The sequence below is a fragment of the Tessaracoccus sp. MC1679 genome (genome assembly GCF_014164775.1).
GTDB lineage: Bacteria > Actinomycetota > Actinomycetes > Propionibacteriales > Propionibacteriaceae > Arachnia.
Window position 1 is genome coordinate 1 of the sequence record NZ_JACJGB010000002.1, and the last position, 57,671, is coordinate 57,671.

Annotated in this window: 49 protein-coding genes, 4 tRNA genes, 1 pseudogene and 2 riboswitches; of the genes and pseudogenes, 29 read left to right on the top strand and 25 right to left on the bottom strand. The window is 67.3% G+C overall.

From position 1 onward, the window contains the following. The 5 genes from H5398_RS03120 to H5398_RS03140 all read left to right on the top strand — a co-directional run. Positions 1-1,128, top strand: a 1,128-nt coding sequence (locus H5398_RS03120) for an HNH endonuclease signature motif containing protein (protein WP_182798989.1), incomplete at its 5' end; no start/stop codon positions are given. Between the two features lie 339 nt (positions 1,129-1,467). Next, positions 1,468-1,661: riboswitch (cobalamin riboswitch) on the top strand. Between the two features lie 56 nt (positions 1,662-1,717). Beyond that, on the top strand, positions 1,718-2,566 hold the full coding sequence (locus H5398_RS03125) for a nitrite reductase (protein ID WP_182782295.1): 849 nt from the start codon (positions 1,718-1,720) through the stop codon (positions 2,564-2,566). Then, entirely contained in the window at positions 2,563-3,228 is a 666-nt protein-coding gene (locus H5398_RS03130; RefSeq protein WP_182798990.1) for a precorrin-8X methylmutase, read from the top strand. Before H5398_RS03125 ends, H5398_RS03130 begins: the two co-directional genes overlap by 4 nt. After that, the gene (locus H5398_RS03135) at positions 3,225-4,742 is read left to right on the top strand and encodes a precorrin-2 C(20)-methyltransferase (protein ID WP_182782293.1); all 1,518 of its coding nucleotides are present in this window, start codon (positions 3,225-3,227) and stop codon (positions 4,740-4,742) included. Before H5398_RS03130 ends, H5398_RS03135 begins: the two co-directional genes overlap by 4 nt. Then, the gene (locus tag H5398_RS03140) at positions 4,718-5,521 is read left to right on the top strand and encodes a cobalt-precorrin-4/precorrin-4 C(11)-methyltransferase (protein WP_182782292.1); all 804 of its coding nucleotides are present in this window, start codon (positions 4,718-4,720) and stop codon (positions 5,519-5,521) included. The genes H5398_RS03135 and H5398_RS03140 overlap by 25 nt, the downstream gene beginning before the upstream one ends. On the opposite strand, the gene cbiE is transcribed toward H5398_RS03140, so the two are convergent. After that, on the bottom strand, positions 5,493-6,713 hold the full coding sequence (gene cbiE / locus H5398_RS03145) for a precorrin-6y C5,15-methyltransferase (decarboxylating) subunit CbiE (protein WP_370586037.1): 1,221 nt from the start codon (positions 6,711-6,713) through the stop codon (positions 5,493-5,495). The two genes, H5398_RS03140 and cbiE, sit on opposite strands and share 29 nt — an antisense overlap. Before the next feature lie 49 nt (positions 6,714-6,762). Next, positions 6,763-6,910, top strand: a riboswitch (cobalamin riboswitch). Between the two features lie 85 nt (positions 6,911-6,995). Here cbiE and H5398_RS03150 point away from each other — a divergent pair. Further along, positions 6,996-8,990 carry a VWA domain-containing protein gene (locus H5398_RS03150; RefSeq protein ID WP_220489139.1) on the top strand — a complete coding sequence of 665 codons (1,995 nt, stop codon included), beginning with the start codon at positions 6,996-6,998 and terminating at the stop codon, positions 8,988-8,990. Then, on the top strand, positions 8,990-9,604 hold the full coding sequence (gene cobO / locus H5398_RS03155; protein ID WP_182798992.1) for a cob(I)yrinic acid a,c-diamide adenosyltransferase: 615 nt from the start codon (positions 8,990-8,992) through the stop codon (positions 9,602-9,604). Before H5398_RS03150 ends, cobO begins: the two co-directional genes overlap by 1 nt. A gap of 18 nt (positions 9,605-9,622) precedes the next feature. Here cobO and H5398_RS03160 read toward each other — a convergent pair whose 3' ends face one another. From H5398_RS03160 to H5398_RS03170, 3 genes are read right to left on the bottom strand one after another with little or no spacing between them, the layout of a single operon-like run. Next, positions 9,623-10,351, bottom strand: coding sequence for a cobalt-precorrin-6A reductase (locus tag H5398_RS03160; protein WP_182798993.1), 729 nt, complete (start codon positions 10,349-10,351; stop codon positions 9,623-9,625). After that, on the bottom strand, positions 10,348-11,112 hold the full coding sequence (cobF, locus tag H5398_RS03165; protein ID WP_220489110.1) for a precorrin-6A synthase (deacetylating): 765 nt from the start codon (positions 11,110-11,112) through the stop codon (positions 10,348-10,350). The genes H5398_RS03160 and cobF overlap by 4 nt, the downstream gene beginning before the upstream one ends. Further along, complete coding sequence (locus H5398_RS03170; RefSeq protein WP_182798994.1) at positions 11,109-14,720, bottom strand: cobaltochelatase subunit CobN; 3,612 nt, start codon at positions 14,718-14,720, stop codon at positions 11,109-11,111. Before H5398_RS03170 ends, cobF begins: the two co-directional genes overlap by 4 nt. Before the next feature lie 229 nt (positions 14,721-14,949). On the opposite strand from H5398_RS03170, the gene H5398_RS03175 reads away from it, so the two are divergent. Together H5398_RS03175 and H5398_RS03180 are read left to right on the top strand one after the other, a co-directional pair. Beyond that, positions 14,950-16,428 carry a patatin-like phospholipase family protein gene (locus tag H5398_RS03175; RefSeq protein WP_182798995.1) on the top strand — a complete coding sequence of 493 codons (1,479 nt, stop codon included), beginning with the start codon at positions 14,950-14,952 and terminating at the stop codon, positions 16,426-16,428. Positions 16,429-16,445: 17 nt separating this feature from the next. Next, positions 16,446-18,305, top strand: coding sequence for an amylosucrase (locus H5398_RS03180; protein ID WP_370586038.1), 1,860 nt, complete (start codon positions 16,446-16,448; stop codon positions 18,303-18,305). Between the two features lie 704 nt (positions 18,306-19,009). On the opposite strand, the gene H5398_RS03185 is transcribed toward H5398_RS03180, so the two are convergent. From H5398_RS03185 to H5398_RS03215, 7 genes are all read right to left on the bottom strand, one after another. Beyond that, complete coding sequence (locus H5398_RS03185) at positions 19,010-19,756, bottom strand: succinate dehydrogenase/fumarate reductase iron-sulfur subunit (protein ID WP_182798996.1); 747 nt, start codon at positions 19,754-19,756, stop codon at positions 19,010-19,012. After that, positions 19,753-21,687, bottom strand: a complete 1,935-nt coding sequence (locus H5398_RS03190) for a fumarate reductase/succinate dehydrogenase flavoprotein subunit (RefSeq protein ID WP_182798997.1) — start codon at positions 21,685-21,687, stop codon at positions 19,753-19,755. Before H5398_RS03190 ends, H5398_RS03185 begins: the two co-directional genes overlap by 4 nt. Further along, a complete protein-coding gene (locus H5398_RS03195; RefSeq protein ID WP_182798998.1) occupies positions 21,684-22,391 on the bottom strand; it encodes a succinate dehydrogenase cytochrome b subunit in 708 nt (235 codons plus the stop codon). The genes H5398_RS03190 and H5398_RS03195 overlap by 4 nt, the downstream gene beginning before the upstream one ends. Positions 22,392-22,446: 55 nt before the next feature. After that, positions 22,447-22,848: an RNA-binding S4 domain-containing protein gene (locus H5398_RS03200; protein WP_370586055.1), complete on the bottom strand. Its 402-nt coding sequence runs from the start codon at positions 22,846-22,848 to the stop codon at positions 22,447-22,449. A gap of 72 nt (positions 22,849-22,920) precedes the next feature. After that, positions 22,921-23,541 (bottom strand): GDP-mannose 4,6-dehydratase, encoded by a 621-nt coding sequence (locus H5398_RS16770; RefSeq protein WP_182799260.1) that lies wholly within the window; start codon positions 23,539-23,541, stop codon positions 22,921-22,923. A 79-nt stretch (positions 23,542-23,620) separates the two neighbouring features. Beyond that, on the bottom strand, positions 23,621-24,100 hold the full coding sequence (locus H5398_RS03210) for a hypothetical protein (protein ID WP_182799000.1): 480 nt from the start codon (positions 24,098-24,100) through the stop codon (positions 23,621-23,623). A gap of 448 nt (positions 24,101-24,548) precedes the next feature. Then, positions 24,549-24,941, bottom strand: coding sequence for a VOC family protein (locus H5398_RS03215; protein ID WP_255443523.1), 393 nt, complete (start codon positions 24,939-24,941; stop codon positions 24,549-24,551). A 321-nt stretch (positions 24,942-25,262) separates the two neighbouring features. On the opposite strand from H5398_RS03215, the gene H5398_RS03220 reads away from it, so the two are divergent. Continuing rightward, positions 25,263-26,474 (top strand): RtcB family protein, encoded by a 1,212-nt coding sequence (locus H5398_RS03220; protein WP_182799001.1) that lies wholly within the window; start codon positions 25,263-25,265, stop codon positions 26,472-26,474. 359 nt (positions 26,475-26,833) lie between these two features. Here the strand turns inward: H5398_RS03220 and H5398_RS17680 are convergent. The 3 genes and pseudogenes from H5398_RS17680 to H5398_RS03235 form a co-directional block, all read right to left on the bottom strand. Next, a pseudogene (locus tag H5398_RS17680) lies at positions 26,834-26,998 on the bottom strand (hypothetical protein); the annotation flags it as partial. Positions 26,999-27,076: 78 nt separating this feature from the next. After that, complete coding sequence (locus tag H5398_RS03230) at positions 27,077-27,475, bottom strand: peptidoglycan-binding protein (RefSeq protein ID WP_182799002.1); 399 nt, start codon at positions 27,473-27,475, stop codon at positions 27,077-27,079. A gap of 110 nt (positions 27,476-27,585) precedes the next feature. Beyond that, positions 27,586-28,188 carry a GyrI-like domain-containing protein gene (locus H5398_RS03235; protein WP_182799003.1) on the bottom strand — a complete coding sequence of 201 codons (603 nt, stop codon included), beginning with the start codon at positions 28,186-28,188 and terminating at the stop codon, positions 27,586-27,588. A gap of 794 nt (positions 28,189-28,982) precedes the next feature. On the opposite strand from H5398_RS03235, the gene H5398_RS16780 reads away from it, so the two are divergent. Then, positions 28,983-30,062 (top strand): AAA family ATPase, encoded by a 1,080-nt coding sequence (locus H5398_RS16780; RefSeq protein WP_255443542.1) that lies wholly within the window; start codon positions 28,983-28,985, stop codon positions 30,060-30,062. A 294-nt stretch (positions 30,063-30,356) separates the two neighbouring features. Here the strand turns inward: H5398_RS16780 and H5398_RS03245 are convergent, their stop codons facing one another. Further along, positions 30,357-31,139, bottom strand: a complete 783-nt coding sequence (locus H5398_RS03245) for a hypothetical protein (RefSeq protein ID WP_182799004.1) — start codon at positions 31,137-31,139, stop codon at positions 30,357-30,359. A gap of 470 nt (positions 31,140-31,609) precedes the next feature. Between H5398_RS03245 and H5398_RS03250 the strand changes: the two genes are divergently transcribed. From H5398_RS03250 to H5398_RS03270, 5 genes are read left to right on the top strand one after another with little or no spacing between them, the layout of a single operon-like run. Beyond that, a complete protein-coding gene (locus tag H5398_RS03250) occupies positions 31,610-33,172 on the top strand; it encodes a class I SAM-dependent DNA methyltransferase (RefSeq protein ID WP_182799005.1) in 1,563 nt (520 codons plus the stop codon). After that, positions 33,169-34,659: a class I SAM-dependent DNA methyltransferase gene (locus H5398_RS03255; RefSeq protein WP_182799006.1), complete on the top strand. Its 1,491-nt coding sequence runs from the start codon at positions 33,169-33,171 to the stop codon at positions 34,657-34,659. Before H5398_RS03250 ends, H5398_RS03255 begins: the two co-directional genes overlap by 4 nt. Next, positions 34,656-35,825, top strand: a complete 1,170-nt coding sequence (locus H5398_RS03260; protein WP_220489114.1) for a restriction endonuclease subunit S — start codon at positions 34,656-34,658, stop codon at positions 35,823-35,825. The genes H5398_RS03255 and H5398_RS03260 overlap by 4 nt, the downstream gene beginning before the upstream one ends. 26 nt (positions 35,826-35,851) lie before the next feature. Next, positions 35,852-38,764 (top strand): type I restriction endonuclease subunit R, encoded by a 2,913-nt coding sequence (locus H5398_RS03265; protein ID WP_370586039.1) that lies wholly within the window; start codon positions 35,852-35,854, stop codon positions 38,762-38,764. Between the two features lie 59 nt (positions 38,765-38,823). After that, positions 38,824-40,920 carry a DUF262 domain-containing protein gene (locus tag H5398_RS03270; RefSeq protein WP_182799008.1) on the top strand — a complete coding sequence of 699 codons (2,097 nt, stop codon included), beginning with the start codon at positions 38,824-38,826 and terminating at the stop codon, positions 40,918-40,920. 32 nt (positions 40,921-40,952) lie between these two features. Here the strand turns inward: H5398_RS03270 and H5398_RS03275 are convergent, their stop codons facing one another. Beyond that, on the bottom strand, positions 40,953-41,381 hold the full coding sequence (locus H5398_RS03275; protein ID WP_182799009.1) for a hypothetical protein: 429 nt from the start codon (positions 41,379-41,381) through the stop codon (positions 40,953-40,955). Next, positions 41,378-41,701 (bottom strand): hypothetical protein, encoded by a 324-nt coding sequence (locus H5398_RS03280; RefSeq protein WP_182799010.1) that lies wholly within the window; start codon positions 41,699-41,701, stop codon positions 41,378-41,380. Before H5398_RS03280 ends, H5398_RS03275 begins: the two co-directional genes overlap by 4 nt. Positions 41,702-41,783: 82 nt before the next feature. On the opposite strand from H5398_RS03280, the gene H5398_RS03285 reads away from it, so the two are divergent. Continuing rightward, positions 41,784-41,996, top strand: a complete 213-nt coding sequence (locus H5398_RS03285) for a hypothetical protein (RefSeq protein ID WP_182799011.1) — start codon at positions 41,784-41,786, stop codon at positions 41,994-41,996. A gap of 197 nt (positions 41,997-42,193) precedes the next feature. Here the strand turns inward: H5398_RS03285 and H5398_RS03290 are convergent, their stop codons facing one another. Together H5398_RS03290 and H5398_RS03295 are read right to left on the bottom strand one after the other, a co-directional pair. After that, positions 42,194-43,267, bottom strand: a complete 1,074-nt coding sequence (locus H5398_RS03290) for an ImmA/IrrE family metallo-endopeptidase (protein ID WP_182799012.1) — start codon at positions 43,265-43,267, stop codon at positions 42,194-42,196. Positions 43,268-43,281: 14 nt separating this feature from the next. Next, positions 43,282-43,593, bottom strand: a complete 312-nt coding sequence (locus H5398_RS03295; protein WP_182799013.1) for a hypothetical protein — start codon at positions 43,591-43,593, stop codon at positions 43,282-43,284. A gap of 334 nt (positions 43,594-43,927) precedes the next feature. On the opposite strand from H5398_RS03295, the gene H5398_RS03300 reads away from it, so the two are divergent. From H5398_RS03300 to H5398_RS03310, 3 genes are all read left to right on the top strand, one after another. Further along, the gene (locus tag H5398_RS03300; protein WP_182799014.1) at positions 43,928-44,587 is read left to right on the top strand and encodes a recombinase family protein; all 660 of its coding nucleotides are present in this window, start codon (positions 43,928-43,930) and stop codon (positions 44,585-44,587) included. Positions 44,588-44,743: 156 nt separating this feature from the next. Next, positions 44,744-46,186, top strand: a complete 1,443-nt coding sequence (locus H5398_RS03305) for an ADP-ribosylglycohydrolase family protein (RefSeq protein ID WP_255443524.1) — start codon at positions 44,744-44,746, stop codon at positions 46,184-46,186. Continuing rightward, positions 46,183-46,806 (top strand): hypothetical protein, encoded by a 624-nt coding sequence (locus tag H5398_RS03310; RefSeq protein WP_182799016.1) that lies wholly within the window; start codon positions 46,183-46,185, stop codon positions 46,804-46,806. Before H5398_RS03305 ends, H5398_RS03310 begins: the two co-directional genes overlap by 4 nt. A 43-nt stretch (positions 46,807-46,849) precedes the next feature. Here H5398_RS03310 and H5398_RS17685 read toward each other — a convergent pair whose 3' ends face one another. Further along, entirely contained in the window at positions 46,850-46,933 is an 84-nt protein-coding gene (locus H5398_RS17685) for an HNH endonuclease (protein WP_370586056.1), read from the bottom strand. A gap of 402 nt (positions 46,934-47,335) precedes the next feature. Here H5398_RS17685 and H5398_RS03320 point away from each other — a divergent pair, with 402 nt between their 5' ends. Further along, positions 47,336-48,007, top strand: a complete 672-nt coding sequence (locus tag H5398_RS03320) for a hypothetical protein (RefSeq protein ID WP_182799294.1) — start codon at positions 47,336-47,338, stop codon at positions 48,005-48,007. A 1,297-nt stretch (positions 48,008-49,304) separates the two neighbouring features. On the opposite strand, the gene H5398_RS03325 is transcribed toward H5398_RS03320, so the two are convergent. The 4 genes from H5398_RS03325 to H5398_RS03340 form a co-directional block, all read right to left on the bottom strand. Continuing rightward, positions 49,305-50,477: an AAA family ATPase gene (locus tag H5398_RS03325; RefSeq protein WP_182799017.1), complete on the bottom strand. Its 1,173-nt coding sequence runs from the start codon at positions 50,475-50,477 to the stop codon at positions 49,305-49,307. Between the two features lie 139 nt (positions 50,478-50,616). After that, positions 50,617-51,492 carry a hypothetical protein gene (locus H5398_RS03330; RefSeq protein WP_182799018.1) on the bottom strand — a complete coding sequence of 292 codons (876 nt, stop codon included), beginning with the start codon at positions 51,490-51,492 and terminating at the stop codon, positions 50,617-50,619. Positions 51,493-51,529: 37 nt separating this feature from the next. Beyond that, the gene (locus H5398_RS03335) at positions 51,530-51,742 is read right to left on the bottom strand and encodes a transcriptional regulator (RefSeq protein ID WP_182799295.1); all 213 of its coding nucleotides are present in this window, start codon (positions 51,740-51,742) and stop codon (positions 51,530-51,532) included. Then, on the bottom strand, positions 51,739-51,981 hold the full coding sequence (locus tag H5398_RS03340) for a helix-turn-helix transcriptional regulator (RefSeq protein WP_182799019.1): 243 nt from the start codon (positions 51,979-51,981) through the stop codon (positions 51,739-51,741). Before H5398_RS03340 ends, H5398_RS03335 begins: the two co-directional genes overlap by 4 nt. Positions 51,982-52,119: 138 nt before the next feature. On the opposite strand from H5398_RS03340, the gene H5398_RS03345 reads away from it, so the two are divergent. From H5398_RS03345 to H5398_RS03355, 3 genes are read left to right on the top strand one after another with little or no spacing between them, the layout of a single operon-like run. Continuing rightward, positions 52,120-52,794: a hypothetical protein gene (locus tag H5398_RS03345; RefSeq protein WP_182799020.1), complete on the top strand. Its 675-nt coding sequence runs from the start codon at positions 52,120-52,122 to the stop codon at positions 52,792-52,794. Then, positions 52,778-53,194, top strand: coding sequence for a hypothetical protein (locus tag H5398_RS03350; protein ID WP_182799021.1), 417 nt, complete (start codon positions 52,778-52,780; stop codon positions 53,192-53,194). The genes H5398_RS03345 and H5398_RS03350 overlap by 17 nt, the downstream gene beginning before the upstream one ends. After that, on the top strand, positions 53,191-54,519 hold the full coding sequence (locus H5398_RS03355) for a tyrosine-type recombinase/integrase (protein WP_182799022.1): 1,329 nt from the start codon (positions 53,191-53,193) through the stop codon (positions 54,517-54,519). Before H5398_RS03350 ends, H5398_RS03355 begins: the two co-directional genes overlap by 4 nt. Positions 54,520-54,636: 117 nt before the next feature. Here H5398_RS03355 and H5398_RS03360 read toward each other — a convergent pair. Next, positions 54,637-54,709: transfer RNA gene (locus H5398_RS03360), tRNA-Lys, on the bottom strand. A 41-nt stretch (positions 54,710-54,750) separates the two neighbouring features. Here H5398_RS03360 and H5398_RS03365 point away from each other — a divergent pair. The 5 genes from H5398_RS03365 to H5398_RS03385 all read left to right on the top strand — a co-directional run bounded on the left by H5398_RS03365 (position 54,751) and on the right by H5398_RS03385 (position 57,640). Further along, a complete protein-coding gene (locus H5398_RS03365; protein WP_182799023.1) occupies positions 54,751-55,398 on the top strand; it encodes a hypothetical protein in 648 nt (215 codons plus the stop codon). 346 nt (positions 55,399-55,744) lie between these two features. Continuing rightward, on the top strand, positions 55,745-57,130 hold the full coding sequence (locus H5398_RS03370; protein WP_182799024.1) for an SH3 domain-containing protein: 1,386 nt from the start codon (positions 55,745-55,747) through the stop codon (positions 57,128-57,130). 137 nt (positions 57,131-57,267) lie between these two features. Then, positions 57,268-57,340 (top strand) — tRNA-Glu (locus H5398_RS03375). 124 nt (positions 57,341-57,464) lie between these two features. Then, positions 57,465-57,538 (top strand) — tRNA-Asp (locus tag H5398_RS03380). Positions 57,539-57,566: 28 nt separating this feature from the next. Further along, positions 57,567-57,640, top strand: a tRNA-Phe gene (locus H5398_RS03385). Positions 57,641-57,671 lie beyond the last annotated feature (31 nt).

Here is a 57,671-nt window from a genome sequence, read left to right on the forward strand (position 1 = left end):
GAAGCGATCACCGACGGGCTGCGCCGACTGCCCGCCCGGCTGAGCCCCGCGGAGCTCGAGCAATGCCAGACGGAGATCCTGTCGTGGGTCGACGAGCTGGGCCCCTCCGAGCTGCGGACCCTCGCTTCGCGGATGGCAGAGATCATCGACCCAGACCGCGCCGACGCCGACGAGGCCAAGCGCCTCGCGCGGGAGGAGCGCGCCGCGCACCGGAACAGGTTCCTGCGCCTCGCCCCGGACCACCACGGCTCGATGCGGATCACGGGCCAGCTCCCGCTCGCCGACGCCGCCCTGTTGACGGCCCAGCTCGATGCGTTGATGCCTCCGGCCTCGAAGTACACGGCCACCAGCGAAACACCCACCAGAGACGCCCGCCGCGCCGACGCTTTGGTGCTGCTGACCCAGCACGCCGCCAGCGGCGGGACACTGCCCTCACACGGGGTGGACCGCCCCCACGTCCACATCACCCTGGACTACGACACCCTCGTCACCGGCCTCGGCAACGTGACACTGCTCGGCGCGGGCGGCGACCGGCTCTCGGCCAGCGACGCACGTCGCCTGGCCTGCAACGCCGACCTGATCCCCATGGTGCTAGGCACCACCTCACGCCCCCTGGACGTCGGCCGCACCCACCGCCTCTTCACCCCCGCCCTCCGCGCCGCCATCGTGCAGAGGGACCAGGGATGCGTATTCCCCGGCTGCACCACCCCACCGGCACCGTGCCAGGCGCACCACATCATCCCCTGGTGGTCCGGCGGGGACACCTGCCTAGCCAACGGAGTTCTGCTCTGCCCACACCACCACCGCCTCGTCGAACCCGACCCCCTCCAATCAGAGGAATCCCAGTGGCGGGTCCACCTCGACCCCGCCACCGGCCTGCCATGGTTCACCCCACCCCGACACATCGACCCCGCCCGCCGACCCCGCCAGCACCAACGCCACCGACTCCAACAACTCAACCTCCAAGCAGGGGCACCACCCTGCCCACACGAGGCAGCCGACCCCCCGGGCCGGGAACCGGAACCGCCAGACCCGGACACCCACAGCGCCCGCCACAAGCACGCCGAACACAGCCTCGACAACCTCATCGAACGCAGTGCCGCCATCTGGGGCTCCCCAAGTCCATGAACCGGGCACGGAAAGGTCTCGACGCTGACGCGCGTCGATCCCGCTCCACGCCGCCCGGCTCAACCAACGGTCCCCGCTGAGTGAGAAGGCCAGGCGCGGAGTGCAACCGCTCCGAAGCCTCGAAAACGTGAGCCTGGCCCTCTCAGCTACGCCCCCTCACCTGCTGGCCGAGGCGCCGAGAAGCGGCCTCGACGCTCAAAGAACGCGGCACAGCGACTGACGACTACGCACAGGAGCATCACTCTTCGCTCAACCGTCCGCCCGGGGAAAGTTCCGGGTTGAGATTCTCCGCACTGAGTTCGTCGGGACCACGACCAGGGGTCGTGTCGGCGCAAAGGAGGTAGGGTGACGGCTGCCAGTCGTACTCCGCATCCCGGAGTCAGGGAACCCGGTGCGATTCCGGGACTGACGCGCAGCGGTGAGGGTGACGGTCGGAGCACGCCAGAGATGGCAGCCACTGGGTGATACCCGGGAAGGCGCCCCGATCCGAATGATCCCGAGTCCGAAGACCTGCTGGCCCTTGCGGCGACCGCCGCCAGGTCTCAGAGCGGCCCCGCGCAAGGGCCTCGGACCGAAGGGCCTCCTTGCCATGACACTTCTCCGCGACCGACGAGACCAGTGCCCAGGCGCGCTGCGTCCGTGGTCTGCCGACGACGGCCTCCTGGTGCGCCTGCGCATCATCGGTGGCCGCGTGGCCACCCGGTCCCTGATCGCCCTCGCTGAGGTGGCCGAGCGGTTCGGCGATGGTCGCGTGCGCGTCACCGGGCGCGCCAACCTGCAGGTGCGTGCCTTCCCCGGCACCGACGACTGCCTCGACGCGGAAGCACTGGCCGCCCTCGAGAGCACCGGTCTTCTGCCCAGCCGCTCGCATGAACTCGTCCGCAACGTGATGGTCTCACCGCAGAGCGGACTGGCCGGGGGCCGGGCAGACCTGCGCCCGGTCTCGGCAGCCTTCGACTCCCTGCTGCAGGGCACGCCGCGCCTGGCCGACCTGCCGGGCCGGTTCCTCGTCGTACTCGACGACGGGCGGGGAGACCTCATGGAGCGTCGCTCCGACCTCGCTTTCATCGCGTTGGACGCGGACACGGGGCAACTGCGCGCCGGCGGTGACTGGGGCGAGGTAGTCCCCATTGCCGCGGCGCCGGAGAGCCTCGCGGCCCTGGCCCTACGGTTCCTCGCCACTCGTGGTTCCGGACCCACGGCGCCCTGGCACGTGAGCGAACTGGCCGCCCCCCTCGTCGCCCCGGCCCCGCCGGATCCGCGGCTACCGACCCCGGCTGCGCCGCTCCCCTACGGAGAGGTACCAGGGGGCAGGCACGTTCCCGTGCCGGACAACGGGCTCGACCGCACCGAGATCGCCGCACTGGCCGACGGCGCGCCCGAAGTCATCGTCACACCCTGGCGGGGTGTGCTCGTCCCCCGAGGAGAATCAGCATGACGCACCCGACCCGGCCCACCAGGCACTACGACTACATCGGCGAGGGCCAGGACATCTACGTCAACTCCTTCGCCGCCATCCGCCTCGCGGCCGACCTCGCCTCCGTTCCCCCGGACGCCGAGAAGGTGGCCGTGCGGATGATCCACGGCAGCGGTCAGGTTGACCTCGTGGGCGACCTGGTGATCCATCCGCAGCTCGTCTCGGCCGCCCGAGGGGCCCTCGAGGCGGGGGCGCCCATCCTCTGCGACGCCACCATGGTGGCCACCGGCGTCACCCGCCGTCGGCTACCCCGCGACAACGAGGTGCTGTGCTTCCTCAACGACGGCCGCGTCGCAGATCTCGCCAAGGCCTGGGGAACCACCCGCACCGCGGCGGCGGTCTCGCTGTGGGAGCCGCTGCTCGAGGGCGCCGTCGTCGCGATCGGCAACGCCCCCACCGCGCTGTTCCACCTCCTGGAAATGATCATCGACGGCGCCCCCCGGCCCGCCGCGATCGTCGGCTGCCCCGTGGGTTTCATCGGCGCAGCGGAGTCCAAGCAGGAGTTGATCGATCTTCACGACAGACAAGGCATCGACATCCCGTATCTCACGGTCCTGGGCCGACGGGGCGGATCGGCCATGACCTCCTCGGCGCTCAACGCCTTGGCACTGGAGCAGGAATGAGCGGGCGGTTCTACGGTGTCGGAGTCGGCCCCGGCGACCCTGAGCTCATCACACTCAAGGCCGCGCGGCTCATCCAGGGCGCCGACGTGGTGGCCTACCACGCCGCCGCGGGCCGCCAGTCGAACGCCCGCCGCACCGCAGGCGGACTCTTCCGGCCGGGTGTGGTGGAGGAGCAGCTGACCTACCCGCTGACGACAGGGAAGACGGACCACCCCGGCGGTTACGAGGGCGCCATGGCCGCCTTCTACGCGGACTCCGCGGCGCGGATCTCCGGGCATCTCCGGGCAGGGCGCGATGTCGTGCTGCTCGCTGAGGGTGACCCGCTGCTCTACGGGTCCTGCATGTACATGTCTGACCGGCTGGCCGTGGACTTCGACACCGAAATTGTTCCCGGCGTGCCGGCGTTCGCCGCCGCCACCGCCGCGATCCGCAGCCCCCTGGTGCGCCAGACCGACGTGCTGACCGTGCTCCCGGGAACCCTCCCCGAGCAGGAACTCGCCCGGCGCCTCGCCGACACGGACGGAGCGATCATCATGAAGCTGGGTCGCACCTTCCCGGCGGTCCGCCGCGCGCTGGAGGTCTCGGGCCGGCTCAACGACGCCGTCTACGTGGAGCGCGCCTCGCTGAGTCAGGAGCGCTGGATGCCCGTGAGCGCGGTGCAGGCCGACGAGGTGCCCTACTTCTCGCTCATCGTCGTCACCGGCGACTCACTCAACGGCACCCGGTCCCGCGACGGCGAGGGCGAGGGCGTCGAGCCGACGACGCCGGGGCTGAGCACCTCGCAGACCGGTGAGGTCCTCGTCGTCGGGCTCGGACCTGGGCCGGAGGACTGGATGACGGGCGAGGCGGTCACGGCGTTGAGTGACGTGGACCACGTCGTCGGGTACGGACCCTACGTGGACCGGGTCCCGCACCGGGTGGGTCTGACGCGGCATGCGTCGGGCAACACCGTCGAGGTCGAACGGGCCCGGCTCGCCCTCGACCTCGCTCGCGCGGGCGAGCGGGTCGCGGTGGTGTCGGGGGGCGATGCCGGCATCTTCGGCATGGCCGCCGCCGTGTTCGAGGCGGCCGAGGATCCGGTCTACGCCGACGTGCGGATCCGCGTTCTCCCCGGCGTCAGCGCGGTGCAGGCGGTGGCCGCCCGCGCCGGGGCCCCGATCGGCGCCGACTTCGCAGTGGTCAGCCTGTCCGACCGGCTCAAGCCCTGGGCAGTGGTGGAGCGTCGGCTGCGCGCGATCGCTGAAGCCGATCTGGTCCTGGCCATCTACAACCCTGCCTCGCGGACCCGAAGCACCCAGATCGCCGAGGCACGTCGCATACTTCTGGAACACCGGGCCCGCGACACCGTCGTGGTGGTGGGCCGCGACATCGGGCGACGAGAGGAATCCCTCACGGTCACCACGCTCGGCGAGCTGGATCCGGCGTCGATTGACATGAAGTGCCTCCTCATTGTGGGCGCCTCGGCAACCCGCGTAGGGCCCGCCGGCGTATGGACCCCGAGGTTCGTGCGGTGAGCGTCCACTTCGTCGGGGCCGGTCCCGGGGCCGCTGATCTGCTGACCGTACGGGCCACGCGCCTGCTCGCCGGCGCGGATGTCGTGCTCTATCCGGGCACCTATCTGGACCCCGACGTGCTGTCACACGCAGGCCCGTCAGCGGATCTCGTGGACACGCAGCACCTCGACCTGGATGAGATCACCGGCCACCTCGTGGCCGCGCACCGCGCAGGCCGGGTCGCGGTCAGGCTCACCTCCGGTGACCCGTCGCTGTATTCCGCGCTCGCGGAGCAGACCCGACGCCTCGACGCGGTCGGGGTCCCGTGGGACGTCACCCCCGGTGTTCCCGCCTACGCTGCCGCGGCCGCCGCGATCGGGCGGGAGCTGACGGTACCGCTGCTGGCGCAGTCTGTGGTCCTCACCCGCACCCAGGCCCGCTCGACGCTGATGCCCGCCACCGAGTCACTCGCCGCGTTCGCCGCCACCCGCGCCACCCTCGTGCTCCACCTGGCCATGACGACGGTGCGGAGCCTCATGGCGGAGATCGAGCCCGAGTACGGCGCGGGCTGCCCCGCCGTCGTCGTCTACCGGGCCAGCCAGCAGGAGCAGCAGATTCTCACCGCGACGGTCGCGACCATAGCGGACGCCGTCGAGAGCGCGGGGCTCCGGCAGGCGGCGGTGATCCTGGTTGGGCCGGCTCTGGACCCGACCTCGGGCGGCGAGTCCTACCTGTACGACAGGGATCGGGCGCGCAGCAGGCAGCCTGTGGTCAGGCGATCGTCAGCGCCCACCGCGTGACCGCATAGCCGGGCACCCACCCCGAGGGCGTCCGCACCTCACAACCGATCCGGGTGAGCTGTCCCCCGAATCGGTGCTGCAGTTCCAGCAGCCGCGCAGCCTCCCCCTCCCCGACGGCGTGTGCGACGAGCCGTCCGCCGGGCCGAAGCGCGCCAAGACAGACGGCAGCGAGCCGGGCTGCAGCCGCGCCGGGGCCGAGATGCACCGCGTCCGGCCGGGCCAGGCCAGCCAGGACCGACGGCGCCGTCCCGACCGCGACCGGCAGCCGTGGTACGCCGAGCCGGGCGGCGAGGCCGCCGATCGGCCCGGCTGCCGCCACATCGGGCACCACGGCCGTGGCGAGGCAGGTGGGATGGGCGCGGAGCCACTCGACCGCCACGGGACCCGCGCCCCGGCCGATGTCCCACAGCCGTCCGCCGGGGACCGGCCCCAACAGCGCTAGAGCCGCTGCCCGGACGTCGCGCGGGAGGGGGGTCACCACCCCCGTCAACAGGCTGTCGGGCACACCCGCCGTCCACCCGGCGATCAGCTCCCCGACGCACTGGATCGCAACGATGTTGAGCCGCGGGAACTCCGCGACCACGCCCGCGGCCGCGGCGAAGGCGTCCAGGTCGAGCCGGCTCTCGTCGCCGCCGAGATTCCCCAGTACCGTGAGAAGCGACGAGCCGTATCCGGCCTCGACGAGGAGCGCACCGAGGAGCCGCGGCGTGAGCTCGTCCGAGGACAGCACCAGGAGGCGTCGGCCGGGCGCCAGGTCCCGCAGCACGACCGACACGTCACGCCCCACCACGCTGACCAGGCCGTGGGACTCCGCCGGCCAGCGCATCGCCGCCCGGGCCAACGCCACCGATGAGACGGCAGGGCGGATCTCGACGCTGTCGGGGCCGAGGATGTCGATGAGGACGGAGCCGATGCCCGAGACCAACGGGTCGCCGGATGCCAGCACCACCACCGTGGTGTCGCGGTGAGCGGTGACGATCTCAGCCAGCCCGGCCCGCAGCGGAGAGGGTAGGGGGAGCCGCGCCTGCCCGCGGACCGGGGGCAGTAGACCCAGGTGCCGCGCCGCACCGACGACCAGCGTCCCGGATCCGGCGAGTTCCTCGCTGACCGCGTGCACACCGTCGGCCGCAACGCCGACGACGATCACCCGGCCGGTGGTGCGGCCAACCGCCGCGCGGGTTCCGTCGGACACGACAAAGGACGTTATCATGTGGGCATAGGCACGAGGTGCCCCGGAAAGCCGAACCATCGGAGACGGTGGCTTTGGGTGACGGGGAGAATCTGGGAAGTCGGTGAGAGTCCGGCACAGGCCCGCTGCGGTGAACCCGGCCTTCGCGTGAGCGAAGGACCAGGCAAGTCCGAAGACCGGCCTCGCGCCCGATCATGACCATGGCCACACGAGCGGGAGCCTCACATGCCGGTGCACTTTCCTTTCCCTGCCGTTCTCGGCTGCGACACCGACGCGATGGATGACATGGGCCTGGCGCTGGTCCTGGCCTCCATCTCCCCCGAAATCGGCGGGGTCCTCATCCGCGGCGAGAAGGGGACCGCCAAATCAACCACGGTGCGTGCGCTGACAGCCGTCCTCCCTCACGTGAGGGTCTACGCCGCGGACCGGTTCTCGGTTGACCCGGCCGACCCGGCATCGACCTCCCCGGACGGTCCCTTCGGGCCCGGGGCGGAGACGGTGGGCCGGCCCGTGCGGCTCGTCGAACTCCCCGTCGGGGCGACGGAGGACCGCGTGCTCGGCTCGCTGCACCTGGAGCGGGCGCTGTCCCACGGGCGCGTCGAATACGAGCCCGGCCTGCTCGCCCGCGCCCACCGGGGCCTGCTGTACGTCGACGAGGTGAACCTCCTGCACGATCACCTTGTCGACCTGCTGCTGGACGCGGCCGCGATGGGGCGGGTGAGCGTGGAGCGTGACAGTGTCTCCGTGGAGCACCTGTCGCGCTTCGTGCTGATCGGGACCATGAACCCCGAGGAGGGCGAGTTGCGCCCGCAACTTCTGGACCGCTTCGGCCTCACCGTGGAGGTCGCGGCCCCCCGGGAACCCGGGTTGCGGGCCGAGGTCGTCCGGCGGCGGATGGCCTTCGACGGGGACCCGGTCAGCTTCGCAGAGAGGTACCGGCCCGCGGAGGAGGCACTCACCCGCCGGATCGAGGCGTCGCGCACCAGGGTCGTTTCGGTTGTGCTGTCCGACGCCGCCCTGCTGAAGATCGCCGAGATCTGCTCGGCGTTCGAGGTCGACGGGTTACGCGCCGACCTCGTCACGGCCCGAACCGCCGTGGCCCATGCCGCCTGGGAGGGGCGCACGGAAGTGACGCGCGCCGATATCCGCCGGGCGGCTCTCCTGGCCCTGCCGCACCGGCGGCGGCGCAACCCGTTTGACGCGCCCGGGCTCGACGAGCAACTCCTCGACGACATTCTCGGGCGCGACTCTCCTCCGCCGGACGACCCGCCCCGCGACGACGACCCGCCCCGCGACGACGACTCCACGCCGTCGGATCCCAGCGACGAGAGCCCTCATCCGCAGGACCCCACCGGCACCGATCCGGCGCCGCAGCCCCCCATGGAGGCCAGCCCGCCGATCGATGGCGAGGGCAAGGACACGGCGGAGGCAGCACCGGCACCGGAAGCATCCCCCGAGAGCCGGGTCTCCAGCGGGGAGCCCTACAGGCCGAAGGCATTCGTCGTGCAGGGAACTGGCCACGGGGCGCCCGGGCGCCGCAGCCGGGCCATCAGCGAGACCGGCCGTCGGATCGGGGCCAGCCGGGCGGTGGGCGCCGGCGGGGGTCTGCACCTCGTCGAAACCCTGCTGGCCGCCGCCGGGCGCGCTCCGGACCGCGACCCCCAAGGACGGGTCATGCTGCGGCCGGAGGATGCCCGCACTGCGGTGCGGGAGGGCCGCGAAGCCAACCTCATCCTCTTCTGCGTCGACGCCTCGGGGTCCATGGCAGCCCGCAAGCGGATGGGCCAGGTCAAGACGGCGATCCTCTCGCTGTTGCTCGACGCCTACAGGCGGCGGGACAAGGTGGGGCTCATCAGTTTCCGGGGTCGGCGGGCGGATCTGGTCCTGCCGCCGACGCACTCCGTCGACGTGGCGGCGGCCCGCCTCGACGATCTGTCCGCGGGGGGCCGGACGCCGCTGGCGGAGGGGCTCCTTGAGGCGGCAGCCGTACTGACGCGTGAGCGCCGCCGCGACCCACGCCTGCGTCCTCTCCTCATCGTCGTCACCGACGGGCGCGCCACCGGCGGAGCCGACGCGCTGGCCCGCTCCGAGTTGGCAGCCGCGCACCTGGCGGGGCTGGGCGTGATGAGCGTCGTCATCGACGGCGAGAGCGGCCCGCTGCGGCTCGGCCTCGCGGCGCGCCTGGCTGATCGGCTCGGCGCCCGACACGTCCCGGTGGCGGAGGTCACCGCGGACGCCCTCACTTCCACGGTCCACACCCATATGAGAAGAGCCGCCTGATGCCCCAAGGTCAACCGCTGTCCGTCCCCGACGACGGACTCACCACACGCCAGCGACGCACCCAGCCGCTTCTCGTCGTCCACACCGGCGAGGGCAAGGGCAAGTCCACGGCGGCCTTCGGCCTCGCGCTGCGTGGGTGGAACCAGGGCTGGCGCATCGGTGTGTTCCAGTTCGTCAAGTCGGCCAAGTGGCGCATCGGCGAGCAGACCGTCCTGGAACGCCTCGGGCGGCTCCACGACGAGACCGGCGAGGGGGGCCCCGTGGAATGGCACAAGATGGGCGCCGGCTGGTCGTGGACCCGCAAACAGGGTGAGGTGGAGGACCATCGGGCCGCCGCCCGCGAGGGGTGGCTGGAGGTCCAGCGAAGGCTCGCAGACCAGACGCACGACCTGGTCATCCTCGATGAGTTCACCTACCCCATGACGTGGGGATGGGTCGATGTGGAGGACGTGGTCACCACCCTGGCCAGCCGCCCGGGACGACAGCACGTCATCATCACCGGGCGCGGCGCCGATGCACGTCTGATCGAGATGGCGGACCTGGTCACCGAGATGACCAAGGTGAAACACCCGATGGACGCGGGGCAGAAAGGTCAGCGCGGTATCGAGTGGTGAGGCCGCCGGTTGCGGGGCTCACACCCTCCGCAGCAACCAGGCCAGCGCCGCGTCGACGTCCACCACAGTGGGCACGCCCTGAGGGCCCGGTGGCCGACGCACCATCACCACCGTCACGCCGAGTTCCGCGGCCGCTTCCAGCTTCGCGCTGGTGTAGGTCCCACCCGAGTCCTTCGTGACCAGAACATCGGTGCGGTGGCGGCGCATGAGCGCCCGCTCGTCATCGAGCGGGTACGGGCCACGACTCCGCACCACCTCCCAGGCCGGCGGCACCGTGAAGTCGGGCGCATCCACCACGCGGGCCAGCACTGCACGCTCTGACAGCGCCGGCACGTAGCGCGCGAGCTCCTGTCGTCCGACGGTGATCAACGGCCGGGCACCTGCCTGGGCGGCGGTATCGGCCGCCGTCTCGTGATCGTCCACGTAGCACCAGGCCGGATCGGGCGACCAGCCCGGCCGCTCCAGCCTGAGCAGCGGCACACCGTCGGCGCGGCACGCCTCGACCGCGTTCGCGGTCATCCCCAGCGCGAAGGGGTGGGTGGCGTCCACGACGGCGTCGTAGTCCACCAGCTGGGCGCGGAGGCCCTCCACGCCACCGAAACCTCCCGTGCGCACGCGCCCCGGCGGCAGTCGCGGGGCAGCGACGCGGCCGGCCAGGGAGGTGGTGACATCGATGCCCGCAGCTTCGACGAGCCGCGCGGCCAGGCGGCGCGCCTCGCTGGTGCCACCAAGAATGAGCACTCTCATCCGGCACCGCCCTCCAGCGGTGGGGCGGACCCATCGGGGGCACGCAGGAGTGCGATGTCCATGACCCAGCCTGCGCTGGCCCGGGCGCGCTCCCGCGCCGCAGTCAGGTCGCGGCTGACCTCCGCCACCCGGCCGGCCACCAGTTCCTCGGAGTCCGCTCCGAGGTTGGCGCCCCACCAGATCGACCAGTCATCGAGACCCTCCAGGGCGGGCGCTCCACCCAGCATGACCACAAGGTTCCTCTGGCCCGCCGCGATGTCCTGGCGCAGCCTCCGCGCCGTCGTGACGTGCACCGGGTCCGCCACGGGGTGGAGGACCATCCGGTGCCGGGCCGCCAGCACCTGCGGGGCGCTGATCCCCGGCAGCACGTCGTAGCTGAGCGGGAGCCTCGCCGCGATCCCCTCGACGATGCGGATGGTCGAGTCGTAGAGGCCCGGGTCACCCCAGACCAGGAAGGCGGCGGTGCCACGCCGGGCACGCAGGATCTCCTCGTAGGCGCTGACCCGGGCAGCGTGCCAGGCCCTGACCGCGGCCGGATAGTCCGCGGGAGCGTCCCGGTCGCGCTCGGGGTCGGGTACCTCCACCACCTCGACGCCGTGGGCGGCGGCGATGGCCCGGCGGGCCGCCAGCAGCCCGTCGTCGTCGCGCTTCCTGGCTGCGAGCACGTAGTCGGTCTCAGCCAGAGCCCGCGACACCTCCGGCGTCACATGGTGCGCACCCATACCGATACCGAGTATCCGCACCCTCACCGATCCGCTCATGTGTCGTCCTCCAGCTCACCCTCGACCTCGAGGTAGACCTCACGCATGGCCGCGAGGGTGTCGGCGTCTGGCTCCGCCCACAGGCCGCGCTCCGCGGCCTCGTGCAAACGCTCGATGATCCCCCGCAGGGCCCAGGGGTTCGACCTGCGCAGGAACTCCTGAGTGGGGCCGTCGAGGACGTAGGCGTGGGCCAACCGGTCGTACATCCAGTCATGGACCACGCCGGCCGTCGCGTCGAAGCCGAACAGATAGTCGACGGTCGCGGCGAGTTCGAAGGCCCCCTTGTAGCCATGGCGCTGCATCGCCGCGATCCATCGAGGATTCACCACGCGGGCCCTGAATACGCGCGCCGTCTCCTCGGCGAGGGTGCGGGTACGGACAGAGTCCGGTGAGGTCGAGTCCCCGACGTACGCCTTCGGCGCCGTCCCGGCCAGCGCCCGGACGGTGGCCACCATCCCGCCGTGGTACTGGAAATAGTCGTCGGAGTCCGCGATGTCGTGCTCGGCGGAGTCGATGTTCTTCGCCGCCACCGCGATCCGCCTGTAGTTGGTCCGCATGTCCTCGGCCGCCGGGGACCCGTCCAGACCGCGGCCGTAGGCGAAGCCACCCCAGGCCGTGTACACCTCGGCGAGGTCCGCGTCATCGCGCCAGTTGCCGGACTCGATCACCTGCAGGATCCCGGCGCCGTAGGAGCCGGGCTTCGAGCCGAAGATACGCGTGGTCGCCCGGCGATGGTCGCCGTGCACCGCGAGATCTGCGCGGGCGTGAGCACGCACGAAATTCATCTCGTCGGGCTCGTCAAGGCCGGCGACCATGCCGACGGCGTCGTCGAGCATCGCGACCACGTGCGGGAATGCGTCACGAAAGAACCCTGAGATGCGAAGCGTCACGTCGATCCGAGGGCGGCCCAACTCCTCCAGCGGCACCACCGTCAGCCGCGACACCCGCCGCGAGGCCTCGTCCCACTCCGGCCGCACGCCGAGCAGGGCGAGGACTTCGGCGATGTCGTCGCCAGAGGTCCGCATGGCGCTGGTGCCCCAGACCGAGAGCCCTACCGACGGCGGGTAGCTGCCGGCCTCGTCCAGGTGGCGCTGGAGAAGGGAGTCCGCCATCGCCTGCCCCGTCTGCCACGCCAGGCGGCTCGGCACCGCCCGAGGATCCACGGTGTAGAAATTGCGCCCGGTGGGCAGCACGTTCACGAGCCCGCGCAGCGGCGACCCTGATGGTCCGGCGGGGACGAAGCCACCGGCGAGCGCATGGACGACGGCCGTGAGCTCGTCTGTGGTGGAGGCCAGGCGGGGGACCACCTGCTCCGCGGCGAAGCGGAGGACGCGCCCGACTCTGGCGTCCGTGTGGAGCGTCGAGACCGCGGATGGGTCCCAGCCCGCCGCCTCCGCACGGTGGATGAGATCACGCGCCTGGGACTCGGCCAGATCGACGGCCGCCAGGTCTGCCCCATCGGTGAGGCCCAACGCAGCCCGCAGACCAGGGACGGCGTCCCCCACACCTCCCCAGACCTGCGTCGCCCGCAGGATGGCCAGCACGAGGTTGACGCGGGCCTCACCGGTGGGGGCGGCACCCAGGATGTGGAGACCGTCACGGATCTGGGCGTCCTTGATCTCGCAGAGCCAGCCGTCGACGTGGAGCAGGAAGTCATCGAATTCCTCGGCGTGGGGCTGCTCCTCGAGGCCCAGGTCCCGGTGCATCTCAGCCGAGCGCATCAGCTGCCAGATCTCGCCGCGGATCGCGGGAAGTTTCGCCGGGTCCATGGCCGCGATGTTGGCGTGCTCGTCGAGGAGTTGCTCGAGCCGGGCGATGTCGCCATAAGTCTCCGCCCGGGCCATCGGCGGGATGAGGTGGTCGACGATCGTTGCGTGGGCCCGGCGCTTGGCCTGGGCTCCCTCACCCGGGTCGTTGACCAGGAACGGGTAGATCAGGGGCAGGTCGCCGAGCGCGGCATCCGGGCCGCAGGAGGCGGAAAGGGCGGCGTTCTTCCCGGGGAGCCACTCCATCGAGCCGTGTTTGCCCAGATGAACCACCGCGTCGGCCCTGAAGCCGCGCTCAAGCCACCGGTACGCGGCGAGGTAGTGGTGGCTGGGCGGCAGGTCCGGGTCGTGATAGATCGCCACAGGGTTCTCACCGAAGCCCCGCGGCGGTTGGATGAGGACGATGACGTTGCCTGCCTGCAGCGTCGCCAGCACCAGTTCCCCCGCCTCGTTGACGAACAAAGTGCCGGGCGACTCCCCCCAGGCGGCCACCATGGAGGCGCGCAGGTCGGGGGGCAGGTGTGCGGTCCACGCGTCGTAATCGGCGGCCGGGATGCGGACGTGCGCCCCGGTCAACTGAGCTGAGGTGAGCCACTCCTCGTCCTGACCGCCGGCGGCGATGAGAGCGTGGATGAGCGCGTCCCCGGCCGCGGTGTCGTCGCCCAGGTCCAGCAGGTGGTGGATCGGGAAGTCGGCGGTGTCGTCGTCCGGCCCCAGGTCGTAGCCTTCGGCGCGGAGAAGGCGCAACAGACGGATCGCGGAGACCGGGGTGTCGAGCCCCACCGCGTTGCCGATGCGGGAGTGTTTGGTGGGATAGGCCGACAGCACCAGGGCCACGCGCTTTCGCGCGTTGGGGATGCTGCGGAGCCGGGCGTGGTTGACGGCGACGCGTGCCACGCGGGCGGTGCGCTCCGGGTCCGCTACGTAGGCGGGGAGGCCCTGCTCGTCGATCTCCTTGAACGAGAACGGTGCGGTGATGATGCGCCCGTCGAATTCGGGAATCGCGATCTGGTTGGCCGAGTCGAGCGGCGTCGCACCCTCGGACGAGGCCTCCCACTCGGCGCGCGACGAGGTCAGACACAGACCCTGGAGCACAGGGATGTCCAGTGCGGCCATCCGGGCGACGTCCCAGGACTCGTCCTCCCCGCCGGCCCCTGCGGTGGCGGGGACGGATCCACCGGCGGCCAGCACGGTGACGACGAGCGCGTCCAAGGTGCCGAGCGCCTCATAGAGGGCGTCAGGAGCGGATCGAAGCGACCCCGCGTAGATCGGGACGCCGACAGCTTCACGGGTCTCATCGACGGCGTCGGCCAGCGCATGCGCGAAGGCATTGTTGCCGCTGGCCTCGTGGGCCCGGTAGTAGAGGATGCCGATGCGCGGAAGCGCCGGATCAACGGCGGGTCGAGGCGCGTAGCCCCACGCGGCGATCACGCTGGGAGGGTCGAAGCCGAGACCGGTGAGCAGGACGGTGTCGGAGAGGAAGGAGTGCAGTGCGGCCAGGTTCGCCGGGCCGCCCTCCGCCAGGTAGCGGTGCGCCTCCGCCGCGACCCTCATCGGCACCGTCGACAGCTCCATCAGTTCGGGGCTCGGCTGGTGCTCACCGCCGAGGATCACCAGCGGGGTTCCGATGGTCCGCGCGTGGGCGATTCCCGGCCAGAGGTCCTGTGGGGAGCCGAGGAGCCTCACCACCACCAGATCGGCGTCCTCGACGAGGCGGGTCAGCACGCCGTCGGTCGTGCGTCCGGGATTGGCCCACGTGTATCTCGACCCGCTGGCGCGGGCCGACAACAGGTCCGTGTCGGACGTGGACAGAAGCGCGATGCGCGCGGGTGAATCGGTCATTCGCGGGTTTCCTCCTCGGGGTTCTCGCCCCGTAGACCGGTCGGATGCACCTGTGGAGAGTGTCTGGCTGGTCGATCAACGACGTCACAGTGGCGGAACCGCCCCGGAGCCACACCGGGTTCCTCGCCCACAAGCTGCCTGGAGCCTAGCGACATTCTCAGCGGCAGGACAGGCGAGCCCGCCCAGCGGTGGCCGACGCCCGACCCACGTGCTGAGTACGCTTGGTGGAATGGCTGTCAAGGGTTGGTTCGGACTTCCTTTCTTCGGGCGTAGCCCGCGCCCTGAGGTGGTGTCCTGCACGCTGTCGGGCGGCGGCTCCCGGGCCGGCTTTCAGCTGGGTGCGCTGGACTACCTGTACCGGCACGACGAGGCGTTCGCGCCCAGCGTCTTCGTCGGGGCCTCCGCGGGGGCCATCCTTGCCTCCGCCCTCGCACAGGACCCCACCAGGGAGGGCCAGCGCGCCTATCTGGAGCGGCTGACCGGGCTATGGATGTCCATGACCGGCCCTGAGGACATGTTCACACCGCGCCCCTGGTTCCAGCGGCTCCAGGCGGAGGCGCCCGTCTGGCTCGAGGTGGTCTCCCTGCCGCGACAGGCGCCGCCGCGCCCCCCACGGAGGCCGGCGCTGTTGCCGTTCCTGCGCTCCTCGCCGGTGAGCCCGCAGAGCCCCGATGAGCCGCCGCCGATGGATCCACTGGAGCTGGCGCTCACGCCCGACGAGGACGTCCCGTCCGAGTGGTCCCTCTCGGTGCTGTCCGGCATCGCCGCCCACCTCGGCCGGCTGCCCCGCATCGGCAGCGGCCTCGGCAGCATCTGGCAGGGCATGGGCCGCTCGCGCTCCATGTACCGGCCGGGTCCCATGCTCGCCCACCTGCTCGACCCGGGCACCTTCGACCCTCAGCGAGTGGCCGCCTCCGGCGTGACGCTCCGGATCGCCATGGTCGCGCTGGAGAGCGGCGAGCTGCGGTTCATGACCGAGACCGGCACCCTGGTCGACCGCGCCGACCGCCCCGTCGACGAAACCGAGCACAACCTCGCCGTCGGCGTGCTCGCCTCCTGCGCCATCCCCGCCGTGTTCCGGCCCGTCCCGATCGGAGACGAGACCTACGTCGACGGCGGCGCGCGGGAGAATCTGCCCGCGGAACTGGCCATCGGCCACCTCGGTGCGGCGCGCAACTACGTCATCTCGTCGCAGGCACAGGGACTGCCCCGGCGCACCAGCATGATGGACGCCGACATGTTCAGCGTGGTGATGCGCTCCACCGAGATACTGATCGACGAGGCGGGACGCGACGAGCTCGCCTACGCGCACTCGGCCGGCGCCATCGTCATCCACCCCGAGCTCGCCGTGCACGACACCATGACCGTCCACCCCGGCCTGATCGCCATCAATCGGGACTACGGCTGGCTCCGGGCCGCCGAGCGGCACCTGGGCCTGGGAGAGGCGGCGGAGGAGCTGCACCGCCGCATCATCACGCTCCGCATGCGCATCATCCGCCTGGAGGAGCGCCTGTTGGAGAACCCCGAGCCGAGCCGGCGGGACTTCCTCACGCTGCGGGGCGCCAAGGTAGAGCTGCGCGACGCGGTCCGCTCCGCCCACGACACGCCGTTGCCCGACGGCGCCGAGGACTGGTGGACGACGTGGGAACGCCACGCGGTCACGCCGACCACCGAACCCCCCTGGATGCCGCTCACCGGGCGAGGCTGAGCACTACGCTGAGCAGGGTGAAGACGACCTTCGACCTCAGGTGGGAGCGCTACGGCGCAGAGCTGATCGCGGCGCTGGAGGCCGTCTACGGAGAGCGGGCCTGGGAGGTCACCGACCGCGTGCGCGACCTCGTCCGTGAACGGTTCGACGCACGCAGCGACGACCTCCGCGAGCTGGACGAAGCGCGGCTGCTGCGCCCCGACTGGCTGCAGCTCCCCTCGCAGGTGGGCTACGTGGCCTACACGGACCGCTTCGCCGGCACCCTCAACGGGATCGCCGACCACCTCGACTACCTGCAGGACCTGGGCGTCACCTACCTGCACCTGATGCCGTTGCTGCAGCCGCGCGAGGGCGCCAACGACGGCGGCTACGCCGTCGCCGACTACCGCACGATCAGGCCAGACCTCGGCACCATGGAGGACCTGGAGAACCTGACGGCCAGCCTCCGGGCCAACGGCATCTCGCTGGTGGTGGACCTCGTTCTCAACCACGTCGCCCGCGAGCACGAGTGGGCCCAGCGGGCGCGTGCCGGGGAACAGAGGTACCGCGACTACTTCATGGTTTTCCCGGACCGGACCATGCCGGACCGCTACGAGGAGACGCTGCCGGAGGTGTTCCCGGACTTCGCCCCGGGCAACTTCACCTGGGACGACGACCTGGCCGGCTGGGTGTGGACCACGTTCAACGACTACCAGTGGGACGTGAACTGGGCCAACCCCGACGTCCTCATCGAGTACCTCGACATCATCCTCGAGCTGGCGAACCGCGGCGTGGAGGTGCTGAGGCTCGATGCCATCGCCTTCATCTGGAAGGTCATGGGCACCGACTGCCAGAACCAGCCCCCCGTGCACGCGCTGACGCAGGCGCTCCGGGCCGCGGTGCGGATCGCGGCACCCGCGGTGGCGTTCAAGGCGGAGGCCATCGTCGGTCCCAAGGACCTCATCACCTACTTCGGCGAGGGCGAGCACTACGGCAAGGTTTCGGACATCGCGTACCACAACTCGTTGATGGCGCAGCTGTGGTCGACTCTGGCCACGCACGATACGACTCTGCTGCGTCGGGCGCTCGGCGGATTCCCGGCAAAGCCGGCCACGGCCACCTGGGGCACCTACATCCGCTGCCACGACGACATCGGCTGGGCCATCGATGACGTGGATGCCGCCACCGCGGGCCTCAACGGGTTCGCCCACCGGAGCTACCTCAGCGACTTCTACTCCGGCGAGCACCCGGACTCGTTCGCGCGCGGACTGGTGTTCCAGGCGAACCCGGCCACGGGGGACCGCCGGATCTCCGGCTCGATGGCCTCCTTGGCGGGGCTCGAGGCCGCGCTTGACTCGGGCAACGCCTACAAGGAGGAGCAGGCGGTGGCCAGGATCAACCTGCTGCACGCCGTCATCTGCGGGTGGGGCGGCATTCCGCTGCTCTACATGGGCGACGAGGTGGCCATGCTCAACGACCACGACTTCGCCCGCGACCCCGAACACGCCGACGACAACCGGTGGGTCCACCGCCCGGTGATGGACTGGGCGGCCGTGGCCGCGCTCGCCGACAACCCCACCTCGCCCGCGGCGAGGGTCAACGCCTGGCTCCGGCACGTCCTGTCCGTCCGGCGCCATGCAGCCCAGCTGCACGCCTCCAGGGAGGCCGTGTTCCTCGAGACCGGGGACCCGCGCGTCCTGGCCATCAAGCGGGACCACCCAACCGGCCCCATGGTTCAGGTGTACAGCTTCTCGCCCACGGAGATCACGGTGCCCATGGCGTGCGTGAGCGAGACCCTGGGAGAACGCGCCCGCGAGCTCCTCGACGGTGTGGAGTGGGACCTGACGCCCTGGACGATGACCCTGCGCCCCTACGCGGTGCACTGGTTCACTGCCTGACGGTGCACCAGCGTAGAGAGTTTGAGAACCCTGGCCCGGCCCTGAAAACCGTGGCTTCTCGCCTGTCTCAGGGTGCCTACAAGCGCAGCGAACGGCCCTCGGAACCCTCGGTGACCGACTCTCGCGGTCGTGTGGTGCGCGCAGTTGGGAGGACTCGAACCTTTCTGAGCCCCGCCGAGGTCGATGAGCTGGTGACCCTGTACGAGCAGGGCATGACGCTTGCGCAGCTCGGTGAGAGGTTCGGGGTCTATCACCGCACAGTGTCCGCGCACCTCGTCCGCCGCTCCGCTGCGACGCGCACGAGAGGGCTTGCTGAGGAACACACGCCCGAGGCGGTGCGGCTCCACGAAAGCGGCTTGACCTTGGTGGCGGTCGGCCTGCGCTTCGGAGCGAGCCAGGGGGCAGTAAGGAGGGCGGTGGCCGCAGCAGGCGCGACCATCCGCCCTCGGGGACGTCGGGTGTCGGCTACAGCGTAAAGCCCTCCGCCGAGTGCTCGGCCTCGTACTCGGAGATCGCGAGCATGATGCCGAGCTCGGGCGTCGTCGGGAGGCTCACGCGGCCCTGACCGACGATATAGAGCGGCATGCCGACCTCGTCCAGCGTCTCAACGATGCCCGCGAACGCATGCCCCTCAGGGACCAGCCTCGGCGCTCGTTCCTCGGACGCGTGCGCCTCAGGGTCCAGATGCCCCAGCTCGTTCCTCGCTAGTTTGGCCCTCGGACGGCGGCTCGGAGGCGCTCGCGATGCAGGGCCGCGACCGCCGCCAAGTCAATCCCCGCGGGGCACACCTTGACGCACTCGCCGTAGGTCGAGCACGGGCCAAATTCTGCCTCGACGGCGTCCACCATCACCCGCGCCCGGCGGCTCCGCTCCGTCGACGGTTGGGGCAGGAGCGCCAAATGCGCGACCTTGGCGCCCGCGAACAGATGCGCCGAACCATTCGGGCAGGCTGCGACACACGCGCCGCACCCGATGCAGGCGGCGAAATCGAGCGCCAACTCCGCGTCGTCGTGGCTCACTAGCAGCGCATCGGCCTCGGCTGCCGTGCCCGCATTCACCGCGACTGTCCCACCCGCAGCGCCAAGCCGGTCGAGCGCCGAGCGGTCCACCACGAGGTCGCGCACCACCGGGAACGACGCCGAGCGCAGCGGCTCGATCCGCAGCCGCCGGATATCGCCGAACGCGCGCAGATGCTGACGGCACGACGGCGTGTTCGGCACCGGGCCGTGCGGCACCCCGTTCACCGTCACCCCACACGCCCCGCAAATGCCCTCCCGGCAGTCCGATTCGTAGGCGACCGCCTCGCCGCCGCCGTCGACGATCTGCGCGTTGAGGAGGTCTAACACGTCGAGCAGCGACGCCTGCGGGGTGAGGCCGTCGAGCTCGTGGCGCTCCCACCGACCTCGGTCGAGCGGGCCGTTCTGCCGCCAGATTTCCAGTGCGAGTTTCACCGGTAGTCCCTCTCCTGCAGCGCGACGGCGTGGAACCGCAGTGGTTCCCGGTGGCGGATCGGCGGCGACGCATGTTCCCAAACGCTGGTGAAAGCCCAGTTGGCGTCGTCGCGCTGGGCTTCCCCGCCGTCGGTGTGGAACTCCTCACGGAAGTGCGCGCCGGCGGATTCTTCGCGGTCGAGGGCGTCGAGGCACATGAGCTGCGCGAGTTCGATGAAGTCGGCCACACGTCCGGCTTCCTCGAGTTCTTGGTTGAGGTGGTCGGCTCGGCCGGGGAGCCGAAGGTCGCGCCAGAAGCTCTCTCGGAGTGCGTCGATCTCCGCGATTGCCCTTGTCAACCCCGCTTCGGTGCGAGCGAAGCCACACCCGGCATAGAGGATCTCGCCCAACTCGCGATGGAACGACGACGCCCTCGTGGTCCCGCCAATGCTGAGCAACTTCTCCACCCGGGCACCCACTTCGTCGACGGCGGCGACGGCGCTCGGGGCGTCGGCGCTGAGCAGCGGCGTGCCGCGGACGCCAGCGAGGTAGTTGGGTACCGACAGCGGGAGCGTGAACCAGCCGTCGACACACGCCGACAACAGCGAGTTCGCACCCAGGCGGTTCGCCCCGTGGTAACCGGCGCCCGCCTCGCCGCCGACGAACAATCCGGGGATGGAGGTCATCAGATCGAAGTCGGCCCACAGCCCTCCCATCGTGAAGTGCGCAGCCGGCGCGATCCGCATGGGTTCCACGTAGGGATCCTCGCCCGTGACGTCGGCGTACATGTGGAAGAGGTTGCCGTAGCGCTCGGCGATGGTGTCGCGGCCAAGACGGGCGATGGCGTCGGAGAAATCTAAGTAGACGGAGTTCTTCAACGGCCCGACGCCGTGGCCCGCATCGATCATCCGCCGGGCTGCGCGCGACGAGATGTCACGCGGGGCGAGGTTGCCGAACGCCGGGTACTGGCGCTCGAGGTAGTAATCGCGCTCGGCCTCGGGGATGTCGTTGGGGGCACGGGTGTCATCGGTGCGGGCGGGCACCCAGATCCGACCATCGTTGCGCAGCGATTCACTCATCAGTGTGGTCTTCGACTGGTGCGGCGAGTCCACGGGCAACGCCGTCGGATGGAACTGGATGAACGACGGCGAGGCCATCCGCGCGCCGCGCAGGTGTGCGCGCCAGGCGGCGCTGGCATTGGAGTGTCGGGCGAGCGTGGAGTGATAGAAGACCGAGCCGTAGCCGCCGGTAGCGAGTACGACGGCGTGCGCCGGGTAGGCGCGGATCGTGCCGGTCACCAGGTCGCGGGCGACGATGCCTTGGGCGCTACCGTCGTCGACGATGAGGTCGAGCATTTCGTGCCGGGTGTGCAGTTCAACTCGACCGGCGTGCACCTGCCGCAGCAGCGCCTGCGCCGACGCCACCTGCAACTGCTGCCCCGTCTGGCCGCGCGTGTAGTACGTGCGCGACACCTGGACCCCGCCGAAGGAGCGGGTCGCCAGCGCCCCGCCGTACTCGCGGGCGAAAGGGGCGCCGATGGCGTTGAGATGGTCGATGACGCGGCCGGATTCCGCGCCCAGCCGGTAGGCCTCCGCCTCCCGACCACGGAAATCGCCGCCCTTGATCACGTCGATGACGAAACGCTCCAACGAGTCGTTGTCGACGGCGCGGGCACGGGCCGCGTTGATTCCGCCTTGGGCGGCCACGCTGTGCGCGCGGCGTGGGGCGTCGTGGTAGGTGAAGACCTCCACCCGGTAGCCGAGTTCGGCGAGCGCCGCGGCGGCGCCGGCCCCGGCGAGTCCGGTGCCGACCACCGCCACCGTGAGGTGCCTCCGGTTGGCGGGGGCAACGAGGCGGTACTCGAGCGTGCGGACGGCCCAAGCCTCGGCGGGTGGGACGTCGGGGATGTTGGCCGCGACCTCGGTGCCCACGGTGCGCAGGTCGTCGATCATGACAACACCCCTAGCCAGATAGCGATTGGAAGGGACGCGTTACCCGCCGCGATGACGGCGGCGAGCAGGTAGGCGATGACCTTCCACGTGTGGCGCGCGCGCCGGCCTGTGACCCCGACATCGTTGGCGGTGGTCCACAGGCCGTGCGCAAGATGGGCGGCCAGCGCGGCCATGGCGAGGAAGTAGAACGCGCCGGCGAGCGGTCGAGCCAAGCTAGCGACCGTGTTCTGGTAGGCGAAGGATTCGGTGGCAGTGGCCGCCTGATACGTGGCGGGGCCGAAAATGCCGAGGGTGAGATCGAGGAGGTGGAACACGATGAAGGCTAGGAGGAACAGGCCGGTCCACGGCATCGATCGTGCCGCCCACGCCCCGTAGGAGGCCCGACGATGTGGCCCCCGGAAGCGCCGACCTCGCGCCCACAGGATCGCGGAGGCGCCCACATGCGCGACCAGCGCAATGGCCAACACGACGCGCATGATCCACAGCAGCCCCTCCTCCGGGAGGAGGGGATAGAGGGCGTGGCGCAGCCAGAATGAGTAGGAGTTGTAGGCCTCCGCGCCCACGAACGCCTTGAGGTTGCCATACATGTGAATGCCGACGAAGGCCGCGAAGATCCATCCGGTGACGGCCATGGTGAGTTTGAGGGCGAAGCTGGTCAGCGCAGGCGTCGCTCGCCCGACTGCCGGTTTGGTCGTTGTGGACATGGCCTCACCTCGCGCACCATTCTACGAAAGGCGAGGTCCGGTTCCGACGGCGGGGTCAGCGTCCGCGGAGCCGCTCGATGTCGCGACGATCGCGCTTGGTGGGGCGCCCCGCACCGCGTTCACGGACGGCCACTCGACCCACCATCTCCGGAATCGGAGGCGGCTTCTCGGGTGTGCGCTCGATGTAGGCGGCCTGGGCTTGCGGCGCGCCGACGCGCTTCACCAAGGTGGGATCGACCACCTCGATGATCCGGTCCTCGTGCTCGGCGCGACGCACCCGGACCACTTGGCCTTCCCCCACGTGCTGCGACGACTTGGGCAGCTTGTCATCGACCCGCACGTGCCCGCCGCGCACGGCAGCGGTCGCCACGGAGCGGGTCTTGTACATCCGCACCGCCCACAACCATGCGTCCAGCCGAGCCCTGGAGCGAGTCCATCGTGGGCTCTTGACGCGGATCCTCCGCTAGTTCCGGATTTTCGCCCGTGGGGCGCCCGGAATCAGAACTCGGGGAGGATTCGCGTCAAGGACTCAGGCGCCAGCGAACCCGTTGGGGTTGTCCGACTGCCAGCGGTAGGTGTCGGCGCACGCATCAGCAACAGACTTCTCCGCCCGCCAACCCAGCTCCGTGTGCGCCTTATCGACGTCGGCGTACGAGGCCGCCACGTCACCCGGGCGGCGCGCCACAATCTCGTACGGAACCGTGATCCCAGCGGCCTCCTCAAAGGCGCGCACGATCTCGAGGACCGTGGTCGGATTGCCCGTGCCCAAGTTCCATACGTAGTAGCCAGCGTGATCGCTCAGGTAATCGAGCGCCGCGAGGTGCCCAGCAGCGAGGTCGACGACGTGGATGTAGTCCCGCGCGCCCGTACCGTCGGCCGTTGCGTAGTCGTCACCGAAGATCATCAGCTTCTCCCGACGCCCGGCCCCGCGACGGCGGGCCTCGACACGCTGCGAGGGCACCGAAGACAAGGTCGAGGAGTAAATCCCGCCAACGGCAGCACCGCCTTGATCAGCGCGGCTCCTGCACGCGCCATCTGAAGCGGCGTGGAGCGCGTCCGATCTTTGACGTGGCCTATTGATCGCGCGCGTTCTCCGGTAGGGACGACGGAGCCCAGGCGGACCATCTTCACGGGTCTGTGATTCTTCTATATGTAGGCGTGCAGATCGTCGCTATGCGTGACGATCTGCACGCCTACATATGAAAGAATTCTGACTTGGCCTGGTGAGTTCAGGCAGCGCGCGGTTTCGGTGGCCTCAGATGGCGTTTCGACGCAAGCCCAGCGAGGAGAGCCTGCTGCGTCCTCTCCCAAGACCACCAGATTTGCTGGTACGTGAAGCGTGTCCGTTCGTACCCGAGCTCCCAGGCGTTGAGATCCCGGTCTCGGTCCACTTCGATGTTGAACCCCGCGGAGTGGTGAGCGTGGCTGTCCGCTTCAACGATCCATGAGCGGCCTACCAGCATGTCAACGCGTCCTACTCCCGGGATGAACGCTTGAGACTTGACCTTCACCCGGCGTTGCTGAAAGAAGAGTCGGAGCCTTGTCTCTGATCCCGATTGTGCGCCGAGCTGGAAGTGCTCGAGCGCGCGGCGCTTCCGCACGGGGGCGGCGTTGATAAGGGCCCGGGCATCAGCCGGAGCTATGAGTTCGAGGTTCACGGCCGACTCCAGCACGACCAACGCCTCCTCCGGAGAGTGGCGCTGGATCACTTGCCCGAGACATTGATCCACTGAAGCGAGGGCGTCGGCGCAGAAAGAATCAAGGCGGTGGAACTGCACACCAGACTGGGAGCGGGGCACAGCCACTCCGGGGTTGACTACTACATGCAGGTGCGAGTCCGGGGGGACCCACAGACCATGGGCGCGACTTCCGCTGAGACACCCCAGCCGCCCGCCGAGCGTGATTGCTCGGACCACTTCGGAATCGGCGAACGGCTCGGCGAACCAGCCCCGGCCGATGCGGCGAAGTCGCCCAACCGACAACTCCAGCTTGAGCTGCGCTCGACTTACCCCGGCCGCTAGCAGTTGCTGCAGCGAATAGACACCCCGTGGATCCACCCTCCGAGGCTGCCATCCATGCGGTTCCAGGACGCGCCGTTTGAAGGGGTTGTGGATAACTTCTCGGCCGGAGCCGCAAGGAGCAGCGCGTGTGCCCGGCCTAGGCGTTGGGGTCGGTCGTGCCCTCGTACAGGCCGATGTGGTTGCCGTCGGGGTCATCGAAAGCGGCCCACCAGCTGGTTTCCGAGATGGGGGACTTCTCCATCGTGACCGTCCCACCGGCCGCACGAACCAGTTCCAAGGTTTCGTCGATCGAGTCGACCTCCACGTAGGAGCGCGGCTGCTGGAACCCGTCCCCGCGCGGCGCGAGTCCGCCGCCGCTGATCTTGTTGGGCGCCTGCCACATGGGGTACCCCTCGAAGCCCGGGTATTCGTTGAATTGCCAGCCGAACAGCTTCCCATAGAACTCCTGGGAAGCCTTGTGGTTGCTGACGGGGATGTCGATGTGGGTGATGTCGCCGTGGGGCATGAGTCCTCCTGATCTCTTGCTCATCACGCTACTTCAGGGCCGTCGCTGACGAGGAGAGTGCGGGAGATACTTGCCTCGGGACGCAAGCCGTGCGACTCTGGACGACAGGCGCCACCGTCGGCGCCTTTTCGAGAAGGATGAACATGACCAGGATGGAGCTCCGTCGCACTGCGACGTTTGAGCCCTGCCCGCATGCCGTCGAACGCCCCCAATCCGGTTCTGCGCACCAGCGCTGAACCTTGGGGTAACTGACTTTCCTTTCGCTAACTCGACATCTCGCCCACACGCCCGTTCGCGGGAGGGCCGTCGGTTGCCCCTGTCACACCAACTCACAGGAGAACCATCATGTCCATCTATCCGGTGCCACTCAGCGGCACCGACAACACCCTCATGTGGGCCAACGAGGCCGGCATTGAGGAGAAGGCGCGCGCCCAGCTGCGCAACGTCGCAGCGCTTGAGTGGACGCACGGGGTGCGTGTCATGCCCGACGTCCACTACGGCCTTGGCGCGACCGTCGGGTCAGTCATCGCCATGGACCAGGCAGTTTCCCCCGCCGCTGTCGGCGTCGACATTGGCTGCGGAATGACGGCGGTGCGCACCAACCTGCGTCCCGACCAACTACCCGACGACCTTGCTCCGATCCGCCGCGGCATTGAGCGGGCGGTGCCGGTGGGGTTCTCATCTCACCCAGACGAGCCCCGGACCGTCGCTCGGCATGCCGAACTCGGCCACCGGTACGCGGCCATGATGCGCGAGTTTGGCGGACTGAAGGCGGGCGAGGTCACACCGTCGGCCGCGTCGGGTACGGCTGAGCGCAAGGCGATGACGCAGGTGGGGACCCTGGGCGGCGGGAACCACTTCATCGAACTGTGCGCAGGGGACGACGGCCGGGTGTGGGTGACGCTGCATTCGGGGTCGCGCGGGACGGGCAACCAGTTGGCTCAGGTGCACATGAAGGTCGCGCAGGCGCTGCCGCACAACCAGGGCCTAGTGGATCGGGATCTTGCCGTGTTCCTCGCCGGGACCACGCAGATGGAGGCCTACCTGCACGACCTGTGGTGGGCGCAGTCGTACGCGCTGCTCAACCGCGACGTGATGCTGCAGGCCATCTGCGACGAGCTGACCCACCGGATTCCGGGGGTCGCGTTCGAGGCGCCGATCCGCTGCCACCACAACTACGTGGCGGTGGAAACCTACGATGACACCGAGCTGATCGTGACCCGCAAGGGTGCGATTCGAGCGGGGTTGGGCGACCTGGGCGTGATCCCGGGGTCGATGGGCACCGGCTCCTACATCGTTCGAGGCTTGGGGAACCCGGCGTCGTACCAGTCGGCTTCGCACGGGGCTGGGCGTCGGATGTCGCGCTCTGCCGCGCGGAAGCGGTTCACCGCTGCCGACCTGGCGGAGCAGACCGCCGGGATCGAGTGCCGCAAGGACGAGGGGGTGGTCGATGAGATCCCGGCCGCGTACAAGGATATCAACGAGGTCATCGACGCGCAGCGAGACTTGGTCGATGTTGCCGCGCGGCTCCAAACGCTGCTCTGCGTCAAGGGATAGGCGGCGTCAACCCGCTAGAAACTTCCTCGATGGGGTCTCCCTGCGTGGGGTCACGCAGGGAACCCCCATCGAGGGAGTTGTGAGCGGGTGAGTGGGTCGCTGTCCGGGTCGTTACCCTGCGACTGACGTTCCTCGCGCAAGCGCTCGTCTCTGCTCAGAAAACTAGTTGAGGCCAAGTGGACGGCGAGGCCAGCGTCGCGGAGGATGTGGGCGCCGGAGGGGAGGCCGGCGGTGGCGCGCGCCGTCTCCGTGTAGCCCTGTTCGTACACAACTCGCGTCACACGGCGCGAGTTCACGATGGGCCGTGCGCACGTGGCGCACGGCCCATGCGTGACGAACAAGGTGTGCCCCTCACCGTTTCAATTCGCCGCAAGCAGCGCGTTGACTTCGGCGTGGATGAACCCGCTGTGGCCTTGGTCGAGGCTTTCGCGTTCTTTCGGCTCCCCGGCTGCTCGGCCGTTGTACCCCACCCCGACCACCCGGTTCCACTGATCCAACAAGCACGCGCCCACGTGGACTTTCGGGTCTGCGCTGCGGGTGGCTCAGAGTCGCGCTGTGGCGACGCCCAGGTCGTCGAAACTTGGTCGGCTCATGAGATCATCCTAGGGGTAGTAGTAGAAGGTATCCGCTCCCGGGCACCCCGCCTGGCGACTAGCCCAAATGGGGTAGCTGCGTGGCACACGGCCGGGGAAGTTGGCCTCGCCCATCCCCGGCTGGCACAGCACTTGCCAGGTCTTCGGGCCGACAATACCGTCGATCCCAGACATCCTCAGGATGTACCAACCCGATTGAAGAGTCCGCACCGCACGATCGGTCCGCGCACCAAAAATCCCGTCGACCGCGAGCGGGGTGCTCCGCGGCAGCTGATAGTTCAGCAGCGCCTGGATTGACTTCACGCAGTCGCCGCGGCTGTTCAACCGCCACATCGACTGGTAGCACGTCGCCGCCGAGGCGTCCTGGGTCGGGATGACCGTCACCAGCGACGCGACCGTCAGCCCCATCGCGACCAGGCCAGCTCGGATCCTATTTCGTAGCTTCAATGCCACACTCCTTCGCTCGGATGGAGCAAGCGTACGCGCGGCTGGGGGTCAATTCCCGGGGTTGGATGACACTATCTTTCCACTGGTTGCCGCAAGATCGTCCGCAGTTTTTCCGGCGCGGTCCGGCGAGCGTCGCTGAGGTAAATCTCATGGTGTTTCCCCGCCAAGGCGTAGCCGGCGCCGACGATCGCCTCCTCGTGCATCTGCTGCAGCACCGGGCCCTCGTCGTCGAACCGCCCCACGTGCAACGTCTGCACGCTCAGGCCCTCGTCGAACGTCTCGACCCGCAGGTCCGCCAGCCGCGGCGCCTTCTCTCCGACGGCGGCGCGAACCACCTCAACATGCTCAGCCTCGATCCACCCGGGCACCATGATCATCATCGTCCACAGCCACTGCGCCTTGTCGCGACCCACGGTAAACGCGGCCATGTCGTCGGCCCACCACAGGCCTTCGAGCGGCATGACGGTGTAGTCGCGGCCCAGTTCCTTCTTGTTGAAGAACTTGAGCTTGTATGCCATCGGGTAGAGCGTCGCGAGGGTCGCCGAGTACTGCGGGTCGGTGTTCGGGTCGCCGGCGCCGTCGATCATCAGGAACTTCAGCGGCGGCACCTCGACGACGTCGAACCGGCCCCGACGAGCCTTGTAGCAGTCCAGTTCGCGCTTGAAGTCGGTCATGGCTGCAGGCTAGCTCGGCGGTACTGTTACGCGGGTCGAAATGGAGGCGGGTTGCTGCGGCTGATCCTGTGGCCGGTGCTGGTGCCCTCGTTCCTGTTCGGAACCGGCGCGGGGGGCGGTCATGCCCATCATGGTGCTCGCCGCGCACCCGCAGCTCGCCCGCACGCTCGCGGAGCATGGCATGACCCTCGATCCGGTGAGCGGTGAGGTGGTGGAGTTGGAACCGTTCAACGCGGTGATGTCGAAGCGGTCGGCGCAGATCAGGCGCAACCTCGACCGGCTCGAAGCCGAATGGCAGGCCGCGCATCCGGGCGAGGTGCTCGGCCCGGTGATGACCGCTCGGTTGCAGGGCATCGCGTGGACGCATCAGCGGCCCGGGAAGAAGCCCGCCGACCTCAAGAACGAGCAATGGTGGCGGCAAGAACTCGCGGATGCCGGATACGACCCCGCAACCCTCGAACACCGGGCCGTGCGTCCAGTGGTGTCGGTCGATGACCTGGCCGTGCAGGAGGTTGCGTCGCGCGCGTTGGATCGGTGCGCGGCGTCGTCGTCGGCGTGGACGCGGCACACGATCCAAGAGCAGGTCACCAGGATCACCACCGAGGCAGGCGTGCACGCAACGGCCGCCGAGTTGCGCGAGTTCATCGCCTTGGCGACCGGCTTGGCCGTCTCGGACTGCTTCACCATCCTGCCGCCCGGTAGTGCGATGCCGGAGCATGTCGCGCACCTGACCAGCCTGACCGTGATCGCAGCAGAGACCGCACTACGCGACCAACTCACCGCCACCGTTCCCGCTGCTCGACGTAGCCGAGGCGGCACACGTCGCAGGACTCGAGGCTGGCCAGCAGGTGGCCGCCGCCGCTGTTGCTTCGAGCGATCCGTTAGTGATCGTGGAAGGAGCGGCGGGCGCGGGCAAGACCACCATGCTCGGCGTCGCCATCAAGGTCGCTGCCGAGCAGGGGCGGATGTCTCGGGTGGTTGCGCCCACTCTCAGTGCGGCGCAGGTCGCGCACGACGAACTTGGCGTGCCCGCAACCAGTGTTGCGGCGCTCGTGCACGCGCACGGCTGGCGATGGAAAGACGATGGGGTCTGGACATGTCTCAACCCCGGCGATCGCGATCCCGAGTCGGGGCGCATCTACATCGGCCCACCCATAGACGCGCGCCTGCGCGGTGGTGAGCGGGTGATCGTGGATGAGGCCGGGATGCTCGACCAAGACACCGCCCACGCCCTCCTGACCGTCACCGCCGAAGCCAGGGCGACCGTCGCGCTCGTCGGTGACCGCGCACAGCTCCCGGCGGTTGGTCGGGGCGGGGTGCTCGACATGGCCGCGCAGATCAGGGGCCGCACCTACGACATGACCGAACTCCACAGCTTCGCTGATCCCGAGTACGCGGCCCTGCCCCTGGCGATGCGCGACAGGCAGAATCCCGGCGACGTGTTCGACCAGCTCGCCACGATGGGCCTGGTCACGCTGCACGCCGACGACGGCCACGCCCAAGAACACATCACCAACGACGCGCGAGACGGGGAGGCGATCACCCTCGCCACCAACGATGAAGCGGCAGCGGTGAACGAGCGCATCCGCGCCGGACGCATCGAGCGCGGCGAGGTCAACGACATCATGACGGCGACCGGCAGCGACGGCCTGCCCATCGGAGCCGGTTCTACATCGAGGAGGACGACGAGCTGCGCGTCGAGAATGCATGACCGTTCGAGATGCTGCCCGAGCCCGGGGTCAACGCGGACGCCCTCACATGGGCCGCGAACGCCGACAAGGCCCGAGCCCCGGCCCTTGATTCATCGGGCCAAGGTTCGAGCCTTGTGCGTTGGGTGCCCCCAGCGGGGCTCGAACCCGCGACCCATGGATTAAAAGTCTGACAACACTGTCCGGAACTGTGCGCTCAAGTGCGATCTACAGCGGTCGATGCTTTGAGTCGTCCGGTCTGGGGCGGCTTGTTGGTCACTGTTCCGGATCGGTTTGTGACCAAGTTTGTGACCACGTTTTCATCCACGCCGAGAGCCTCCCGGGCCTCCTGCGACCAGATCGCAGCCGCACGCTGACACGGCTGACCGGCCACCCACTCAACCATGAGCTCCTGAAGTGCAGCACTGCAGGCCAGGAGGTCAGAGCCTGAGGCTCAATACCCACCCGCATGGGGACGCCTTAAGCGCCAATCTCCCCCTGCCCAACATCGGACGACTTCCGAGCAGCTCGGAGTTCTTGCAGCGGGTCAGGCCCCAACACTTCGCGGGCACGCTTCGCTTCTTCGAGCAGCGCCGTGTCTCCCTGCACCTGAGCCAGCAGGCTTTCCGCAGCCTGGACCTTGGCCGTGTGATCCGCGCTGAAGCGCGGGAAGTCCACCGCGGCACTGTTCACGCTGGCGGCGAATTGCCGGGCCGACTCACCTTGCTGCGCTGGGACCTTCACGACTTCTGCCCAACCGTCACCAACAACCATGACGAAGAGCTCGCGCGTGTCCAAGGTCTTGATGGACTGCTTCTTCGCCACACCACCTGCGATAGCCCCAGCCCCGCCGAATAAGACGGCTCCCGTAGCCATTCGGGTCACGGTGCTTCGGGATGCCAAGAAGCCCGTTACGTCGCCCGTGGAGTCCACTTGAGCAGCGACATTGGCGGACATCGGATGCCGGTGCCCCTTCATGTTGACCTCCAACGGGGTCACGCTGTGCGTCTGAAGTGTCGCGAGGGTGGGCACCTTCTGAGCCGCTCTCAGTTCGCGCTGCGCTCGGGCGACTTCGCTCTGATGCTTGCGCTCCTCTTCGCGCAGAGCCTTGTCAGCTGCGACACATTGCTCATGTAGCGCGAGTCGTTCGGGGCTCAGCGTCGCAAGGTCCCTCACTTTCGCTTTGTGGGCGCGGACTGCGAAGAAAGAGATGAGGGCGATGACCGCGACGGCCACCAGAAGCCAGACTAGCCCTGTATCCATGCGGTCAGGCTACTGTGGTCTGCTCGCGGGCGTGTCGAATACTTTGCATCGCGGCGAACCGCAGCTAGGCGAGAAGCTGTACCAGCAACGCGCAACACCCCGCGTTCCCGACGCCGGCGCTTGGAGGTTGGGCACGAACGGCGCCTGAAGAGTGAGCACTCTCGACGATTGGAGTGTGATCACGATGGAGCCGTGCGGGATCACTGACGCTGGGTTCACGCCGCGCAAGGTGGTAGCCGTGGATCGTCGCGACCCACAGAACAGGCTCCTGGTCGCTACGACTTGCCGAGGCGAGACAATCCACGTGCTCCGAGCGCGGTCGGGCTACGGTGACAGTAGACCGTTGTGGCTGCGGGGTTGTTCCTGCCGAGTCACTGGACGACGAGGGGGCTTGGGGTGCGCATGGGTGATGGATTGTCGTTGCCATCCGGCATCGTGTTGTCCGTTATCCACTCTGAGGAGTTCACCGAGTGACCCAAGACGAGGCACGCGCGCTTGCTCTTGCCCTGATCCCTGCCAACTTCGGCCCCTTGTCGTTGTCGGAGCTTGAGAGCTATTTGTCTGCGGCGGCCGACCTGTTGCGCGGCGCGATCGACCAAGCCGACTTCAAGGCGTACATCTTCCCGTTGATGTTCTTCAAGCGGATCTCGGACGTCTACATGGAGGAGTACGGGCAAGCCCTGGCCCAGTCGGGAGGCGACCACGAGTTCGCTTCGTTCTCTGAGAACCACCGCTTCACGATCCCCGAGGGTTGCCTATGGGAAGACGTCCGCGCCCGTACGCAGAACATCGGGACGGCTCTCCAGACGGCCTTCCGGGCCATCGAGAAGGCGAACCCCGAGACGCTCTACGGGATCTTCGGGAACGCGAACTGGACCAACAAGGACAAGCTGCCGGACCGGCGGTTGAGCGATTTGATCGAGCACTTCTCCTCGAAGGCTTTGACTAACGCGGCGGTGCCCCCGGACGTCTTCGGCAACGCCTACGAGTACCTGATCAAGAGGTTCGCCGACCAGTCCAACAAGAAGGCCGGGGAGTACTACACCCCGCGCTCGGTGGTGGGCCTGCTGATCAACATCCTCGACCCGAAGGAGGGCGAGACCGTCTACGACCCAGCCTGTGGCACGGGCGGAATGTTGATCGAGGTCATCCAGCACGTGAAGGACCGAGGCGGCAACCCGAAGACCCTGTGGGGCAAGCTATACGGCCAGGAGCGGGTGCTGGCCACCGCCAGCATCGCCCGCATGAACCTACTGCTCCATGGCATCGAGGACTTCAGGATCGCCCGCGAGGACACCCTCCGCAGCCCCGCCTTCTTCACAGGCAACCGGCTCGCCCAGTTCGACTGCGTGGTTGCCAACCCGCCCTTCTCGCTGAAGAAGTGGGGCGAACTGGAGTGGGCCTCCGACAACTGGGGCCGCAACCTGCTTGGTGGCGTCCCCCCGACCAGCTACGCGGACTGGGCTTGGGTGCAGCACATGCTCACCTCGAAAAAGCCCCGCACTGGCCGTGTCGCGGTGGTACTGCCCCGAGGTGCACTGTTCCGGCAGGGGGCCGAAGCTCGAATCCGAACCCACATCGTGAAGTCGGACGTCGTCGAGGCCGTCATCGGTCTTGCGCCCAACCTTTTCTACGGGACCGGCTTGGCCGCGTGTGTGCTGATCCTGCGCGCCAGCAAGGCCCCGGAGCGGGCGGGCAAGGCGTTGTTCATCAACGGCGAGAAGCTGTACAGGCGCGGCCGGAACCAGAACACTCTCGAACCCGAGCACGCCGAAGCGTTGTTGAAGGCGTACGTGGCGTTCGCCGACGCCGATGGGGTGGCCCACGTCGCTACTCTCGACGAGATCGCGTCGAACGACTTCAATCTGAACATCCCCCTCTACGTACCGCCAGCCGACACGGGCGAACGAGCGACCCTCGCCGATGCGCTCCGCGAGCTGAAAGCGGCGAAGGCCGCGGCGGCCGCCACCCGTGCCGCGCTGGAAGCCGAACTGGCCAAGTGGGGGCTCGGCACGGACGGAGCCAACCAATGACGATCCGGATCACCCAGAACGAACTGGAATCCTACCTGTGGGGCGCTGCAGTCGTGCTCCGCGGCCTGATCGACGCCGGTGACTACAAGCAGTACATCTTCCCGCTGGTGTTCCTGAAGCGGATCTCCGACGTCTACGACGAGGAACACGCCGACGCTCTCGCCGTATACGGCGACGAAGACCTGGCCGACCTACCCGAGAATCACCGCTTCGCCATCCCCGCGGGCTGCCACTGGTCCGGCATCCGCGGGGTCACCAGCAACATTGGTGCCGCCATCCTCACCGCGATGCGCGCCATCGAGAAAGCCAACCCCGATACTCTGCCCGGGGTGTTCGGCGACGGTGACTGGGGCAACAAGAACCTGCTCTCCGACCGGACTCTGTCCGATCTCATCGAGCACTTCTCGACCAAGACCCTGTCGATCGCGAACTTGCCCGAAGACGAGCTCGGCAACGGGTATGAGTACCTGATCAAGAAGTTCGCCGACGACTCCGGACACACCGCGCAGGAGTTCTATACCAACCGCACGCTGGTCCACCTGATGACGATGATGCTGCAGCCCGAGCCCGGGGAGTCCGTCTACGACCCAACGTGCGGCACCGGGGGAATGCTCATCTCGACCGCGGCCGAGTTGAAGCGCCAAGGAAAGGAATGGCGCAACCTCCGCCTCTACGGTCAGGAACTGAACTACGGAACCTCGGCCATCGCCCGCATGAACCTGTTCCTCCACGGCATCATCGACGGCCAGATCGCCCACGGTGACACCCTCACCAAACCTGCCTTTCACGACCAGCACGGTCGTCTGCAGTCCTTCGACGTCGTCCTCGCTAACCCGCCCTACTCGATCAAGGCGTGGAACCGGGAAGCGTTCGCCAAGGACCCTTACGGCCGCAACATGTGGGGCGTCCCACCCCAGGGCCGCGCCGACTACGCCTTCTTCCAACACATCGCCAAGAGCCTCCACCCGAAGACTGGCCGCGCCGCCATTCTGTTCCCGCACGGCGTTCTGTTCCGCCGCGAAGAAGCTGCCCTCCGCGAAGGACTCGTGAAGTCCGACCTGGTCGAGTGTGTCCTCGGCCTTGGCGAAGGGCTCTTCTACAACAGCCCCATGCCCGCAACGGTTGTCTTCCTACGCTCGAAGAAGAGTCCGTCTCGTCAAGGCAAGGTCCTGTTCATCAATGCAGCGAACGAATTCGCTCGCGAGCAGGCACAGTCGCTCCTCCGGCCCAGCCACCAGAAGAAGATCCTCAACGCCTACCGCGCATTCACCAACGACGACGGCTTCGCGGCCGTCGCCGACCTCGACCGGATCGCAGCCAAGGGCTACAGCCTCGCCATCCCTCTCTACGTCAACAGCACCACAACGAGCAAGGCAGAACGAGTATCGGTAGCCGATGCGGTTGAGGACTGGCGATACGCAGCCGAGTCAGCCGATGAGGCCATCGCGGACGTCCTAGCCCTGCTTCAGCAGGAGGCGGTCCGGTGACCCTCAACCTCGACAAATCCAGTTGGAATCGAGTAGTTCTCGGAGACGTCGCCTCAGCCTCCAAAGAGAAGGTTGACCCCACTGATGGCACCATACATCGATACGTCGCCGGGGAACACATGAACTCCAATGACCTCAAGCTCAACCGCTGGGGTGATGTCGGTGACATAGACGTCGGTCCGGCATTCCATCGTCGGTTCAGGCCCGGCCAGGTGCTGTATGGCTCGCGCCGCACCTACCTGCGCAAGGTAGCGGTGGCCGAGTTCGACGGCGTCTGCGCCAATACCACCTTCGTTGTTGAGCCAACAGATCTCAACGCCCTGCTGCCGGATTTCCTTCCCTTCATCATGAGCGCCGAACCGTTCCACGCGTTCGCCATCGCTGAGTCGAAGGGATCGGTGAACCCCTACGTCAACTGGTCGGACATCGCACGCTACGAGTTCCTTCTCCCGGCGCTCGACGAGCAGAAGCGCATCGCGGATCTGTTGTGGGCCGCAGAGCGCCATCGGGCATCACTTCGGTTATCGGCCACCCGCGCTCGCCTCACAATCCAGCATTGGCTGGATGACACGATATGCGGTCTTGAATTGGCGCGGCCACTTAGGGCCGTGGTCGGATCGTCTGCATACGGCCCGCGGTTCTCGAACTCGCTGTACTCGGATGACGGAGAATTCCGACTTCTGCGTACGACAGATATGGATGGTGTGGGGAGAATCGACTACGGGACCATGCCAAGGGCGAGGTTGGACGACTCCTTCCGGCCCCACCTCCTAGCAGATGGTGACTTCTTGATTTCGAGGTCCGGCTCCTGTGGAGTCCCCGCGGTCTTCGACGTCTCCGTTGGCGGCGACCAAGTGATCCCGGGCGCCTTCTTGATCCGGCTGCGACTGACCGAGGAAATGGATCCACACTTCCTACGGGCCTACTTCAACTCCGCCCCTGGCCGGAATCTCTCCCAGAGCCTCGCGCAGGGTGGTGTGCAGAAGAACATCCGAGGATCTTCGCTCTTAGCAGCGCACGTCCCTGTACCGACGCGAGCCACTCAAGCCGAGATAATGGACACCTTGGGTCGTCTCTTGGTGGGTGCCGAGTCAATCAATGGCGAACTTGCGGCCCTGGACGCAGTGCGTTTCTCCCTGATCGACGACATCCTTGGAGGCGCCTGATGTCTCAGTTCAAAGAGGACTCAACCGTGCGTGACTTCGTACGCGACTTGGTGGCGTCGGTCGATGTCCAATTCGTGGCTGGCAAGGACCTGCCGCGGAGTCTGGGCGAGGTGGTGTTGGAGTCCCAGGTGCGGGCGGCGTTGCTCCGGTTGAATCCGGCGATCGCGGAGGACCCCTCGCGGGCGGACGAGGTGCTCTATCAGTTGCGGGCGATCCTGATCTCGGCGCGGACGAGTCCGCACCCGGTGGTCGCGAACGAGGAGTTCACCGCCTGGTTGACAGCCCAGAAGTCCCTGCCGTTCGGGCCGAATGGCGAGCACGTCACGGTGCGGCTGATCGACTTTGACCACCCGGAGGATGCGTCGGCCAACCAGTGGGTGTTCTCCACGGAGGTGATCTTCCGGCAGGGGCGGATCGAGAAGCGGTTCGACAACGTGTTGTGGTGCAACGGTTTCCCGTTGGTGGTGGGTGAGGCGAAGTCCGCTACGCGGCCGGCGTATACGTGGATTGACGGTGCCGCGCAGATCCACGATGACTACGAGGTGAACGTCCCGCAGTTCTTTGTCCCGAACGTTCTGGTTTACGCCACGGAGGGCAAGGACTTCAGGTACGGCTCGATCGGGATGCCAGTCGAGATGTGGGGGCCGTGGCGTGAGGAAGAGAACCGCTCCGAGGCACCGGTGAAGATGGGGCTCGCGGTGGTGAAGGAGGCTGTCGAGGGTGTGCTGCGCCCGGCGGCGGTGTTGGACTTCCTGCGGTACTTCACGCTGTTCGCCACGGATAAGAAGTTCCGCAAGATCAAGATCATCGCTCGGTTCCAGCAGTTCCAGGCTACCAACCTCATGGTCGAGCGGGTGTTGCACGGCAAGGTCAAGAAGGGCCTCATCTGGCACTTCCAGGGCTCCGGCAAGTCGCTGCTCATGGTGTTCACCGCGCTCAAACTGCGCGGCATCGCCGGGCTGCGGAAGCCGACCGTGATCATTGTGGTGGATCGGGTGGACCTCGACACCCAGATCACTGGCACGTTCAACGCCGCCGACGTCCCCGGCCTCGTGCGGGTGGACTCCCGCGCGGAGCTGCAGCAGTTGCTTGCCCAAGGCACCCGCAAGGTCCTTATCACGACGATCCACAAGTTCGGCGAGGCCCCCGGTGTCCTGAACGACCGCGACGACGTGATCGCTCTGGTAGACGAGGCGCACCGCTCGCAAGAAGGCGACTTTGGTCAGGCAATGCGGATCGCGCTGCCCAATGCGTTCCTGTTCGGCATGTCGGGCACTCCGATCAACAAGCGGGACAGGAACACGTTCAAGTGGTTCGGCTCAGAGGACGACGCGGGCGGCTACCTGTCCCGCTACACCTACCAGGACTCGATCCGTGATGGGGCCACGCTGCCGCTGCACTTCGAGCCACGGCTCTCAGAGATCCACATCGACCAGGAGGCGCTCGACGTCGCTTTTGACGAACTGGCCCGCGAGCGGGGCTTGTCCGAGGGCGAGAAGATCAGCCTGTCCAAGCGGGCGGCCTCCATCGAGGTGCTGATCAAGGCGCCGGCGCGGATCGCGAAGATCGCCGCTGACATCGCCGAGCACTTCAAGACCCGTGTCGATCCGGAGGGGCTCAAGGCAATGATCGTCGTCTACGACAAAGCCTCATGCGTGGCCTACAAGGCCGAGCTGGACCAGCACCTGCCGCCTGAGGCGTCCACCATCGTGATGTCGAAGAGCCGCGACGACAAGCCCGAGTGGAGCGAGTGGACCCCGAACGCCGAGCAGACCGAGAAGTTCCTCGCCGCGTTTAACGACGCCGCCGACCCGCTGCGGATAGTGATCGTCACCGCCAAGCTGCTGACCGGCTTCGACGCCCCCATCCTGTACTGCCAGTACCTCGACAAGCCGCTCAAGGAGCACACCCTGCTCCAGGCAATCACCCGTACCAACCGGGTTTACCCGCCCAACAAGTCCCATGGATTGATCGTGGATTACCTGGGGATCTTCGACGACGTCGCGAAGTCGTTGGCCTTCGACGAGAAGAGCGTCCATGACGTCGTCACCAACATCGAGGAACTAAAGGCACGGGTCGCCCCGGCCGTGGCGGCAGCCCTGTCTTTCTTCCCGGGGGTGGACCGCACTGTCGGCGGCTACGAGGGCCTGATCCAGGCCCAGGCCGCCATCGCCGACACCGCGACGAAGGACGCCTTCGGTCTGGCGTACAGCGTTGTCTCGCAACTGTGGGAGATCGTCAGCCCCGACCCGATGCTCGCGCCGTTCAAGGCCGACTATCGCTGGCTGACCGACGTCTACGAGTCAGTGCGTCTTCCCGACATCACCGGCCGCCTAGTTTGGCATGCCCTCGGGGCCAAGACCGTGGAGCTCATCAACGAGCACGTCCAAGTCGAGGTGCCTCAGGACGATGTCGAAACCATCGTGCTGGACGCCGAAACCATTGCTGACCTGATGCACGGCCGACGCACTGGCGTCACCCCGCAAGAGATCGAGAGACAGATCACCGCCCGCATCGCCCGCCACCTCAGCAATCCGGTATTCGTCGAACTGGGCAAGCGACTCAACGAACTGCGTGAACGGTACGCAGCGGTGCAGCAGTCCAGTCTGGACTTCCTGCGAGAGCTTCTGGAACTGGCCCGAGACACCGTGGCCGCGGAGAAGGCCATCAACGAGGTTCCCCGTGAGGAGCGCGGCAAGGCTGCCCTCAGCGAGCTGTTCGAGGCGCTCAAGACTGAAGAGACCCCGATCATCGTGGAGAACATCGTCAGCCGCATCGACGAGGTCGTCCGGGCCGTCCGCTTCGATGGCTGGCAGTCCACGATCGGCGGGGACCAAGAGGTCAGGAGAGCACTCCGTCAGGTGCTCTACCTGCAGTTCAAGATCCGCGACAACGACGTCTTCGAGAAGGCCCTCGGCTACGTCAAGGAGTACTACTGAGATCGTGAAGTGCGCCAGCATGACGCGACGTGATGCATCACCCGAGGAAGGACTAATGAATGGCAGCGATCTTCAAGACCGTGTCCTGGCAGGTTGACCAACTGGTCAACGGAGTCAAGACCGGCACCGTCCAGCTGCCGGACCTGCAACGTCCGTTCGTGTGGCCTGCCACCAAAGTTCGGGACTTGTTCGACTCCATGTATCGCGGGTACCCGGTGGGCGAACTCATGTTCTGGGACGTCCCGGCCGAGGGAGAGACGCGGACCATCGGCGGCGACGCGAAACTCGCCGCGAGCCACCAGATCATCGATGGTCAGCAGCGGCTGACGAGCCTCTATGCGGCGATGCAAGGCCACCCTGTTCGTGACGAGGCGTACCGGCAGCGGACCATCATGATCTCGTTTAACCCGTTCAGTGAGAAGTTCGAGGTCCGGACGCCAGCGTTGGCCAAGTCCGTGCAATGGGTGGAGGACATCTCCACGTGCTTCGACTCACCAATTCGCGCCCGCAAGGACTTCCTCAAGCGATACAGGTCCGCCGACAACACACTCACCAACGACGATGAGGAACGCATCGAGGAGGTGTTCGCACGACTCAGCGAACTGAAGAACTACCTGTTCGACGTCGTCCACATCCAGAAGGAGGCGGACAAGCGACTGGTCGCCGACATCTTCGTGCGAATCAACTCCGAAGGAGTCCGGCTCAAGGCGTACGACTACATCCTCACGTGGTTGAGCGTCTTCTGGCCAGAGGGCCGCGAGGCCATCGAGCAGTTTGCCCGCAACTCACGTATCTCGCCTCAGCGGGCATCCGAGATTGCGGGGCGCCCGGTGAAGTGGACCGCCCTGAACCCCTACATCGCGGTTGACAACGGTCACCTCGTCAGGGCGATGGTCGCTATCGGACAAGGGCGCGGGCGACTCCAAGACGCCTACGCGGCCTTGCAGGCCAAGGACTCGACCACCGGCTTCGTAAACCCGGACCGCCAAGAAGGGGAGCTGAACAAGTTGAAGGGCGCGCTGCCCGTCGTCACGGACCGAGTCAGTTGGACCGAGTACATCCGTGCCATCCAGACGGCAGGCTTCCGTTCCTCACAGAACGTGACGTCCAACATGAACCTCATCTACAGCTACGTGATCTTCGTGCTAGGCCGCACCCGCTACAAGGTCGCCTTGGACGAATTGCGCACCCTGATTGCCCGGTGGCTGTTCATGTCGCAACTCACCGCCCGCTACACCGGCTCGTCAGAGTCCCAGATCCAGAAGGACTTGGACCGGATCGAATCCATTCAATCCGGAGATGCCGAGGGCTTCACTCGGGTGCTGAACGAGATCATCGGAGCCCAGCTCACAGCTGACTTCTGGCGCTACAGCGTGCCCCAGCAGCTCATCACCTCCGGCCCTGGGCTGTCCCCGCATTATCAGTGCTACTTGGCGGCGCTGAACATCCTCGACGCCCCGATGTTCATGCTCGACTCCCGGGTCCGGGACTGGATGGACCCGTCCCAGCCGGCGATCAAGGGAACCGAGGGTCATCACCTGTTCCCCCGGGACTACCAGGAGAAGGTCCTCGGCATCACTGACATCAAGCGGATCAACCAGGCCGGGAACTTCGCTCCGACAGACTGGAGCACCAACATTGCGATCTCGAACAAGGCACCGGCCGAGTACTGGCCCGAACTCGTCGCTTCCAGGGCCAAGGACCAAGCTTGGCTCGACCACCAGATGTATTGCCACGCCCTCCCCCATGGGTGGGAAAACATGGACTACGAGGAGTTCCTCGCCGCTCGTCGCTCCCTCATGGCGCGGCTGACCCGGGACGCCTACAACAAGCTCACCGGGGGCCATGTGCAGCCGGTGGAGCCCATGTCCGCGACACCGGAGCATGTTCAGGAGCCGACGCTGAGTGAGCTCGTGGAGCGCGACCTTCTCAGGCCGGGTGATCTACTGGACCCCGTGGATCCTGAGTGGGAGGTTGACGCGGTGATCAATGACGACGGCACCTTGGTCATCGACGGCACGGAGCTGTTCGATTCCCTCGATGAAGCAGCTCACCACCTCGAAGTGACGAACATGTCAGGGCTTGAGTTCTGGGCGCTGGAGACTGGTAGGGACCTCATCCCTCTCCACGAGTTGATCTCGGTCGGCCGCTCGTAGCCGCGGTTCAGCCGGGCCGTTGGGAGGAGACCTCAGCGATGGCGCTTGCGATCCGCTCCGCCAAGCTGATTAGAAGAAGGGCCTCTCATCTCGAGTGCGAGCCGGTAAGCCGTCGCCTGCGAGGTGCCCAGCAGCGCAGCCTGAACCCTCGTCGAGAACGTCGCCAGAGTCGGCGGTGGCGGCTCCACCCACTGCGGCGCGCCGAGCGGGTAGGCGTCGCCCTGGACGGTGGAGTCCGACCTGGCGAGCGCCAGGTGCGGCATCCTGCGGTGATCCTTCGACATCACGCAGACGTAGATCGCGCGGGCACGACCAGTCTCCGCCAGGCGCTTTGCGGCGCGCCGCCAGACGGCGGCCTCCGCCTGGCTCACGCCGTCAGGAACGACCCGCACGACTCCGGAAGGCTGAGCGTTGAGGGCGGCCAGCAGTGCGCGTTGCCGCACTCCGGGACCCGTACTCATAGGGCCGTATCTTTCATGTGGCTCGCGTGACTCGCCTCCTCCTTGCTGGCGTGCAGTGCAGCGAGTCGCTCGATAATGACGTCAACCGCCGGCCGTTCCGGGCGCGCAGGCCGAATGTCTACCAGCGCGGCGGCTGAGAGGCCGACATCGACACCACGACGAAGGCCGACCCGGTCGAGGACTGCGCGCGCGGCGCGCACGCGGACGATGTCAGAGTCGGCGTGCGTAGCAAGGTCGAGGAGGTTCTTGGCCAATGCGACCGGGTCTGCCGCAAGCGCCTCCCACGCCTTTCGCAACTCCTCGACGCCCAGTTTCTGCACGACGCAATCGTCTCAGACGGGTGCGGTTGCTACCACGCTTTGGGTTGACCTCATGCGGAGGGCGGGTCGTAGGGTAGTTGACATGCCGGAGCCGGAAGGGATGACCGCGGAAGATCTGCGCGCATGCGCCGATCATCTCCGCGACGTCCTCCGTCTGCTCGACGACGGCGAGGTCGAAGTCTCCTCCCGTGAGCGCGCGTACATCGCTGGCGCGCTACGAGCGGTCGAACTGATGCACGAGAACTTGGGCCAAGCCTTCTCGGTTGCGGCGCTAGCGCGCGACGGCCGCATCTGATGGGCCGCGAGCCTTGGTGCTGCGCAGCTTGCCTTGGCACGAGTTCCAGAAATGCGGGGCAGTCGCGGTGCAGAGTTAGCTATCCAGACGCCCCTGAGTGCCTCAGTAACCTACTTTCTCGCTGGCCAAGCTGGATACTGTGCCAAGGGGGGACGATGTCGAAGTCCCCAGCGTGCCCACCGGCTGCGATCTGAGCCCTACTCGTCGCTCACAGTCAATTTCAGGTACAGGTCCTGGCCATGACGGTACGGCCACATACCGTGGTGGTGGAGGTGGTGCAGGATAACGCCCGAACTAACGCCAGCTCGGCGGGCTAGGTCCGCAACTCCCGATTTAGATTGGATCCCGATTAGTTCATCACGGATGCTCGCCGGAATCAGCCACTCTTCAGCGAATTCGTTTGCCTCAGCTTCCCGATCCTCATCAGGGTTAGTCCCAGGCTCTCCCTCCACACACAAAGCAAGGGGATGGCGAAGTACATGTCCGAGTTCATGAAAGAGGGTGAACCACAACGGCCCATCCTTCTTACCTCGTGCACTAAGGACGATGACAGGCTGGTCTGCCAGCCAGAAGGTCGCGCCGTACGCGCGACATCCCTTGATCTCTGGCTGCACTACCACCTGCACTCCGGCCTGAGCGAGACATTCCACGAATGCCATGGGTTCCGCGACCAGCCGCATTGACATGGCACGGATTTCAGGTAGCGCTTCCTGCAGCAAGGAAGCTTGGTACTTGTGGGCTAGAGGTTCCTCCACAGCCGCCAGCTTTGCGAGGCGCAACCACGTGGCCAGACTCGCCATTTCTGCGTCGAATGCCTGGGTCTGATGGAACGCAACTTGGGGGAGTAGATTTGCAGGCACGAGTGCCTCAGGCGCTCCCACATCGAAGAAGGACATCAGCTGCACCATCAGGTGCCCCGGTTTCCGCACATCGCCGGCGATGACGCCACGAGCACGGAGATAGGTAAGGCTCGCCTTGAAGCGCTCCAATAGGCACTTGTCTGCAGACAGCGAGTTCTCTAGCCCGAGTCGCTCAACGTCGGCCCGGTACTGGGCCTCAAGCGCAAGCCAGCGTTCAGCGGGAACGTGGGTGACGAGGGCCAACTTGGTTGCGAAATCTGGCGTGACGGGAGCCCCTGCAATTACCATGGTGATGTGTTTCCGGGACACGCCAGCGCGCCGCGCCAACTCCGCCCGGGACATGTCGCGATCCTCCAGCCACTCGGCGATGAACTCGCCCGTAGGAACGGCGTAATCAGTCTTGCTTGCCATGGTCTTCCCTCCCCTCAGTGCTTGTAGCAGTCACCTATACATAGAACTCGCCATCCCCGGGTTCCACCGTTCTCGACTATTGGCTGAGCGATGATCGTGCTGGCGCCAGAGAGCTCACCACCGAGGCAACCCGGCCAGTCGTGGTTGATCGGGTGCCAGTCTCCCGGTCCCTGCCGAAGGGCCACGCTATCCGCCGACACTTCAAGTTCCTTGATCCTGCGGGCCAGCTTCTTGGCCCCCGGCCTCCCGAGTTGCCTGGTCGCTACCGCCTGCCTTTCACACAGCTCCCTCAGATCTTCACTCGCGTACTCGATGCAGTAGGTCATCGAGCATCCTCGTTACCTGATAGGTAACAGTCTGCCACGTTCAACGCAGGAGAGCGCCGCCTTCCGCCACCCTCGCGAGGCGTGGAAGGACGCGCAGCCCTTGCATCCGACATCCTGACCGCCCTCCCCCTGGCCTCGTGAGCCTAACCACCACCACTCGGAACCCCCTGATGCGCCCGCGCACTGAACCGCGGATCGGCGTTTGGCTACTCCCACGCCGCCCGCCCAAGACGCGGAATCCGAACTACCGTATCGGCATCCCAGCAGGTCCCCCAGCCGGAGGTGGCCGAGTAGCGGTGTACAGCAATCGACCCATTGCTGTACACTCATATACATGAAGACACCCATCCAGGTAGGCGAGCGACCGCTGGCGCTCGCCTACGTGCGTGTCTCCACAGCGGAGCAGGTCGAGACAGGTGCATCGCTGGACGCCCAACGGGCCACGCTGGTTGCTGAAGCGGACAAGCGCGGGTGGGCTGTCGAGGTGGTTGCGGACGAAGGCAAAAGTGCCAAGTCGCTGAACCGTCCCGGACTGCAGTCTGCGCTGGCTCGGCTCGACGCAGGGCAGGCCGACTACTTGATGGCGATCCGACTCGACCGGGTTTCCCGTTCCGTGAGTGACTTCGCGGGCTTGCTTGACCGGGCGACGAGGAAGGGGTGGGGCTTGGCTTTGTTGTCCCCCAACCTCGACACCAGCGACCCGGCTGGCCGCTTCACAGCGAACGTCCTAGCCAGCGCTGCCCAGTACGAGCGCGAGTTGATTGGCGCACGGACACGCGAGGGCATGGCGCAGCGCGTTGCGGAAGGCGTGCGGATGGGGCGACCCCGCACAATGGCGACCGCGGTCGTTGATCGCATTCGCGCCGCCCGCACGCAAGGTCAATCGCTTCGGCGCATCGCCGACGCCCTAAATGCCGACGAAGTGCCGACCGCCCAGGGCGGGGCTCGATGGCACGCCTCGACGGTCAAGGCAGTGCTCGACTCCGCGGAGTAAGCGAGCGAGTCATCGTCGATGTCAACCAGGGCGGTGGACATCGCAATCGTGTCAACCGTTCAACCGGCCACCTGGCGTGTCAACAACGCCCTCAACGATCTCAACCAGCAGGGCACCCGACCCCGCCGGTCTCCAACCAACCCCAAGGAGAATGCCTTGAACCTCACCTCAACCATCACCGACCGCGCCGCGGGCGTCCTGCTGGGCCAGGCCATCGGCGACGCCCTCGGCGTACCTTACGAGTTCGCCAGCCCCATCCGCGCGGGTGAGGCCCGCATGGTAGGCGGGGGCCTCGGCCCCTACGCCCCCGGGGAGTGGAGCGACGACACGCAGATGGCGATCTGCATCGCGCAGGTCACCGCGACCGGCTCGGACCTGCGGACCGCCAAGGCGCTGAACGCCGTCGCTAGGAGCTTCCTGGACTGGCAGCAGCGCGGAGCCTCGGACATCGGCGCTCAGACATCGTCGGTGCTGCACGCCGCCCGCCGTAGCAAAGGCGCGCTCGCCACGCGTATGACCAATGCTGCCCAGCACGCCGCTCGCGAGGGACGGGCCGGAAACGGCGCGTTGATGCGCACGGGCGTCGTCGGCCTCGTCTCGCTCGACGACCGGCAGGCCACTGCGGATGCCGCTCGTCGCGTGGCTGGTCTGACCCACGCCGATGATCGATGCTTGGATTCGTGCGTCTTGTGGTCGGAGGCGGTCCGGGTCGCGGTGGTCGAGGGGCGTTTCGACGTCCGCGCCGGCCTAGACCTCCTTCCCCAGAACCGCCGCGCTGAGTTGACCGCGATCATAGACGAGGCCGAGAACCGACCGCCGGCCTACTTCGCGAAGAACGGCTACACGATCACCGCGATGCAGGCCGCATGGTCTTCGATCCACTCCACGAGACACATCGAGGGGCCCGATCATGTCGAGCTCGCCCTCCAGACGGCCATCTCCATTGGTCACGACACCGACACCGTGGCGGCCATCGCCGGTGCACTCCTCGGCGCGAGGTACGGCGTCTCCGGGCTATCCACCGATCTGGCCCGCCGTGTCCACGGCTGGCCGGGCCTGCGAGCCCAGGACCTGATCCGGCTGGCCTTAGGCACCGCAACCCAGAAGGAGGACCCCGTGTGGCCGGGGACCGCGTCCATGTTGTCCGGACTGGGCAGGCAACTAGCCGTCCCTCACCCGGCAGACCCCGACGTGCTCCTCGGCACCGAGGCCGACCTCGCACGATGCGTCGAACTTGGCGTGACCGCGGTGGTCAGCCTCTCGCGAGTGGGCGCGGTTGACACCGCCGCTGCGGGAGTCGCTTCGGACAAGCATGCGCATGTCTGGCTTGTGGACTCCGACGACCCTGAGTACAACTCGAACCTCGCCTGGACCATTGAAGACGCCGCCCGCACTATCAAGCGGTTCCGGGACCACGGGGAGCGGGTCCTGGTCCACTGTGTCGCCGCCCAGCACCGCACGCCCACTGTTGCCCTGGCCTACGCCCTCCTGCGGGGCCAACCACTGGCTGAAGCTATCGCGACCCTCACAGACCTCCTCGGCCCCATGGACGAATTGCTCTGGGAAACCGTCACCCTCCAGAAGGCTGAATCACGGTGACTCCAAGCGCTAGCACCTGGGTCTATTTCGCGGCGGTTGACTCGCTAGACAAAGGCGCGGTCCTCGCCCTCATCCGGACCGCTCATGGAGGTTCCGAGTCCTTCTCCGCCACCGATGGGTGGCAACCCATCGAGGATGTTACCCATGCGTCGGGCAGTCACCCCAACCTGCTGGTGAAGCTGACCGACGCTCAGGCCCGGAGCGTGCTCAGGCAGATCGGAGCCCCTGCCCCGTCCTCACCCGCGCCCCCGCAAACGAGCGAGGAGGACGCCATCAACGCTCTAGAAGCGGCCCTCAGAGCCGCCAGGGGCGACCCCGGCGCCCGCCATCTGGTGTTCGGGGATGTCTACGCCCAGTGGCTCGACCAGGGCCCCCATCTGCTCGTGGAGGTCTCCGCGAACAGGTTCCTGCCCCCGGGCCACCGGCTCTCTGCTCAGGAGGAGTGGCGATTGCTCGTGGACTCCCCGCTGGAACCGCCCTGGGACGCCAGCCCAAACTGGTCGATCGAAGCCACCACCGACGCCCAGTTCCGCCAAGCTGCCGCCACGGTCGTGTGGGCGCTCGCCCTCTTCCGGATCACGCCCGCTGCCATCGTCGCCGCGCTCAAGCACCAGCAGTAGCAGCCAGGCATCCCGCACGGCGAGAATGACTGTGACGGCAGGGCTAGACCCCGCCCTTGCGCCGGTTGCAGTCAAGGCACAGCATCTGGCAGTTGTCCGCCGAGGTCTTGCCCCCCCCTTCGACCACGGTGTGATGTGGTCGGCTTCCATCTCGCTGATGTCGAGGGCCTTATCCCGGTTGCAGGTCCCGCCGCCGACCTTTAGCAGCTTCTCGATGTTCCTGCAGGGGCAGATGATCGGCGCACTGACGGGTCGCCCGTTTCGGCAGAGACTGTGGCGCGGATCACGGCGAAGGGCCCGCGCCCCGGAATGGAGACGGAGGCGGTACCCGCGGTGGGACTGCAGTAGTCCGGCCCCAGGGGTCCGCTTCGACAGCATGTCAACCGGCTCCCAAGATCTCGCGAGACGTGTCAACCAGAGCCTGCACCCGTCCAGGGGGATCTGTTCATCCCTCTGCGATGATGGGGCAGTGACTGATAGCACGCAATGGTCCCCCGCTCTGGCGAACCGGACGGAGTGGGTGACAGAAGTGCTGGATTCACTGCCCAGGACTGTTCCGCACCGCCGCGCCGCGCTGCTTGCAGCCGGCGACATGTCGTACAAGGCGGGGTCGCCCGTCACTGACTACGCGCCTGGCCTCATGCGGTTGGACGACAAGGTCCTTGAAGAGGTGGCCCGCCTTGCCCACAACTTCGCCCTCGCCCACCCGAGCATTCCCGAACACCCGATGGCCGAGGACGAACGAGTCCGCTACCTCGCAGAGATCAAGGTAGTCGCGCAGGACGTCGAGTCAGACGAAGATCTGAGTCCGACGGAGCGCCGACACGTGAAGTCACTCATTCAGGAGTTGCTTCGCGCCCTGGAGGCAGCGCCCCAGGACGGTGCTCGACCTGTTGAGACTGCCGCAAAGGCCGTCCTAGGCGACGTCGCTTTGAACAGGGGACTCTGGCAAAGACTCTCACCCAAGCCGTGGATGAAGAGGTTGGGCCGAATAGCTGTTGCGCTGAGCATGCTGGTCAGCTTCTATTCAGACGGCAAGGAACTCGTCGCAGATGCCTCTGCTTGGTTCGGTCAGCCACTCGCCATCATCGCCGAACAGCACCATCCGCAGCCTCGAATGTCTGAAGTAGTAACCAGTGACGAGAACGAAATACATGACGCCGAGACCGTCCCCGAAGATGACACGGACGAGCCGCGGTAGTCAGTCCTCTGACAGCCGGCGCTTCAGCCACCACCTTCTTGAGACGGGGGCGCATTGCCTTTCGGGTATCAACACCGCAGATTCCAGCGAGCCGGTGGTGGGACCGGGCGATGATCGCGATGTGGCGGGCGGAGGTTACGGGCACAGCTAGCCGTGGAAGTCGCACCGCCCGTCCTGGAGCGCCAGCAGGCGGCAGCGCGTCCCGCGGGAGTTGGTCCCTTCGCACTGCCCTTCGAAGGGCGGCTTCGGGGTCCTCGGGGGCTTCGCCAGCGGCGGACGCTGGGAGGGCCTCAGTGCCTTCGTGCGGGCCTTGGAGGTCCGGCTGCCGCTGACGGTAGGGGGCGCCGCAGCAGCAGTCCTGAGCGCTCTCGCGGCGCGCTCCTGTTCAGCGAACCAGAACTCCACAGCCGGGTACAGCTGGCGGGCGGTCGGGCGCGGCGCCAGCACCCGGGGGGCTCCTTCCGCGAGGATCCTCCGCGCCGCGGTCACGCCCGGATGCTCCCCCGGGAACGCCGCTCGTGCTCGAAAAGAGCGTCTCCGCCTGTAGATCACCGCGGTCCCGATTCGGAGCTGAGCTTCAACGCCAGGTCTTCGTCCAGATCGCGTTGCAGACGGCGCAGTGCGATCGAACTGGGGACCGGTCGCGGACCCTCGCCTCGGTCGTAGGCTCTTTTGGCGCGGAGATACTCCGAGATATTGGCGGCGCGCTGTTCGGGGTGCCACGTGATGGGCGGGGGCAGCGGCCATCCGCCGTTGATGGCGATGAAGCAGCGCACTATCTGCGCCCAGCGCCAGTCCTCCAGGCCTCGCAGCCACGGAATGTTCCAGTTCTCCGGGTCGCCTCGGTGCCGTGGCGCGGCGCTTCCGGGCGCGGGTACGTCGCAATCAGTTCGGCGTCTGAAATGTCGGCGGGGTTGACCGGGAACCGGACGCGGTCAGGCTTCGTGGTGCGGGCAGCTTCCTCAAGCCAGCCCCGCACTTTGGCGGAAGCTTCGAGGTTGATCGACCAGCGGTGCTGCGGGTCAAGATGTAAAGCTGCTGTTCCTGGTCGTTGTTCATCTCTGTTTCTCTCCTTCTTGTTGATTGACTGACGGGGCGTGACGAGTGATCTACGCCGTCGTGGGGTCCTGGACCTGTCCGCGAAACCTGTCCGGGAAGGCTCGACCTGTCCGGTCCGCAGAAGCTGTCCGCGACCTGTCCAGACCTGTCCGCGACTGTCCGCAGCTGACCGCACGGCGTATTTAGCACCTGTCCCGGACAGCCCCCACACACGAAGTGTGGGGGGGCGGACAGGTGCCTAAGCCCCATCACGGGCCTTCCTATGCTTCACCGCCTGTGCAAGCACCTCATTGGAGAATGAGATAGCGAGCGGCTGCAATTTCCCCCGCGCCTTTTCGCGACCGAAGTCGTTCGGCACGCCAGCGTCGTCCAAGACTTCGATCGCCTCTACGACGGCATCCGACCACTCGGCCACATCCGAGCCCGGAACCCCGACGGAGCCCGCGAGCACATGGATCAGCGGGTCGCTTAGGCGCATGAGGTTCAGAGTCGCCTCACCGGACAGGCCGGGGCGGTTCTTCTCGCGCGTGAGGCGGAACCGCTCACCGCCGACGTGGCTGAGTTTGTAGATGAGGTCCACATCGTCGTTCTTGCCCGACGATCCACGGGTGCCACGTTCTGCATCCTTACCGGCATGGTCGAGCCTGATGATTGAGACCCCCCGCTTCTTCAACTCGCGCATGGTGAAGGCGTGCAAGTGGCGGAACGTGTCCGAGTCATTCTCACGCCCCGAGATGACCCTCTGGGTGGTGTCGATGACCACTACATCCACCCCGTACGCCTCCACAGCCTTCACAAGCGCCATGCCGCCCTGGAGGGTATCGAGCATGGGCCAGTCGCCGTAGAGGCTGTAGATGAGCTGCTGATCAAGGACTGCGGCCTGATCAGGACTCTTGATGCCCAACGACATCAGGCGAGCGCGTATGAGGTGCTGGTCGTTCTCCAGATCCACATACAGGACCCTCTTCTGCGGCACCTTCTGACCAAAGATCTCGCCACCCAGCGCGAGGTTCACAGACCACTCCAAAGCCAACAGGGACTTGCCGATGCCCGCAGGGGAGTACAACGTCATTAGACCACCCCGCGTCAGAACCCCGGGCACGAGCCACTCAATAGGTTCCGGCTCGCTCAGCAACAGGTTCGACCAGTTGACACGCCCTATCGCGTCATCCAAGGCGGCGTTGACGTTGTGCTCGTTTGTGCGTGGCTCGTGGTCAATAAGAAAGTCCAGCCCTGCGGCGCCGTTCGCCTCGGCTTCGGCTTCCGACGCGGCGATGTCTTGTTCGCTGGGGGCTTCCCGGCTTGAATTGCCTTCAGCCTGCGAGTCTTTCCAGTTGGCCCCCTCTTCCCTCTGAAACTTCTCGAACTCAGCCCATTCCTCTTCTGTGGGCGGGCAGTCGGGGCACTCCATCGAGCCGAAGATCTCCGCGTACTCGGCCGCGAGGTCAAAGGGGGGATCCGAGCGGGGCGGATGGTAAGATTTCCATTAGGTTCAGCTCCTTGTGTGGGAAAGCGCCCCGGTTAGTCGCCGGGGCGCTTTCTTGTTCTGGTTAGTTGGTGGTGGTGGCGTTCAGGACGTAGTCGCGGTCAAGGCAGACCACGAAGCCCTCGCGCTCCAGGGCGTCCAGGAGCAGGCGCTCTGAGTCGTCCTTGGGGCGGACCGAGATCTCGACGGCAAGCCGCCCGCGCATGGCCTCCAGCGCGTTCTTGAGTTCGCTTCGCCGCGCCGCGTCCGCCTGCTCGGCCAACCGCTCAGCGATCCAGACGTCGCGGTCCCCGGACAGCGGCTTGGTCCAGACGCCGCCTTCCACCACGGCCACGTCCACACCCCAGCGGGTGAGCTGATGCACCACCGGACGCTCACTGAGCCAGCCGAGAAGCCATCTGGTTCCGGTGCCCACCGAGGTCCCCGCCACCCAGATGCGCTGAACTGGGGCAACGGGGACCGGCTCGAAGTCCAGGTAGGGCTTCGCCAGGGCGATGTAGGCGCACTTCTTGTCCTGGTGGAGGACGCGAGCCTCACCTGACTCGACCAGCTCCTTGACTGCCTTCAGCTGCGTGTCCCAGACGTGATCTTTGATGCCGTGGAGACCGCGGGCGATGTAGATCGCCCAGTCCTTGCGGAACGCGCCCAGCAGGTAGCTGACCTGAGCGTCCGTCTCCTTCCGAGCCGCCCGCTCCTCCCGGGCCAGAAGCTCAGCGAGCTGCCATTGGGCGAGGTCGAACTGCGACCGGTCCGCCACAAGGACGTGGGGCTCGTCCGGGGAGATGGTGCGAACCTTCCCGTGGACGCTCTTGACGACCCACCGCCCCTGCGCGTCGGTGCCGATCACCTGGTGCACCGTGTTCTCGCCCTGCTTCACCGGGCAGTCCATCGCTGCGATGTATCCGCCCAGGTCGCGCTTGAACCCTTCGAACTTCTTCATGGTCTGCTCCTTCGTGGTTGACATTCTTGTGTTCCTCTCAGATGTCGCCGAGCATCCGGCGGAGTGCCGGGACCGGCACGCGGAGCAGTCGCCCCACGCGGATTACAGGTAGCTCACCGGCGGCGGCGGCTTGGTAGGCGCTGTCGCGGGACAGGCCCATCACCGAGGCCGCGCTGGGAGCGGTGCGGTGCCACACGGGCAGGCTCGCGAGATGGCGGATATCAGCAAGGGGCGTGGCGGTCGCGCTCATCGCTGTGCTCGTTCCAGAGAACGCAGAAGCTCCAAGTAGGCGAAAGCTGCGCCACCTGAGACGGGGACACGCTCAGCGCGCTCCCAGCGGCCCACAGTGGACTGATCGACGCCCACTGAGCGGGCGACAACAGCGATCGGCATCCGGGCAGCCTTGCGCAGCTCAAGCGCCCGGCCGGTTGTGCAGTACTCGCGGAGCGCCAGGTGGCGAGCCGCTTCGGTGGTGTGTGTCGTCGTCATGAATTCAGTGTGCACCCACCCAGCCACGCACTAAAGCGCTTATTACAAGCCTGTCAACCCGCGACAACTAGTGCTTATGGCGCGCCATTATCGGCATAGCTTTTGAGTCCCGAGGGGCTCTCATGCTAGATTCATGCCATGAGCGAGCCACCAGTCACCTTCGTTGCCTACTTCAGATGGCACCGGTTGACACGGCGAGACCAGCGCTTGGAGCGGGTCCTACCGGAACCCAGCCTCTACATCCACCCGTGGGCATCCGGCGTCGATGTAGAGGTTCACCTCAAGATCTACGAGCGCGACCGCAAGCTGTACGTCGGCGGCGTAGACGTCCGCACCACTCCTGAGGACTTCGTCACGCCCTACGAGACCGTTTCCCCTCCGCAGTTGGCCCCCCGACCCATGTCAACCGATCTGATGCGGCTGATCCCCCTAGGCGCACTGGAACAGGAGGCGCTGGAGTGGCTCAGCTCCCGAGAGGCGGGATCGGAGGTCGCCGACATCCTGGCGGAGCGGCCGGATGTGTTCGAAAGGTTCAGCAAGGTGGGAGCCCCCAGTACCCGTCCACGTCGGGGACGCCCGCCGAAGCTCACGCCCCAACTGCTGGCGATTGTGGCTGGCGCCTATCTCACCGGCGGCAGACAGGGAGTACGGGCAGTCCAGCGTGCGCTGGATGAAGCCGGGTACGAAGGCAACGGCCCAAAAGGCGAGACCACGTGGGACCAGGCGGCTAAGGCAGTAGCCAGGGCTAGAAAAGAAGGATTGCTGCCCCCGGCGGGTGGCCGACGAAAGGAACAAGATGTGGATCTTCTCTGAAAAGGGCTTCGTCTCACTGGTCCAGGACCGTGACGACGCCAGCAAACTGCAAGTCCGCGCACGCGTCGCGGACGACATCACCGACACCTTCCCCGGTGCGGAGCTGTTCACCGCGGACGGGGCGGACTACCGCTACCGCGCGCGCATCGACCGACGCGAAGTGGCCGACGTCATGCACCGCGCCGTGATGGGCGTCAACTACGACTCGCACTTCAAGGACGTGGCGATCGAGGCCAGCAACCACCCGGGCCGCTGGCGCGCCTACTACGGCGTGTGGACGGCACTCGCAGAACTCCAGGACTATAAGCCCTACAGCAGCGTCCCGCGGGCGCTGGAGCCCCGCTGGGACGAAGACGTGGACGACGACGACGAAGCGCACGACAGCCGGTGGTGGCGATGAGCGGCAACCGGGCCGCTCTCCCCGCCGACGCGATGAAGCGCTGCCCCGCCTGCGGGACCGGACGCGGCACCGTGAAGAAGGACTGGACTGCGATCCACCAGGACGGGGGCATCGTCGGCTTCACCTGCCCGCAGTGCCCCACCTGGACCGAACCGATCCGGCGCGAGTCCTCGCGGGCGGGCGTGCGGTTCGTGGCCGTCGTTGCTGGACGGGTCGCCGGGAAGCGTCGTCAGCTCAAGCGACGTTTCAACACGCTGGAGGGGGCCCGCGCGTGGGTGGACGAGATGCGCGGGCTCGCTGCTACCGGGCAGGCTGGCGATCCGTCGCTGCTCACGGTTCGCGAGGTCTGCGAGCGCTGGATGGCGCACCGCGAGGCGGAGGCCTCAACCCCCGGCGGACTGCGCCCCAGCTCGCTGGAGGGCTACCGGTTGACACTCGTGTCACCGCTTCAGCTGATCGGTGATCGACGGGCCCGGGAGTTGACTCCCAGCGACATCGAGGCAGCCCTGCGGAAGCTCGCCACCGTCGGAGGGATCAAGGGCAAGCCGCTCAGCCACCGCAGCCGCACGTACGCGCTGGGCGCGCTGCGACAGGCGTTCAAGTTCGCCCAGCGGGAGGGCTGGCTTCAGGGCAACCCCGCGGCGCTCGCGAAGGTCCAGGGCAAACCGGCCAAGACTCGCCAGTCCCAGCGCTGGACGGTGGCGCAGCTCCAAGGTTTCCGCGCCTACGTGGATTCGGCCTACGCCACTCCCGCACGGCTCGCTGCGGAGCCGTGGGTTCCGGCTGCGATGAGGCTCGCGCTCTGCGGACTCCGCCGCTCTGAGGTGCTGGGGCTGGACTGGGGCTCGGTTGACATCGAACAGGGGACGGTTGACATCTGCGCGAGCCGCACGGCGTCAGGCCCGGGCCGCTCAACGGCGATCGGGGCACCCAAGACGGCCAACTCCGTCCGGCGCGTGGCCGTGGAGACGCTCCACCCCGGCACCCGCGCGGTGCTGCGGGCGCTGTGGTTGGCGCAGGGGCAGCCTGCCGACGGGCTGGTCATCCGCGACTCGCTGGGCGAGCCGGTCCACCCGGACACGCTCTCGTGGCGCTTCAAGACGCTCTGCTCCGAGGCGGGCGTCCCCTTCCCGGGCGCGATCCACGCGACCCGCCACACACTGGCGACTGCACTGGAGGAGGCTGGGGTCCCGTCGAACCAGGGCGCCGCCCTGCTGGGGCACGACGTGCAGACCTACCAGCGGTTCTACCTGGTGACCGACCAGGATGCCGCCGGGGCAGCCGCCACAGTGGCCGGGAGCATCTTCGCGACAGCTACCGGATAGTGGCGAAGATGACCGATTCTCCACGGTTTGTGACCAAGTTTGTGACCACGGACCGCCGGGAATGCGCAGCACTACCGATCATTCAGGTTGCGCCCCTAGTCAGAAGCCTTTCAGCGGTGCCCCCAGCGGGGCTCGAACCCGCGACCCATGGATTAAAAGTCCACTGCTCTACCTACTGAGCTATAGGGGCGTCAGCAGTGTACCGGTCCCAGGTCGTGGCAGGCTGGGGACATGCCCGCGTGGTCCTGGTTCATCGTCGCCGTCATCCTCGGCGGCGCGCTGCTCGCGCTCGCCGCGCTGGCTGACCGCCGCTCGCGTCGCCGCGCCACCGGCGCCGACGAGCCCGCCCCGCGACGCGGCCTCGACGACGTGGACCGCCACGTTCCGCACTACCTCACGCAGGACGAGATCGACGCCATGCCCGCCCCTGCGTCCGGACGTGGACCGGCCCCGCTCTCGCCCGCGGGCGAAGGGTTCGGATTCGGGCACGCCCATGCAGACTTCGCGAACCACCGCGACGGCGCCGCGCACAGCGAGCCGCTGATCCTCGTCGTCGACGGCGACGTGACAGCCATGCGCGAACTCCTCGCCCCCCTGGGCAGGGCCAGTGATGAGCACCCGTTGGCCATCGTCGCCGCCGGGTTCCACCCTGAGGTGCTCACGGCGCTGACTGCCAATCGCAGGGCGCTCGCCCTGCCTGTGGTGGCCGCAGTGGCGGGTTCCCGCGACAGGACGCGGCTGGCCGAACTCCTGGGCGTCGCCCCGGTCCCGTCCGAGGATCTGAGATCGGGCTACCTCCCCGAGCAGGCATACGGGCGGGCCGCCACATGGTTCAGCACCCTCAAGCGGACCTGGGTGGACCCCCGGGATCTTCCCTGAACCTCAACCCATGACAGTGAACCTCAACCGAGAGTTGAGCTCACCTTGATTCTGAGGCATCCAAGAGTTTCTCACTGCACACTCAGCCTGAACTTTCGGCCAGGCGCTCCACCATAATGCCTAGTCAAGTCCATTGAGAACGTCACCATCCCCCAAAATCCCACGGCTGTAATTCTTACCCCGCAGACGACGTGTCGGCTTGCATCCTCTCACCCAATTCTCAGCGCTCGTTGTCCGATCATGAGGATCGCTCTTAGTCTCCGGGGCAGTGGCCGGACGTGTCGGGGGCTACGGAGCCCCGAGGAAGCGGCACGTCCGACCTCCCGAAGTAAGTGCGAGGAGAGACGTGAGAACAGCATTCAAAGGCCTGCGCGGCATCGGTGCCGCGGCAGGCATCGCCGTCCTGGTCCAAGGGCTGGGCACGCTGGCCATCGGGCCGGCGGCGGACGCGGAGATCGCCAACGTGACCGCCACCACCAACGTCAACATCCGCACAGCCCCCACCGTCTCCAGCACGCGCCTGGCCGTCCTGCAGAAGGGCCAGAGCCTTCCCAGCCAGGGCTCCTCCAACGGGTGGACGACGGTGACCTACCAGGGGCGGACGGCCTACGTCGCCAGCGCCTACCTCAACGGAGGCACCGCCGCCTCGACGCCGTCGTCGACCACCTCCAACGGCAGCACCACTTCATCGACCGGCACCGTGTACACCACGGCCAACCTCAACCTGCGCGTCGGGCCCTCGCTGTCCGACGCAGTCTCGGTCGTCGTCCAGCGCGGCACAGCACTCCAGCTCGCCGGAAAGGTCAGCGGCGCCTACGTCCAGGTGTCCCACAACGGCAAGCTTCTGTGGGCCGCCTCGCAGTACATCAGCGCGACCGCCGCGGCCGCCTACGGCCAACTCCCTGCAGTCACCGGCAAGGGGCGGGCCACTGCCGCCCTCATGATCCGCACCACGCCCTACACCGGCTTCGTCAACCTCGGCGACGTGCCGGCTGGCACCATCCTCGACACCACCGGAGTGGTGACCAACGGCATGGCCCAGGTGGTCTACAAGGGCGCCGTCAGGTGGGTCAACGCGAAGTATCTGGTGGCCGTGAGCGCCAGCACGCCGGCCCCCACAGCGCCCGCCCTGCCCGCCACCACCGTCCGCTACGCCACGACGGTGCTCAACATCTGGACCGCAAGCAGCGGAACCTCCTACGTGGGCGAGATCCCCAGGGGCGGCGAGGTGCGGGTCACCGGCCTGGTCACCAACGGGCGGGCCCAGGCCGTCGTCAACGGCGCCGTCCGCTGGGTGACGGCCCGCTACCTGTCAACGACGAAACCCTCCGAGAGCACGGCCTCCAGCGGCAGCAGCACCACCCTCAACCGCGGCTACTCGAGCGGTCTCGACCAGACCAACGCCAACGTCCAGGCCATCGTCCGCGACATCTGGAACCGCTACCCCGCGATCAAGACGATGTACGGCTGGCGGCAAGATGTCACGCCGGACCACCCCGCGGGCCGCGCCGTCGACGTGATGATCCCGAGCTACTCGAGCAACCAGGCCCTCGGCTGGGAGATCGCGAACTACTACAAGGCCAACGCCTCGAAGTACAACATCAACTACATCATCTTCGCGCAGAAGATCTGGTCGGTTCAGCGCTCCAGCGAGGGGTGGCGGCTGATGGCAGACCGTGGCAGCGACAACGCGAACCACTACAACCACGTCCACATCAACACCTACGGGTAAGCTGGGTCGGTGCGAACGGCGTCGCCCTTCCCCCCAGGGTGGCGCCGTTCCGCACGTCCCACAGGCCCTCAACTCGCTCCAGTTTCCGCCCCCCGTTTGCGCGGTCCCGCCGCGAGTCTCTAGACTCTGCCTAGCTGGTCCCCATCGTCTAGCGGCCTAGGACTCCGCCCTTTCACGGCGGCAGCACGGGTTCGAATCCCGTTGGGGATGCTCCTGCCCACTCCCCCGCGGAGTGGGCTGAAACGGTAACGACAAGGCGTTTCGGTCGATTTCCCTTGAGGGAATCACTCACGCTATAGTTACCGGGCTGGCACGGCCAGCAGGTCAAGAAATTGGCCCCGTAGCGCAGTTGGTTAGCGCGCCGCCCTGTCACGGCGGAGGTCGCGGGTTCGAGTCCCGTCGGGGTCGCTAGGTCGGCTTAAACGCCCGGCCATCTGGCCAGGTAGCTCAGCTGGTAGCAGCGTTCGCCTGAAAAGTGAAAGGTCGCCGGTTCGATCCCGGCCCTGGCCACCGATCCCCCGCCCCGGCGGGGTTCTTTCGG

Coding starts and splice junctions, on each gene's coding strand:
- H5398_RS03270 (WP_182799008.1), top strand. CDS start 38,824: ATGGCAGCGATCTTCAAGACCGTGTCCTGGCAGGTTGACCAACTGGTC.
- H5398_RS03330 (WP_182799018.1), bottom strand. CDS start 51,492: ATGAAGAAGTTCGAAGGGTTCAAGCGCGACCTGGGCGGATACATCGCA.
- H5398_RS03300 (WP_182799014.1), top strand. CDS start 43,928: ATGAAGACACCCATCCAGGTAGGCGAGCGACCGCTGGCGCTCGCCTAC.
- H5398_RS03195 (WP_182798998.1), bottom strand. CDS start 22,391: ATGTCCACAACGACCAAACCGGCAGTCGGGCGAGCGACGCCTGCGCTG.
- H5398_RS03355 (WP_182799022.1), top strand. CDS start 53,191: ATGAGCGGCAACCGGGCCGCTCTCCCCGCCGACGCGATGAAGCGCTGC.
- H5398_RS03125 (WP_182782295.1), top strand. CDS start 1,718: ATGACACTTCTCCGCGACCGACGAGACCAGTGCCCAGGCGCGCTGCGT.
- H5398_RS03140 (WP_182782292.1), top strand. CDS start 4,718: ATGGACCCCGAGGTTCGTGCGGTGAGCGTCCACTTCGTCGGGGCCGGT.
- H5398_RS03235 (WP_182799003.1), bottom strand. CDS start 28,188: ATGACCGACTTCAAGCGCGAACTGGACTGCTACAAGGCTCGTCGGGGC.
- H5398_RS03365 (WP_182799023.1), top strand. CDS start 54,751: ATGCCCGCGTGGTCCTGGTTCATCGTCGCCGTCATCCTCGGCGGCGCG.
- H5398_RS03190 (WP_182798997.1), bottom strand. CDS start 21,687: ATGATCGACGACCTGCGCACCGTGGGCACCGAGGTCGCGGCCAACATC.
- H5398_RS03135 (WP_182782293.1), top strand. CDS start 3,225: ATGAGCGGGCGGTTCTACGGTGTCGGAGTCGGCCCCGGCGACCCTGAG.
- H5398_RS03275 (WP_182799009.1), bottom strand. CDS start 41,381: ATGAGTACGGGTCCCGGAGTGCGGCAACGCGCACTGCTGGCCGCCCTC.
- H5398_RS03170 (WP_182798994.1), bottom strand. CDS start 14,720: ATGACCGATTCACCCGCGCGCATCGCGCTTCTGTCCACGTCCGACACG.
- H5398_RS03325 (WP_182799017.1), bottom strand. CDS start 50,477: ATGGAGTGCCCCGACTGCCCGCCCACAGAAGAGGAATGGGCTGAGTTC.
- H5398_RS03220 (WP_182799001.1), top strand. CDS start 25,263: ATGTCCATCTATCCGGTGCCACTCAGCGGCACCGACAACACCCTCATG.
- H5398_RS03215 (WP_255443523.1), bottom strand. CDS start 24,941: ATGAGCAAGAGATCAGGAGGACTCATGCCCCACGGCGACATCACCCAC.
- cobF (WP_220489110.1), bottom strand. CDS start 11,112: ATGAGCGGATCGGTGAGGGTGCGGATACTCGGTATCGGTATGGGTGCG.
- H5398_RS03290 (WP_182799012.1), bottom strand. CDS start 43,267: ATGGCAAGCAAGACTGATTACGCCGTTCCTACGGGCGAGTTCATCGCC.
- H5398_RS03350 (WP_182799021.1), top strand. CDS start 52,778: ATGTGGATCTTCTCTGAAAAGGGCTTCGTCTCACTGGTCCAGGACCGT.
- H5398_RS03335 (WP_182799295.1), bottom strand. CDS start 51,742: ATGAGCGCGACCGCCACGCCCCTTGCTGATATCCGCCATCTCGCGAGC.
- H5398_RS03255 (WP_182799006.1), top strand. CDS start 33,169: ATGACGATCCGGATCACCCAGAACGAACTGGAATCCTACCTGTGGGGC.
- H5398_RS03150 (WP_220489139.1), top strand. CDS start 6,996: ATGGGCCTGGCGCTGGTCCTGGCCTCCATCTCCCCCGAAATCGGCGGG.
- H5398_RS03175 (WP_182798995.1), top strand. CDS start 14,950: ATGGCTGTCAAGGGTTGGTTCGGACTTCCTTTCTTCGGGCGTAGCCCG.
- cobO (WP_182798992.1), top strand. CDS start 8,990: ATGCCCCAAGGTCAACCGCTGTCCGTCCCCGACGACGGACTCACCACA.
- H5398_RS03295 (WP_182799013.1), bottom strand. CDS start 43,593: ATGACCTACTGCATCGAGTACGCGAGTGAAGATCTGAGGGAGCTGTGT.
- H5398_RS03160 (WP_182798993.1), bottom strand. CDS start 10,351: ATGAGAGTGCTCATTCTTGGTGGCACCAGCGAGGCGCGCCGCCTGGCC.
- H5398_RS03245 (WP_182799004.1), bottom strand. CDS start 31,139: ATGGATACAGGGCTAGTCTGGCTTCTGGTGGCCGTCGCGGTCATCGCC.
- H5398_RS03345 (WP_182799020.1), top strand. CDS start 52,120: ATGAGCGAGCCACCAGTCACCTTCGTTGCCTACTTCAGATGGCACCGG.
- H5398_RS03340 (WP_182799019.1), bottom strand. CDS start 51,981: ATGACGACGACACACACCACCGAAGCGGCTCGCCACCTGGCGCTCCGC.
- H5398_RS03130 (WP_182798990.1), top strand. CDS start 2,563: ATGACGCACCCGACCCGGCCCACCAGGCACTACGACTACATCGGCGAG.
- H5398_RS03230 (WP_182799002.1), bottom strand. CDS start 27,475: ATGGGGCTGACGGTCGCGTCGCTGGTGACGGTCATCCCGACCCAGGAC.
- H5398_RS03285 (WP_182799011.1), top strand. CDS start 41,784: ATGCCGGAGCCGGAAGGGATGACCGCGGAAGATCTGCGCGCATGCGCC.